Annotated in this window: 57 protein-coding genes (2 of these 57 cut by a window edge); 32 read left to right on the forward strand and 25 right to left on the reverse strand. The window is 63.4% G+C overall.

Features of this window, described 5'->3' with window-relative positions; genetic code table 11:
* On the reverse strand, positions 1-304 hold the 5' portion of the coding sequence (locus KY465_RS02160) for an Lrp/AsnC family transcriptional regulator (protein WP_219157960.1). The gene continues 179 nt to the left of window position 1, outside the view; the window shows 304 of its 483 coding nt (coding positions 1-304); its start codon is at positions 302-304; its stop codon lies off the left edge, out of view.
* A gap of 325 nt (positions 305-629) precedes the next feature.
* Between KY465_RS02160 and trxB the strand changes: the two genes are divergently transcribed.
* Together trxB and KY465_RS02170 are read left to right on the forward strand one after the other, a co-directional pair.
* Positions 630-1604: a thioredoxin-disulfide reductase gene (trxB, locus tag KY465_RS02165; RefSeq protein ID WP_219157962.1), complete on the forward strand. Its 975-nt coding sequence runs from the start codon at positions 630-632 to the stop codon at positions 1602-1604.
* Between the two features lie 60 nt (positions 1605-1664).
* Entirely contained in the window at positions 1665-2561 is an 897-nt protein-coding gene (locus tag KY465_RS02170; RefSeq protein WP_219157964.1) for a LysR family transcriptional regulator, read from the forward strand.
* Between the two features lie 354 nt (positions 2562-2915).
* Here KY465_RS02170 and msrP read toward each other — a convergent pair whose 3' ends face one another.
* On the reverse strand, positions 2916-3947 hold the full coding sequence (gene msrP / locus KY465_RS02175; RefSeq protein WP_219200738.1) for a protein-methionine-sulfoxide reductase catalytic subunit MsrP: 1032 nt from the start codon (positions 3945-3947) through the stop codon (positions 2916-2918).
* A gap of 120 nt (positions 3948-4067) precedes the next feature.
* On the reverse strand, positions 4068-5270 hold the full coding sequence (locus KY465_RS02180) for a pyridoxal phosphate-dependent aminotransferase (RefSeq protein ID WP_219157967.1): 1203 nt from the start codon (positions 5268-5270) through the stop codon (positions 4068-4070).
* Between the two features lie 223 nt (positions 5271-5493).
* Between KY465_RS02180 and KY465_RS02185 the strand changes: the two genes are divergently transcribed.
* The 6 genes from KY465_RS02185 to KY465_RS02210 all read left to right on the forward strand — a co-directional run bounded on the left by KY465_RS02185 (position 5494) and on the right by KY465_RS02210 (position 10766).
* Entirely contained in the window at positions 5494-6465 is a 972-nt protein-coding gene (locus KY465_RS02185) for an EAL domain-containing protein (protein WP_219157969.1), read from the forward strand.
* A gap of 191 nt (positions 6466-6656) precedes the next feature.
* The gene (locus KY465_RS02190; RefSeq protein ID WP_219157971.1) at positions 6657-7175 is read left to right on the forward strand and encodes a hypothetical protein; all 519 of its coding nucleotides are present in this window, start codon (positions 6657-6659) and stop codon (positions 7173-7175) included.
* 130 nt (positions 7176-7305) lie between these two features.
* Positions 7306-8376, forward strand: coding sequence for a PQQ-dependent sugar dehydrogenase (locus tag KY465_RS02195; RefSeq protein ID WP_428982941.1), 1071 nt, complete (start codon positions 7306-7308; stop codon positions 8374-8376).
* Between the two features lie 142 nt (positions 8377-8518).
* Entirely contained in the window at positions 8519-9421 is a 903-nt protein-coding gene (locus KY465_RS02200; protein WP_219157973.1) for a DMT family transporter, read from the forward strand.
* A 387-nt stretch (positions 9422-9808) separates the two neighbouring features.
* Positions 9809-10024: a cold-shock protein gene (locus KY465_RS02205; RefSeq protein ID WP_219157975.1), complete on the forward strand. Its 216-nt coding sequence runs from the start codon at positions 9809-9811 to the stop codon at positions 10022-10024.
* Between the two features lie 268 nt (positions 10025-10292).
* Positions 10293-10766: a BA14K family protein gene (locus KY465_RS02210; protein WP_219157977.1), complete on the forward strand. Its 474-nt coding sequence runs from the start codon at positions 10293-10295 to the stop codon at positions 10764-10766.
* A gap of 106 nt (positions 10767-10872) precedes the next feature.
* On the opposite strand, the gene KY465_RS02215 is transcribed toward KY465_RS02210, so the two are convergent.
* Positions 10873-11523 carry an MBL fold metallo-hydrolase gene (locus tag KY465_RS02215; RefSeq protein ID WP_219157980.1) on the reverse strand — a complete coding sequence of 217 codons (651 nt, stop codon included), beginning with the start codon at positions 11521-11523 and terminating at the stop codon, positions 10873-10875.
* A gap of 56 nt (positions 11524-11579) precedes the next feature.
* On the reverse strand, positions 11580-12470 hold the full coding sequence (locus KY465_RS02220; RefSeq protein ID WP_219157982.1) for a branched-chain amino acid aminotransferase: 891 nt from the start codon (positions 12468-12470) through the stop codon (positions 11580-11582).
* Positions 12471-12695: 225 nt separating this feature from the next.
* Between KY465_RS02220 and KY465_RS02225 the strand changes: the two genes are divergently transcribed.
* The 4 genes from KY465_RS02225 (at position 12696) to KY465_RS02240 (ending at position 17620) form a co-directional block, all read left to right on the forward strand.
* Positions 12696-13262 carry a MarR family winged helix-turn-helix transcriptional regulator gene (locus KY465_RS02225; protein WP_219157984.1) on the forward strand — a complete coding sequence of 189 codons (567 nt, stop codon included), beginning with the start codon at positions 12696-12698 and terminating at the stop codon, positions 13260-13262.
* A gap of 31 nt (positions 13263-13293) precedes the next feature.
* Positions 13294-14016, forward strand: coding sequence for a response regulator (locus KY465_RS02230; RefSeq protein WP_428982916.1), 723 nt, complete (start codon positions 13294-13296; stop codon positions 14014-14016).
* A gap of 400 nt (positions 14017-14416) precedes the next feature.
* Complete coding sequence (locus tag KY465_RS02235) at positions 14417-16048, forward strand: methyl-accepting chemotaxis protein (protein ID WP_219157986.1); 1632 nt, start codon at positions 14417-14419, stop codon at positions 16046-16048.
* Between the two features lie 189 nt (positions 16049-16237).
* Positions 16238-17620: an ATP-binding protein gene (locus KY465_RS02240; protein WP_219157988.1), complete on the forward strand. Its 1383-nt coding sequence runs from the start codon at positions 16238-16240 to the stop codon at positions 17618-17620.
* Between the two features lie 12 nt (positions 17621-17632).
* Here KY465_RS02240 and KY465_RS02245 read toward each other — a convergent pair whose 3' ends face one another.
* The 4 genes from KY465_RS02245 to KY465_RS02260 all read right to left on the reverse strand — a co-directional run bounded on the left by KY465_RS02245 (position 17633) and on the right by KY465_RS02260 (position 20032).
* Positions 17633-17989 carry a tRNA-binding protein gene (locus KY465_RS02245; RefSeq protein ID WP_219157990.1) on the reverse strand — a complete coding sequence of 119 codons (357 nt, stop codon included), beginning with the start codon at positions 17987-17989 and terminating at the stop codon, positions 17633-17635.
* Entirely contained in the window at positions 17986-18798 is an 813-nt protein-coding gene (proC, locus tag KY465_RS02250; protein ID WP_219157992.1) for a pyrroline-5-carboxylate reductase, read from the reverse strand. Before proC ends, KY465_RS02245 begins: the two co-directional genes overlap by 4 nt.
* A gap of 42 nt (positions 18799-18840) precedes the next feature.
* The gene (locus KY465_RS02255; protein ID WP_219157994.1) at positions 18841-19341 is read right to left on the reverse strand and encodes a type III secretion system chaperone family protein; all 501 of its coding nucleotides are present in this window, start codon (positions 19339-19341) and stop codon (positions 18841-18843) included.
* A 406-nt stretch (positions 19342-19747) separates the two neighbouring features.
* Positions 19748-20032, reverse strand: coding sequence for an accessory factor UbiK family protein (locus KY465_RS02260; protein ID WP_219157996.1), 285 nt, complete (start codon positions 20030-20032; stop codon positions 19748-19750).
* Positions 20033-20387: 355 nt separating this feature from the next.
* Here KY465_RS02260 and lgt point away from each other — a divergent pair, with 355 nt between their 5' ends.
* The 6 genes from lgt to KY465_RS02290 all read left to right on the forward strand — a co-directional run bounded on the left by lgt (position 20388) and on the right by KY465_RS02290 (position 26206).
* A complete protein-coding gene (lgt, locus tag KY465_RS02265) occupies positions 20388-21239 on the forward strand; it encodes a prolipoprotein diacylglyceryl transferase (protein WP_219157998.1) in 852 nt (283 codons plus the stop codon).
* An 11-nt stretch (positions 21240-21250) separates the two neighbouring features.
* Positions 21251-22378, forward strand: coding sequence for a class I SAM-dependent methyltransferase (locus tag KY465_RS02270; protein WP_219158000.1), 1128 nt, complete (start codon positions 21251-21253; stop codon positions 22376-22378).
* Between the two features lie 213 nt (positions 22379-22591).
* Entirely contained in the window at positions 22592-23413 is an 822-nt protein-coding gene (pgeF, locus tag KY465_RS02275) for a peptidoglycan editing factor PgeF (protein ID WP_219158002.1), read from the forward strand.
* Positions 23397-24554: a M24 family metallopeptidase gene (locus KY465_RS02280; protein ID WP_219158004.1), complete on the forward strand. Its 1158-nt coding sequence runs from the start codon at positions 23397-23399 to the stop codon at positions 24552-24554. Before pgeF ends, KY465_RS02280 begins: the two co-directional genes overlap by 17 nt.
* Before the next feature lie 14 nt (positions 24555-24568).
* Entirely contained in the window at positions 24569-25114 is a 546-nt protein-coding gene (locus KY465_RS02285; RefSeq protein ID WP_219158005.1) for a hypothetical protein, read from the forward strand.
* Positions 25115-25273: 159 nt separating this feature from the next.
* Positions 25274-26206, forward strand: coding sequence for a ribose-phosphate pyrophosphokinase (locus KY465_RS02290; protein ID WP_219158008.1), 933 nt, complete (start codon positions 25274-25276; stop codon positions 26204-26206).
* A 23-nt stretch (positions 26207-26229) separates the two neighbouring features.
* On the opposite strand, the gene chrA is transcribed toward KY465_RS02290, so the two are convergent.
* Both chrA and KY465_RS02300 read right to left on the reverse strand, forming a co-directional pair.
* The gene (gene chrA / locus KY465_RS02295) at positions 26230-27543 is read right to left on the reverse strand and encodes a chromate efflux transporter (protein WP_219158010.1); all 1314 of its coding nucleotides are present in this window, start codon (positions 27541-27543) and stop codon (positions 26230-26232) included.
* Positions 27536-27919, reverse strand: a complete 384-nt coding sequence (locus KY465_RS02300) for a rhodanese-like domain-containing protein (protein WP_219158012.1) — start codon at positions 27917-27919, stop codon at positions 27536-27538. Before KY465_RS02300 ends, chrA begins: the two co-directional genes overlap by 8 nt.
* A 338-nt stretch (positions 27920-28257) precedes the next feature.
* On the opposite strand from KY465_RS02300, the gene KY465_RS02305 reads away from it, so the two are divergent.
* Together KY465_RS02305 and pth are read left to right on the forward strand one after the other, a co-directional pair.
* A complete protein-coding gene (locus KY465_RS02305; protein ID WP_219158014.1) occupies positions 28258-28923 on the forward strand; it encodes a 50S ribosomal protein L25/general stress protein Ctc in 666 nt (221 codons plus the stop codon).
* Positions 28924-28970: 47 nt separating this feature from the next.
* A complete protein-coding gene (gene pth, locus KY465_RS02310; RefSeq protein ID WP_219158017.1) occupies positions 28971-29708 on the forward strand; it encodes an aminoacyl-tRNA hydrolase in 738 nt (245 codons plus the stop codon).
* A gap of 42 nt (positions 29709-29750) precedes the next feature.
* Here pth and KY465_RS02315 read toward each other — a convergent pair whose 3' ends face one another.
* A complete protein-coding gene (locus KY465_RS02315) occupies positions 29751-30131 on the reverse strand; it encodes a hypothetical protein (RefSeq protein WP_219158019.1) in 381 nt (126 codons plus the stop codon).
* Positions 30132-30270: 139 nt separating this feature from the next.
* Between KY465_RS02315 and ychF the strand changes: the two genes are divergently transcribed.
* From ychF to KY465_RS02335, 4 genes are read left to right on the forward strand one after another with little or no spacing between them, the layout of a single operon-like run.
* Complete coding sequence (ychF, locus tag KY465_RS02320; protein ID WP_219158029.1) at positions 30271-31374, forward strand: redox-regulated ATPase YchF; 1104 nt, start codon at positions 30271-30273, stop codon at positions 31372-31374.
* A 27-nt stretch (positions 31375-31401) separates the two neighbouring features.
* The gene (locus KY465_RS02325) at positions 31402-31743 is read left to right on the forward strand and encodes an SMR family transporter (protein WP_219158031.1); all 342 of its coding nucleotides are present in this window, start codon (positions 31402-31404) and stop codon (positions 31741-31743) included.
* Positions 31744-31775: 32 nt separating this feature from the next.
* The gene (locus KY465_RS02330; protein WP_219158033.1) at positions 31776-32243 is read left to right on the forward strand and encodes a MaoC family dehydratase; all 468 of its coding nucleotides are present in this window, start codon (positions 31776-31778) and stop codon (positions 32241-32243) included.
* Positions 32240-32776 carry a MaoC family dehydratase gene (locus tag KY465_RS02335; protein WP_219158035.1) on the forward strand — a complete coding sequence of 179 codons (537 nt, stop codon included), beginning with the start codon at positions 32240-32242 and terminating at the stop codon, positions 32774-32776. Before KY465_RS02330 ends, KY465_RS02335 begins: the two co-directional genes overlap by 4 nt.
* 42 nt (positions 32777-32818) lie before the next feature.
* On the opposite strand, the gene KY465_RS02340 is transcribed toward KY465_RS02335, so the two are convergent.
* From KY465_RS02340 to KY465_RS02365, 6 genes are all read right to left on the reverse strand, one after another.
* Positions 32819-33361, reverse strand: coding sequence for an adenine phosphoribosyltransferase (locus KY465_RS02340; RefSeq protein ID WP_219158037.1), 543 nt, complete (start codon positions 33359-33361; stop codon positions 32819-32821).
* A 147-nt stretch (positions 33362-33508) separates the two neighbouring features.
* Complete coding sequence (locus KY465_RS02345) at positions 33509-34360, reverse strand: cytochrome c1 (RefSeq protein ID WP_219158039.1); 852 nt, start codon at positions 34358-34360, stop codon at positions 33509-33511.
* 25 nt (positions 34361-34385) lie between these two features.
* On the reverse strand, positions 34386-35690 hold the full coding sequence (locus KY465_RS02350) for a cytochrome b (protein WP_219158042.1): 1305 nt from the start codon (positions 35688-35690) through the stop codon (positions 34386-34388).
* A gap of 13 nt (positions 35691-35703) precedes the next feature.
* On the reverse strand, positions 35704-36294 hold the full coding sequence (petA, locus tag KY465_RS02355; protein ID WP_219158044.1) for a ubiquinol-cytochrome c reductase iron-sulfur subunit: 591 nt from the start codon (positions 36292-36294) through the stop codon (positions 35704-35706).
* 195 nt (positions 36295-36489) lie between these two features.
* Positions 36490-38379: an ABC transporter ATP-binding protein gene (locus tag KY465_RS02360; protein WP_219158046.1), complete on the reverse strand. Its 1890-nt coding sequence runs from the start codon at positions 38377-38379 to the stop codon at positions 36490-36492.
* A gap of 84 nt (positions 38380-38463) precedes the next feature.
* On the reverse strand, positions 38464-40314 hold the full coding sequence (locus tag KY465_RS02365) for an ABC transporter ATP-binding protein (RefSeq protein ID WP_304650922.1): 1851 nt from the start codon (positions 40312-40314) through the stop codon (positions 38464-38466).
* Between the two features lie 169 nt (positions 40315-40483).
* On the opposite strand from KY465_RS02365, the gene KY465_RS02370 reads away from it, so the two are divergent.
* Positions 40484-40972 (forward strand): tRNA (cytidine(34)-2'-O)-methyltransferase, encoded by a 489-nt coding sequence (locus KY465_RS02370; RefSeq protein WP_219158051.1) that lies wholly within the window; start codon positions 40484-40486, stop codon positions 40970-40972.
* A 7-nt stretch (positions 40973-40979) separates the two neighbouring features.
* On the opposite strand, the gene KY465_RS02375 is transcribed toward KY465_RS02370, so the two are convergent.
* On the reverse strand, positions 40980-41252 hold the full coding sequence (locus tag KY465_RS02375) for a hypothetical protein (protein WP_219158053.1): 273 nt from the start codon (positions 41250-41252) through the stop codon (positions 40980-40982).
* A gap of 193 nt (positions 41253-41445) precedes the next feature.
* On the opposite strand from KY465_RS02375, the gene hemF reads away from it, so the two are divergent.
* Positions 41446-42354 (forward strand): oxygen-dependent coproporphyrinogen oxidase, encoded by a 909-nt coding sequence (gene hemF, locus KY465_RS02380; protein ID WP_219158054.1) that lies wholly within the window; start codon positions 41446-41448, stop codon positions 42352-42354.
* A gap of 164 nt (positions 42355-42518) precedes the next feature.
* Positions 42519-42719, forward strand: coding sequence for a DUF1059 domain-containing protein (locus KY465_RS02385; protein WP_219158057.1), 201 nt, complete (start codon positions 42519-42521; stop codon positions 42717-42719).
* Between the two features lie 53 nt (positions 42720-42772).
* Here the strand turns inward: KY465_RS02385 and KY465_RS02390 are convergent, their stop codons facing one another.
* From KY465_RS02390 to KY465_RS02400, 3 genes are read right to left on the reverse strand one after another with little or no spacing between them, the layout of a single operon-like run.
* Positions 42773-44053 carry a CCA tRNA nucleotidyltransferase gene (locus tag KY465_RS02390; protein WP_219158059.1) on the reverse strand — a complete coding sequence of 427 codons (1281 nt, stop codon included), beginning with the start codon at positions 44051-44053 and terminating at the stop codon, positions 42773-42775.
* Positions 44050-44715, reverse strand: a complete 666-nt coding sequence (locus KY465_RS02395; protein WP_219158061.1) for a CoA pyrophosphatase — start codon at positions 44713-44715, stop codon at positions 44050-44052. The genes KY465_RS02390 and KY465_RS02395 overlap by 4 nt, the downstream gene beginning before the upstream one ends.
* The gene (locus tag KY465_RS02400; RefSeq protein ID WP_219158063.1) at positions 44712-45338 is read right to left on the reverse strand and encodes a DUF1285 domain-containing protein; all 627 of its coding nucleotides are present in this window, start codon (positions 45336-45338) and stop codon (positions 44712-44714) included. The genes KY465_RS02395 and KY465_RS02400 overlap by 4 nt, the downstream gene beginning before the upstream one ends.
* Before the next feature lie 338 nt (positions 45339-45676).
* Between KY465_RS02400 and KY465_RS02405 the strand changes: the two genes are divergently transcribed.
* Genes KY465_RS02405 through KY465_RS02420 form a run of 4 tightly spaced genes read left to right on the forward strand, consistent with a single transcriptional unit; the run spans position 45677 to position 52612 of the window.
* On the forward strand, positions 45677-46645 hold the full coding sequence (locus tag KY465_RS02405) for an AAA family ATPase (RefSeq protein WP_219200741.1): 969 nt from the start codon (positions 45677-45679) through the stop codon (positions 46643-46645).
* Between the two features lie 3 nt (positions 46646-46648).
* Complete coding sequence (locus tag KY465_RS02410) at positions 46649-47566, forward strand: DUF58 domain-containing protein (protein ID WP_219158065.1); 918 nt, start codon at positions 46649-46651, stop codon at positions 47564-47566.
* Entirely contained in the window at positions 47563-50532 is a 2970-nt protein-coding gene (locus KY465_RS02415; protein ID WP_219158067.1) for a DUF4159 domain-containing protein, read from the forward strand. Before KY465_RS02410 ends, KY465_RS02415 begins: the two co-directional genes overlap by 4 nt.
* Positions 50533-50545: 13 nt before the next feature.
* On the forward strand, positions 50546-52612 hold the full coding sequence (locus KY465_RS02420) for a hypothetical protein (protein WP_219158069.1): 2067 nt from the start codon (positions 50546-50548) through the stop codon (positions 52610-52612).
* Between the two features lie 13 nt (positions 52613-52625).
* Here the strand turns inward: KY465_RS02420 and KY465_RS02425 are convergent, their stop codons facing one another.
* Complete coding sequence (locus KY465_RS02425; protein WP_219158071.1) at positions 52626-53132, reverse strand: GNAT family N-acetyltransferase; 507 nt, start codon at positions 53130-53132, stop codon at positions 52626-52628.
* Positions 53133-53360: 228 nt separating this feature from the next.
* On the opposite strand from KY465_RS02425, the gene KY465_RS02430 reads away from it, so the two are divergent.
* Complete coding sequence (locus KY465_RS02430; protein WP_219158073.1) at positions 53361-54350, forward strand: glutathione S-transferase family protein; 990 nt, start codon at positions 53361-53363, stop codon at positions 54348-54350.
* A 21-nt stretch (positions 54351-54371) separates the two neighbouring features.
* On the opposite strand, the gene KY465_RS02435 is transcribed toward KY465_RS02430, so the two are convergent.
* Both KY465_RS02435 and KY465_RS02440 read right to left on the reverse strand, forming a co-directional pair.
* Positions 54372-55133 (reverse strand): ABC transporter permease, encoded by a 762-nt coding sequence (locus tag KY465_RS02435; RefSeq protein WP_219158074.1) that lies wholly within the window; start codon positions 55131-55133, stop codon positions 54372-54374.
* Positions 55130-55907, reverse strand: the 3' portion of a protein-coding gene (locus KY465_RS02440; RefSeq protein WP_219158076.1) for an ABC transporter ATP-binding protein. It continues 161 nt past the right edge of the window; the window shows 778 of its 939 coding nt (coding positions 162-939); its start codon lies beyond the right edge, outside the window; its stop codon occupies positions 55130-55132. Before KY465_RS02440 ends, KY465_RS02435 begins: the two co-directional genes overlap by 4 nt.

Here is a 55907-nt window from a genome sequence, read left to right on the forward strand (position 1 = left end):
TCCAGGCTTCACGCACCAAGGTCCAGTGTTGCGTGGCCGCCGCGAAGCTCTTCAGGTTGGCATCCGACTGATGCTTCAATCCGACCATGCAGAACCCCACGAGGTCATAGCCAAGCATCGGTGCATTGATCAGCGCGCGGTAGCCTTTCAGGATTCCGGCCTCTTCCAGCTTGCGAACCCGCCGCAGACATGGCGGCGCCGAGATACCGACGCGGCTGGCCAATTCCACATTGGTCATGCGCCCATGTGCCTGCAATTCCTTGAGAATGCGAAAGTCGATCAGGTCGAGTTCAGCCTTGAACATGGGACGATCCTCGTGGCGCCGTAACACGGGCAGTATGAAACAATATTGCGCGTTACGGCGGCTTGTCCACCCGGCGCCGGTTTGCCCGGTCTGCAAGTCCTGTGCGTAAGCCGCGCCGCTGCAGCGACCCACCTTGCAACCACCCCCCGCCAGTTCATAGATTAAGGCACAGCTTCGGCAGACCTGTTTGCCTTCCGCTTGCCTCGAGGCGAGACAGTTGCAGGTTTGCTCCGCTATAAGAATTCATCCGCCGATCGATCGGTTTTCCGTCGGCGCAAGCAGGCGGTCGCATCGACGAGGCGCCGCGAAAGCAGGAAGAGATACAATGTCCGCACGCCACGTCCCTGTTCTCATCATCGGCTCCGGCCCAGCCGGCTACACTGCAGCGATTTACGCAGCGCGCGCCCTTCTCAATCCGGTGATCATCACCGGCATGGAACAGGGTGGCCAATTGATGATCACCACCGAGGTGGAGAATTATCCCGGTTACGCTGACCCGGTGCAGGGTCCGTGGATGATGGAGCAGATGCGCCAGCAGGCCGAACATGTCGGCGCCGAGATCGTCAACGATCTCGTCACCTCCGTCGATCTCGATCGGCGACCCTTCACGGTCAACACCGATTCCGGCGCTGTCTGGACCTGCGATGCGCTGATCATCGCCACCGGCGCGCAGGCGAAATGGCTCGGCATTGCCGGCGAGAAGGACTTCATGGGTTTCGGAGTTTCCGCCTGCGCCACCTGCGACGGATTCTTCTATCGCGGCAAGCACGTCATCGTGGTGGGCGGCGGCAACACCGCTGTCGAGGAAGCGATCTACCTGGCCAACCTTGCTGAAAAGGTGACACTGGTGCATCGCCGCGATGAACTGCGCTCGGAGAAGATCTTGCAGGAGCGGCTCTTCGCCCTGCCCAATGTCGAATTCCTGTGGAACAGTGAACTGGTCGAGTATATCGGCGGCGAGCCGGTCGGAGCCATGCCACCCGCCGTGCGCGCCGTGCGCATCAAGGATCGCACCAGCGGCGAAACCCGGGAGATGGAAATTGACGGTGTCTTCGTCGCCATCGGCCACGCGCCGGCGGTCAGCCTGTTCAAGGACAAGCTGCGCCTCAAACCCAATGGATATTTGTGGACCGCACCGGATTCCGCCGCCACCGAAATTCCCGGCGTCTTTGCCGCCGGCGATGTCACCGACGACATCTACCGGCAGGCTGTTACCGCGGCCGGCATGGGATGCATGGCGGCGCTGGAAGCGGAACGTTTCCTGGCCGGCATCGGCACCCAGGCGGAGGCCGCCGAATAGCGGCAAGGATCGCACCGCCGCCGGCGGCGCCAAGCAAGGCCCGCGGGCCGGGAGAGAGCCATGCAACTCGACTGGGACAAGCTGCGGATCTTTCACGCTGCCGCCGAAGCCGGCTCCTTCACCCATGCCGCGGAGGTCCTTCACCTGTCACAATCGGCCATCAGCCGCCAGGTCAGCGCCCTGGAAGCCGAGATCAACACCAAGCTGTTCTACCGCCATGCGCGCGGGCTGATACTCACCGAACAGGGAGAAATGCTTTATCAGACCGCCCATGAGGTGCTGATGAAGCTCGAGAGCGTCAAGAACCGCCTGACCGAAACCCGCGAAAAACCGAGTGGCAAGCTGCGTGTCACGACCACGGTCGGCCTTGGCCAGGGCTGGCTGACCGAGAAGGTCCAGGAGTTTCTGTCGCTTCATCCGGACATGCAGGTGCAGATGATCCTCGACAACGAGGAACTGGACGTCAACATGCGTCAGGCCGACTGTGCCATTCGCCTGCGCCGGCCGCATGAATCCGATCTGATCCAGCGTCGGCTGTTCACGGTTCATTTTCACATCTACGCTTCGCCGGCCTATCTCGCCCGCCACGGCGAACCGACCTCGATCGATGATTTTGATCAGCATCGCCTGATCACCTTCGGCGAGCAGGCGCCGCTCTATCTGCACGACATGAACTGGCTCGAAACCGCCGGGCGCTCTGCCGATGATCCGCGCCGCGCCCACCTGCAGATCAACAATCTTTCCGCCATTCGCCGCGCCACGATGAACGGCGCCGGCATCGCCATGCTGCCCGACTACATGGTCAGCCGCGACTCCGGTCTCGTGCAGCTGGTGATTCCAGCGGAATTTCCGACCTTTGACACTTATTTCTGTTACGCCGAGGAAATGCGCAACGCCGCAAAACTGAAGGTCTTCCGCGATTTCCTCATCAACACGGCGCGAAACTGGAATTACTAAGGGTCCTGACTCCGGGCAGAACGCCTGCAAAAGCGGCAGAAAATTGCCTCCGGGCGGCTGCTCAGCAGCAGACATGCGAGTGGCGCATAGCTGGATTGCACCTGTAGCACTTGCCTTATGCACATAAAATCATCATATCGCCTGCAGCTGATGCACCTTTGGCGGTCACTCCTCCCAGTGCCGCCGCATGAGCTGTTCCCCTCTGGAGGTTTTGACCTTCACACCTTATGGGCCCGTGAGTTATCTCCGGGCCCTTTTTTTATCCGGTAATGTGGGATCGGGTGATCTCAGGCCGCATCCGCCTTTACCTTGCAGGCTCGCGCCCCTGAGCGCTGCGGCGGGCGGCCACGCCGCTCAGCGATACAGCGCCTCATTCTCGAGCCCGGCATACAGACCGGCCACCTGGGCGCCATAGCCGTTGAACAATTGCGTCGGCACTTCTTCCCTCGTGTGCAGCACCCGTTCGCGGGCCTGGCTCCAGCGCGGATGCGCCACCTCCGGATTGACATTCGCCCAGAACCCGTATTCGCGGGCGTTGATCTGTTCCCAGAAACTGACCGGCCGCTCGTCGGTGAAACTGATGCGCACCAGCGACTTGATTGACTTGAAACCGTATTTCCATGGCAGGGCCAGCCGGATCGGCGCGCCGTATTCGGCCCCGATCGGCTTGCCATAGGCCCCGGTGACAAGAAACGACAGATCGTTCTGTGCCTCGGCAAGGGTCACGCCCTCGACATAGGGCCACGGATACCAGATCTGTCGTTGCCCCGAGGCCATCTTTGCGTTCTCGAAAGTCTCGAAGCGCACATAGCGCGCCTCGGGCCGAGGCGAGACGCGCGCCAGCAGAGCGCGCAAGGGAAAGCCGGTCCACGGGATAGTCATTGACCAGGCCTCGACGCAGCGCAGCCGGTACAGGCGTTCTTCGAGCGGCATGGCGCGCACCAGATCCTCGAATGCGATCGTCTCCGGGTTGTCCACCAGCCCGTCGATGGTGATGCTCCACGGGTCGGTCACCAGGTTTCGGCGTGCCGCGGCGGCAATCTGCTTGTGCGAGCCATATTCGTAGAAGTTGTTGTAGCTCGAATTGACCTCCTCGGGCGTCAGCTCGCGCTCGATCTTGTAGGCTTCATTGCGCTCGGCCGGATAAAGATCGGCGGTCTTCTCGGCTGCTCCGCCCACCCCCTCGGCGGCATTTGCGCGGCCGGCTCCCCCGCTCGCCGCCGCCATGATCGCAGCCCCGCCGAGCCCCTTCATGAGGCCCCGCCGGTTCAGCCAGACAGATTCCGGCGTCGCCTGCCGTTCGGGTATGAACCAATCAGGCCGCTGTTGCAGGGACGGCGCCGATAACGGTTTCGAGGGGTCGGCGGAAGAAAAGAAGGCGCGCATATCAAAGACCATTCGCTTCTGAAAGAAACGAAAGCCTAGAATGGACCAGGAGCGGATGCAAAATCACCCGTCCTCACATTCGGGTGAGAATAGCCAGGCAAAGCCACGCGCTAGCGTTGCCTAGCGCAATGCTGCGCAGAACCGCTGAATTCGTGAGCAGGCTTCTTCCAGTATCGCATCGGATGTGGCGTAGGAGATGCGGAAATTCGGACCGAGTCCGAATGCCGAGCCCTGCACCACGGCAACGCCTTCGCTTTCCAGAAGCTCGGCGACAAAATCTGCATCCGTCTCGATGACCTTGCCCGACGGCGCCGTCTTGCCGATCGTGCCGGCACAGGATGGATAGACGTAGAAGGCGCCCTCCGGCACCGGGCAGGTGATGCCGCTTGCCTGGTTGAGCATCGAGACCACCAGATCACGGCGCCCCTTGAAGATCGCCTTGTTGCGCGCAATGAAATCCTGTGGCCCGTTCAGCGCCTCGACGGCGGCCCACTGGGAAATCGAAGCGGCGCCGGACGTCTGCTGTCCCTGAATCGTGTCCATCGCCTTGATCAGCTTCTGCGGTCCGCCGGCATAGCCGATCCGCCATCCGGTCATCGCATAGGCTTTCGACACGCCGTTCATCGTCAGTGTCCGCTCTTTCAGCGACGGCTCGATCTGCGCCGGCGTCTTGAAGACGAAATCATCGTAGGTCAGGTGCTCATACATGTCGTCCGTCAGGATCCAGACATGCTCGTGGCGCTTCAGCACATCAGTCAGCGCCCGCAGCTCATCCTCGCTGTAGGCCGCACCCGAAGGGTTGGACGGTGAGTTGAACACCAGCCACTTGGTCTTGGCGGTGATCGCCTGTTCAAGATCATCCGCCTGCACCTTGAAGCTGTTCTCCAGCGTGGTCGGCACTTCCACCACCGAGCCGCCGCACAGCGCCACCATTTCCGGATAGCTCACCCAGAACGGAGCGGGAATGACCACCTCGTCGCCGGGATTCAGGGTTGCCATGAAGGCATTGAACAAGATCTGCTTGCCGCCGGTCCCGACAATGATCTGGGAAGGATCATAGTCCAGTCCGTTTTCGCGCTTGAACTTGGCACTGATCGCCTGCCGCAATTCGGGAATACCGGCCACCGGCGTGTATTTCGTTTCCCCGCGCTCGATCGCCTCGACCGCTGCTGCCTTGATGTTGTCGGGCGTGTCGAAATCCGGCTCGCCGGCCCCCAGCCCGATGATGTCCCGCCCCTGGGCTTTCAGTTCGCGCGCCTTCTGCGTTGCCGCGATCGTCGCGGAAGGTTTGACACGTGAGAGGGCATCGGCAAGAAAAGCCATGTTTTTGCTCCGGAAATCCAATGACGAGTGCGTTTGGCGTCTCCCGGCATGACCCGGGATCGTGCCGGGTCTGTATGTCGCAACTGCGGCGCGGGTGCAAGCGTCTAGGCCAATGCGCGCTATGATAGCAATTAACCGGAGAGAAAGCTTTAAAGCGTATTGACGACAGCATGCCGTCGATGCGCATCGACTGCGGCGCGCGATCAAATACAGGAGGCTTGGCATGATGCCGGAGCACGGAGAAGCTCACTTTCTCGAGGACGAGCACGGAGCCCTGTCGACAACCTATGGCCCATATCTGCTGCGATCGGCCTTTCAGCCCATCTTTTCGCAAGGCGAGAACGGCCATCTGTGCATCGAGGCCTTCGAAGCCCTGATCCGCCCCCAACGCAACGGTGAAATGGTTGCACCGGTGCGCTTTTTCACAATGGTCGAGGCGAACGATGCGTTTGCCGTAGATGCCTTGTGTCGTCAGTTGCACCTTCGCAATGCGGCGCGAATCAAGCGGCCGGACGCGCTGTACTTCATCAATTTCAATCCCGGTCTCTTCAAGCACGGCGAAAATGTACAAAGTGAAGTACGGGCCATGCTCGATCTGTGCCACGCCTGCGGGATCAGTCCCCGCCGCGTCGTCTGTGAAATCACCGAGCACGGCTCCGATGAGGATGCTCTCGCGGATCTGGTTCAGGCGCTGCGCAACGGGATGTTCCGCATCGCCATCGATGACTATGGAGCCGACGATTCGGAAATTGCCCGGGTTGATCGGCTCAAGCCGGACGTCATCAAGTTCGACGCCGCCTGGGTACGCCGCTTCTACGAGACTCCGGCCGGCCAGAGCTTGTTGCGGCTGATGGTCGGGCAATTTGTCGATCGCGGCATTCTCTGCCTGTTCGAAGGCCTCGAGGAGGAAAGCCAGATTGCCTTCTGCCACGAAATCGGTGTGCATCTGATGCAGGGCTACGCCCTTGCTCGCCCGCAACTGGCACCGACAGACTTCGAAACGCGCTTTCCCGACCATGCAAACGGTTCGCTGCAACACCGGCTCAGCGCCGCGCGGGCCGCAATCGCCGAAAGCGGGTCGGGGACCGGTCCGGCCAGGCCGCTGGGTTTCAGCCGGCAGGAAACGGACATTGCAACGCCGGCTCCTCAGCCCGCTGCCCGCCGCGCTGTGCCCTTTGGGCGCCGCCAGCGCTAGTCTGCATCGCTGCCCGCCTCGCGTGCGAAAGCCGGTAAGCGTCAGCTTTCTGCGCTCGCCGGCCGGCGCCGTTAACCGCCATCACGATTTCGCCACAATAAAAGTCCGCGCCCGCCACAATGCCGTCCTCTTGCGGTCCGCTTCTGCCGCTCTTTTCCAGCTCAGACAGGATCGCATCAGGGGATGACATCATGCAGGCAGACGACGATTTTGGTTCTGCGCGCGGCGCAAGGAAGGCTCAGGCCCGGATTCTCAAGCTTGCAATCTTCGCTCTTCTTGGCTGTCTGGTGATGCTTGGTGTCCTGGTCAATGGGGCCAGAGCCGCGCTCTACGAAGAAGCCCATTCGCCAGCCGTTTCCACCACACAAGCGACAATGCCGGCGCGCCCACGCGCTTTGGCGGCGATCCGCATGGAACCGAACAGCATCGTTTCTCCCACCGTCACACTGCAGCTGGGCCAGGATGCCGCGGACCAGCTGACCCGCTCCGGATTGCCGGTTGAGGCCGGACCGCCCGGGCGGGCCGAGCGCCGCCCGGACCAGCGTCTGGTGAAGGGTTTTCTTGCCGAGCGATCGAATGTGATGGTGCTGCTGCTGGCGACCTTCGCCATGATGCTGGTTCTGACCACGAGGATATGGAAAAGAGCCCCCGCGGCCAGTCCTCTGCAGCCAGCCCCCGTAGCGTTGCGCCGGAGCCGGCATCCCCTTTAAGCTCGCCGCGCAGGTGCCATATATACCCGCAGATACGTTAGGGGAGCAGGCAATGAAAACGATGCGCGCGGGCCGGTTGGTCCTCACAGCCCTTCTCGGTTCAGCTCTATTGACGAGCGCGGCGACCGCGATGACGGTCAAGACACGGGAACACACCGTCGCCGTCGAAGTTCTCGCCGAAGACCTCGTCCATCCCTGGGCCGTCGAGGATATGGGCGATGGCGGGCTGCTGATTACCGAGCGGCCCGGTCGGCTGCGCCTCTTCCGCGATGGCCGCCTGTCTGCACCGATCGCCGGTCTGCCGGACATAAGCGCCACTGGTCAGGGCGGCCTGCTCGACATCGCTCTGTCCGCCGATTTTGCCGAGAGCCGCATGCTGTATCTCAGCTATTCGACCGCCGGACAGGGTGGAACCGGCACCGCCATCGCCCGCGCCCGCCTGTCTGGCGATGCGTCGAAGCTTGAGGCGGTCGAGGAAATCTTCCGCATGAACCACTTCACCGACAAGACCCAACATTACGGCTCGCGCATTGCCGTCGGCGGCGATGGCAGCCTGTTTTTTACCATCGGTGATCGCGGTGAGAGCGAGCGCGCCCAGGATCCGGGCGATCATGCCGGCTCGGTGCTGCACATCATGCCCGACGGATCGATCCCCGCCGGCACGCAAAGCGCCCCGGCCTCGTGGCAGCCGGAGATCTGGTCCATCGGCCACCGCAATCCGCAGGGCCTGGCTTTCGACCGCGAAACGGGCACCCTTTATGCCGTCGAACACGGCGCGCGCGGCGGCGATGAAGTCAACCGCCCGCAGGCTGCGCTCAATTATGGCTGGCCAATTATCTCCTATGGCCGCCACTATTCCGGCGCCGAAATCGGCCGGGGAACGGCGGCCGAGGGCTATGAGCAACCGATCCACTATTGGGATCCCTCGATCGCGCCGGGCGGCATGACGGTCTATCGCGGCACCATGTTTCCCGAATGGCAGGGCGACATCTTCGTCGCGGCACTGAAGTTCCAGCTGCTGGTCCGCCTCGACCATGATCCCGAGAGCGGCGAGATCCGCTCCGAGGAACGCCTGCTGAAGGGTGATTTCGGGCGGCTGCGCGACGTCATCACCGCCTCGGATGGCGCTTTGCTGATTGTCACCGACGAGGAGGACGGCAAGCTGTTGCGCCTGTCAAACGCCGACGCTCAGGCCGACTGACAACCGGCCGCGCACCGGCGGCGGGCTCCCTTCGGGCGTTGCGGTCGGCGCGAGCAAGGCACGCCTTGATGCCGCAGGTTTGCGCTGCTAGAGCGGAGCGCCCGAGCGGAGCAGCCCGCTTTTCCAACCATGTTGTCCTGCCATGCCGCGTCACACTGCCAATCTTCTGTTGCTGTTGTCCGGCGCCATATGGGGCATGGGCTTCGTCGCCCAGTCGACGGCGATGGAGGCCATCGGACCGCTGCTTTTCATCGGCCTGCGGTTCCTGGTGGCCACCTTGTTTCTCCTGCCTTTCGCCTGGTTCGAACATCGTCGCGCCACTGCTCCGGTGACGCGCGGCAACCGGATTGGCTTTTTGCAGATCGGACTTGTCCTCTTCAGCGGCATGGTCCTGCAGCAATATGGCCTGCTCTATACCACCGTGACCAATTCCGGATTTCTGACCGGTCTTTACGTGGTGATGGTGCCGATCCTCACCCTACTGGTGCTCAGAACCCGCCCCCACCCCCTGGTCTGGCCAGCCGTCATCATGACCTTCATCGGCATATTTCTGCTCTCGGGGGCGCGGGTGACGACCCTCAACCGCGGCGATGCGTTGACCCTTGGCTGCGCCCTGTTCTGGGCCACCCAGGTCATCCTCGTCGGCCGTTACAGTGTAGCCAGTGGCCGGCCGCTGGCCTTGTCACTGGTTCAATTCAGCGTCTGTGCCGTCCTTGGCCTCGGCGCCGCGGTGATGTTCGAGCCCATCGCCTTGCCGGCGATCCGGGCAGCTTTGCCGGAAATTCTCTTTGCCGGCATCTTCGCCAGCGGCATCGCCTTTACCCTGCAAGTGGTCGGTCAGCGCTACACCACGGCACCGCAGGCGGCGATCTTTTTGTCGACCGAGTCGATCTTCGCCGCTCTCTTCGGCGCGCTTCTGCTCGGCGAATTTGTTCCGGCCATCGGCTATCTCGGTGGCCTGTTGATCTTTCTCTCGATCCTCCTCGTCGAGGTCGGTCCGGTCATCGCAGCACGGCGTCGTCTGGCAACCGGCCGCGGTCTATGAGGCGCCGGTCCCGCCCGTCGCAATCCGCCTGCCCCCGGGTGAAAACATTGACGGCTCCGTCAACCGCCCGGAAAATCCATGCCGGGCACCACCTGCGGCAATAAAGTTTCGCTTGCCTTGAGGGCAGAAAACGAGCATCTTCGGCCTGTTCGGGCATTTTGCGAACACGGGAAATCCATAATCATGCGAGCCAGGGACGCATAACATCCCTGGGCGGTAGAGCAACGAGATCGCCTTTGACGAGTGCTTGATGAGCCGTAACAACCAGGACCTTTCCTCACAATTCGAGAACTGCCTGCCTCACCCTCGCGCGAATGCGGGATTGATTGTGATCGTGCCGAGCGAGGCGTGCGATGTCTACTCTCGGCTTCTCAAGGACCTGTAGACATGGCCGAGACTGGCACTGTAAAATTCTTCAATAACGACAAGGGCTTTGGCTTCATCAAGCCGGACAACGGCGGCGCCGACATCTTTGTTCATATCTCCGCGGTTCAAGCCTCTGGCCTTGCCGGCCTCGACGAAAATCAGAAAGTCAGCTTTGACACCGAGCCGGATCGCCGCGGCAAGGGTCCCAAAGCGGTGAACCTGACCGTCGTCGATTGATCCTCTCGTCTGCTGACGGGATGGCCTGTCAGCTTCCGGAGCTGGATCTCTGATCTGACCTCAAGCCACCGGGAGAGCCGTTCTTTCCGGTGGCTTTTTTGGTCGTGCAGCGCGCCGCGGCAGCTTCAGGCCCGGCCGCAGCGCTTCACGCAGTGGAACCGGCAGGCTCGCGGTTCGTTCAGCTAGCATTCAGGTGCCACGAGGATAATCGGACATCTCTCAGGATGAGGTGCCACCGGAGGTCCGGTTGGCCAGGAAGGATGAAACGATGAACATGCTTCGTAAAATTATGGTTGCGACCTGCGTTGCCACCATGGCTCTCACCACTCCGATGACTACGGCCTTTGCCGACAGTGGCGCGACAAACCGCTTTGATTCCACCAAGAGAATTCGCCGCGACGACCATCGCGAGTGGCGGCATCATCGCGGCGACTTGCATCGTGACCGGGCCGAATGGCGCCGCGAACTGCGCCGTGATCGCCGCGCCCGCCGTCACCACCGCCATCGCGGCAATGACGATGCCATCGCACTCGGCCTTGGCCTTGCCGCCGGCGCCATCGTTCTCGGCACGATCGCCAGCCAGCAGCAGCCAACCTATCGCGCGCCGGCCTCGGGCGGTCGCTACGAGCCCTGGTCGCCGTCCTGGTACCGCTATTGCGACAACAAGTATCGCTCGTTCAACCCGAACACCGGTACCTATCGCGGATATGATGGGCGCGATCACTTCTGCGTCGTCAATTGAGCGGAATGACCGGCCGGTGATCAGCGCCGGCAGTTCAGTTGCCTAATGAACGGAGCCCCGGACCTTGTCCGGGGCTTTGTTGTTTATCGCGTGCTTTGAGACCGGCTTACAGGCCCTTGAGAAACGGGTTGCTGCGCCGTTCCTCGCCAATCGTCCCGCCCGGCCCATGCCCGCAAATGAAGCCGGTGGCATCCCCCAGCGGCAGCACCTTGTCGCGGATCGAATTGAGCAGCGTCTGGTGGTCACCCCCCGGCAAGTCGGTGCGCCCCACGGAACCGGAAAACAGCACATCGCCGACATGCGCAAATCCGGCCTTGCGGTTGTAGAAGATGACGTGCCCGGGCGCATGGCCGGGCGTGTGCAGCACTTCGAACTTGTGCTCGCCAAACTGCACGCTGTCGCCCTCATCCAGCCAGGTGTCAGGAACCAGATCGCGCATGTCGCCGGCCGCGAGGCCGAATTGCTGCGCCTGTTGCGACAGCCGCGCCAGCATCATCTCGTCGGCGCGATGCGGTCCTATCACCTTGACGCCCAGGCGCTCGCGCAATTCGTCCGCACCGCCGGCGTGATCAAGATGACCATGCGTGATCCAGATCTCCTTGACGACAATCTTGGCTTCCTTGATCGCGGCCGCAATGCGCTCGACGTCCCCACCCGGATCGATCACCACACCCTCGAGGCTCTCGGCATCGAACAGGATGGTGCAATTTTGCTGGAACGGTGTGACCGGAACGATGCCGGCACGCAGTTCACCCATGAAGATCTCCATTGGAAAAGACCGAAGACCGCAACAGCGCGCCTCGGGCCATATGTCTATTCGGCGGCGCTCTGCAGCGGCTGCACGGCCTGCATGTAATCATTGACCAGATTGGTCGAGATTTCGCCCACCTTGAAGTTATAGGGGCCGATTTCGGAAACCGGAGTGACTTCCGCCGCCGTCCCGGTCAGGAAACATTCGCTGAACCCGCTCATTTCCTCGGGCATGATGGCCCGCTCCACCACTTCATATCCGCGCTTTTTGGCCAGCTCGATCACCGTCCGGCGGGTGATGCCGTCAAGAAAACAGTCCGGCGTCGGCGTGTGCAACACCCCGTCCTTGACGAAGAAGATATTCGCGCCCGTTGCCTCCGCCACCTGGCCGCGCCAGTCGAGCATCAAGGCGTCGGCATAGCCGCGCGCCTCGGCCCGGTGCTTGGACAAGGTACAGATCATGTAAAGACCGGCGGCCTTCGATTTTGCCGGAGCCGTACGCGGATCGGGACGGCGATATTCCGCCTGGTCGAGGCGAATGCCCTTTAGCCGCTCTTCCGGCTTGAAATAGCTTGGCCACTGCCAGATCGCGATTGCCAGATTGATGCGATTTGTCTGGGCCGAGACACCCATCATCTCCGAGCCGCGCCAGGCGATCGGCCGCACATAGGCATCGCTCAGGCCCTGACGTTTCAGAAGGGTTCGGCAGGCGTCATCGATCTCGGCAACGCTGTAGGGAATCTCCATGCCGAGGATTTCCGCCGAGCGATGCAGGCGCTCGGTATGTTCCGTCAGCTTGAAGATCTCGCCGCCGTAAGCACGCTCGCCCTCGAACACGGCGCTGGCATAGTGCAGCCCATGCGTCAGAACGTGCAACTTGGCCTCGCTCCAGGGGACATAGGCCCCGTTGTACCAGATCTCACCATCCAATTGATCGAAAGGCACCGAAGCCATCGCATTTCCTCCAGCGGCTGGCCGCAATTTTAGGGTGTCACCCCGGTTGATAGCCGGATTCGCGGCGCCGCTTCCACTGACGCCTGATTACGCTGTGCCGAACAAAACCGGATGATGATTGGCACGCCGCAGCACCCAGCATACGCGCCATCACAGCGAAATGAAGGCTAGCAATTGCGAAAAATTATGTCAACATAACTGACATATTCGGAAGGAATGGACGCTATGCCACGCACCGGCGCAACAAATCCCCCGGCGCCCCCGGCCCCCGATGGATCAGACGCGAGAACCGAGAGCGGTGAAGAGATCGATTTCCAGACAATCGAACTGCTGTTCTTTGCCTATCGTGATTTCATCTCGGACCCCGACGCCATCCTTGCCCGCTACGGCTTCGGCCGCGCCCATCATCGCGTGGTTCACTTCGTCAGCCGTCAGCCCGGCCTGACAGTCGCCGATCTGCTTGAGACCCTGAAGATCACCAAGCAGAGCCTGGCCCGCGTGCTCAAGCAGCTGATCGAGAACGGCTATGTCAACCAGGTCGCCGGTCCGCAGGACAGGCGCCAACGCAAGCTCTTCGTCACGCCGAAGGGCCGCGAACTGGCGCTGGCGCTGGCCCGGCCACAGTCTCGCCGTATCGCCCATGCATTTTCCCGGCTTGACAATCCGGGCCGCGAAAACGTGCTGCAATTTCTTGCCGGGATGATAGACGCTCAGGATGGCCTTGCGGCGCATACGGCAGGCGCGGCACAATCTGCCGACGCCGCGGATGAAGATGAATCGAGCCGGACCTAGGCCCCGAGCAGCCGGCAACAGGGAGAGTTTAGTGGAGCAGCAGAAGACCCGCGTCCCACCTGACGATGCCGCTCATCTCCTGATCATCGACGATGACACCCGCATTCGCGAGCTTCTGCATCGCTATCTTTCCGAGCGCGGCTTTCGCGTCTCCACGGCCGCCGATGCGGCCGAAGCCCGTCGCAAGATCGAAGGCATCGACTTCGACCTGCTGGTCGTCGACGTCATGATGCCCGGCGAAAGCGGTCTTTCACTCGTGCGCAGCCTGCGCGAGACACAGTCCGTTCCGATCCTGATGTTGACCGCGCTGTCGGAATCGAGCGACCGCATTGGCGGGCTCGAGGCGGGCGCCGATGATTATCTGCCAAAGCCGTTCGAACCGCGCGAACTCGTGCTGCGCATCAACAATATTCTCAAACGCGGCGGCCAGCCCAGTCTGCCGAAGATTGAGCAGGTCGTCTTCGGTCCCTACACATTCGTCATTGCGCGCCGCGAGCTGCGCCGCTCCGGCGAGCCTGTCCGCCTGACCGATCGCGAGCGCGATATCATGGCTGTATTTGCCGAACGCGCCGGCGAGACCATCCCGCGCCACGAATTGGTGACCAGCGACAGCGATGTCGGCGAGCGCACCATCGATGTGCAGATCAATCGCCTACGGCGCAAGATCGAGGCTGATCCCGCCAACCCCGTCTGGCTGCAGACCGTGCGCGGCATCGGCTATCGACTCGGCGTTGAGGCCTCCGCCACCGGCTGAGCACATTGCCCCTGGCCTGCGCATAGGCGTGGAGATTCCAACCTAGAAGATCCCCCTTGATGCGAGGGGAAGCCTCGTCGCCTCCTCCTCGGGAAGGCCCCGAGGCACGCAATCGTGCCCTGCGCTGCTCAAAATCCGATCGGTTTTGAATAAATTTGCCCTGGCCAAACCCTTTAATCGCAAGGGTTGCACAACCATCCCATGTAAATTCTAGCCTGTTCCCTTAACCTGTTGTTAGACCGCTGTATCAAAATTAGACACACGGACCCGTTGATAGTGTGATCGAACCCCACCCAGTTTGCCCCCAGTCTGTCGGAGTATAGCAGTGATCAATAGGCGTTCTATATTTTCAAAATCGAGTCCCTCCCAGGTTATCGAAGCGATCGGTCGGTCGCAGGCCATGATCGAGTTTGATCTCGACGGGACCATACTTGATGCAAACGAAAACTTTTGCCAGGCCGTTGGCTACGAGCTTTCTGAGATCAAGGGAAAGCACCATCGCATCTTTGTCGACCGGGAAATGAGCGAGAGCCCTTCTTACCGCGAATTCTGGGCCAAGCTGTCGGCCGGCAAGTTCGATCGCGGCGCCTATCGGCGCATCGCCAAGAACGGAGCGCCCATCTGGATCGAAGCCTCCTACAACCCAGTGTTGAAGGGTGGCAAGCCGGTGCGCATCCTCAAGATCGCGACTGACATCACCGACAAGCACAACAAGGCCGTGGCCGATTCCAGCCGGCGTGAAGCCGTTTCGCGCTCGCAGGCCGTCATCGAATTTGACGGCACCGGCCGCATTCTCTCCGCCAACGAGAACTTTCTCGCAACTGTCGGCTACACCGCCGAAGAGGTGATCGGCCGGCATCACCGCATGTTTTGTGACGCAGCCTACACCCAGTCCGAAGACTATGCGCGTTTCTGGGAACGCCTCAACGAAGGCGAATTCATTGCCGACGAATTTCGCCGTTTTGGCAAGGGCGGCCGGGAAGTCTGGATCCAGGCCTCCTACAATCCGATCCTTGATGCAGACGGCAAGGTCGTCAGCATCATGAAGATTGCCACCGATGTCACCGCGCGCATGGAAGCAATCGACCAGATCGGCGAGGGTCTGACCCGTCTTGCCGACGGCGATCTGCGCACCGACCTCGACAAGCCATTCGTGCCGACGATGGAAAAGCTGCGGGCCGATTTCAACAAGGCGATCGGCCGGCTGCGCAGTGCGCTCGGCGAGATCGGCGATGGCGCCGTGCAGATCAAGGCACGCGCTGCCGAGGTCGAGGGGGCGGGCCGCGACATGGCCGCACGCTCGGAAGCTCAGGCCGCCAGCGTCGAGCAGACTGCCGCCGCCATCGAGCAGATCACGACGGCGATCGACCACGCCAGCCGCCGCGCCGCCGATGCCAAGCGCATGGTCACGGCGACGCAGGAAGACGCCAGCCGCTCGCGTGATGTTGTCGGCAAGGCAATGAGTGCGATGGATCGCATCAAGACCTCGTCGAGCGATATTTCCTCGATCATCGGCGTGATTGACGGCATCGCCTTCCAGACCAATCTGCTGGCGCTCAATGCCGGCGTCGAGGCCGCCCGGGCCGGGGAAGCCGGCAAGGGATTTGCCGTTGTGGCACAGGAAGTGCGCGAACTGGCGCAACGGTGTGCCGACGCCGCCGGCCAGGTCAAGCAACTGATCACCACCTCGGGAGACAATGTGCAGGCCGGTGTGTCGATGGTCGGCGAATTGGGCGAGGTGCTGACGCGCATCGCCACCGAGATCGGCGAGATCAACACCAATGTGTCGGCCATTGCCGATGGTGCCGATGAACAGGCGGCAGGCGTGCGCGAGATCAATGGCGCCGTCAACGCGATCGACAGCGACACCCAGCGTAACGCCTCCCTCGCCGACACCTCCCAGCGGCTCAGCGAGGAACTGGCCAGCGATGCCAACCAGCTCTTCAAGCTGCTCGCCAATTTCCACCTGACCGGCGCAGCTTCCACAAACCAGGAGATCCTCAAATTGCGGGACCTGCGTTCCGCGGCCTGACGGGGCAAATGGCGGTACCCCTTCCGCCGAGCCTCCGATCAGCACTGGCAGCGCCGCCCCTCCCCACGGGGCGGCGTTGCTGCTTGCGGCGCGCTATGGCAAAACCATCTTCCGGACGCCGCGACATGATGCGCTGGCAGTCCGTGCCCGTCCGCCAATCCGGCATCTTTGCGGGAAGTGGAGCCAGACGTGACGACAATCGACGCCATACGTCGCGAATACGAACGCTATCCGCCGCGCGGCCTGCGCCGCCTGACCCGCTGGTTCGGCAAGAGACTGCCCACCCGCCTGTATGCCCGCGCCCTGCTGATCATCATCATCCCGATGGTGCTGCTGCAGTCGGTCATCGCCTTCGTGTTCATGGAACGCCACTGGCAGACCGTCACCCAGCGCCTGTCGACGGCGGTCACCCGCGACATCGCTGCCGTCATCGACATCATCGACACCTATCCGAGTGATCCCGCCTATGACGAGATCATTCGCATCGCGCGCCAGCGGCTGGCATTGAACATCGCCATCGAACCTGCCGGCGACCTGCCGCCGCCGCGGCCCAAGCCCTTTTTCTCGATCCTCGACCAGATCCTCTCCGAGGAGATCACCCGACAGATCCAGCGCCCCTTCTGGATCGATACGGTTGGAAATTCACATCTCGTCGAGATCCGGATTCAACTCGACGACAAGATCCTGCGTGTCTTCGCCCGCCGCAGCCAGGCCTACGCCTCCAACACCCACATTTTCCTTTTGTGGATGGTCGGAACGTCGATGGTGCTCCTGATCATCGCCATTCTTTTCCTGCGCGGGCAGATCCGGCCGATCCTGAAATTGACCCAGGCCGCCGAGAGTTTTGGCAAGGGACAGAGAATGCCCGCCGATTTCCGGCCCCGCGGAGCCGACGAGATCCGCCGCGCCGGCCTGGCCTTCATCAAGATGCGCGAGCGGATCGAGCGGCAGATGGAGCAGCGCACCGCCATGCTCTCGGGTGTCAGCCACGATCTGCGCACCATTCTCACGCGCTTCCGTTTACAGCTGGCTCTGGTCGGCGACAGCCCGGAAATCGAAAGCCTCAACAAGGACGTCGACGACATGCAGTCGATGCTCGACAGCTATTTGTCCTTTGCGCGCAACGATGCGGAGGAGGATGTCGGTACCATCAGCCTGTCGGAGACCATCGACCGCATCGCCGCTGACGGCCGCCTGCGCGGCGCCACGGTCAGCGTTGCCATCGAGGGCGAGGATACGGTGCGCGTCCGCCCCACCGCATTCACCCGGATGATCACCAATCTGGTCGCCAATGCCTGCCGCTATGCGGAGACGATTTCCATTGCCGCCACTCACGGCAACAAATGGCTGATCCTGACCATTGACGATGACGGTACCGGTATTCCGTCCGAGGCACGCGAAGAGGTATTCAGGCCGTTCTTTCGTCTCGACGCGGCGCGCAATCAGGACGAGAGCGGCAGCGGACTGGGCCTGACCATCGTACGCGACATCGCGCGCTCGCACGGCGGCGATGTCATCTTGTCCGACAGTCCGATGGGCGGGCTGCGCGCCCAGGTCCGGCTGCCGATCTGACCGGCCGCCGCTCTACATCAGGCGGGCGCCGTTTGCGACCGCCTGATCCGGGCCGATCAGCACCACCGCTCCCTGACCGTCCAGCACTCCGAGCGTCAGCACTTCCGACATGAACGGACCGATCTGCCGCGGCGGAAAATTGACCACCGCCATCACCTGCCGACCCAGCAAGGTCTTCGGATCGTAATGTTCGGTGATTTGCGCCGAGGATTTCTTCTCCCCGATCTCCGCACCGAAATCGATGCGCATCTTGAACGCTGGCTTGCGCGCTTCCGGAAAGGCTTCCGCATGCACGATCGTCCCGACCCGGATATCGACCTTTTCGAAATCCGCAAATGCGATCAATCCCTGCGGCCCCGGACTGCTCATTGCCCCAGCGCCTTGGCGCGGTCGAAGGCGGCCCGGACCGCACGCGTCATCAGCGGCTGCAGGCCGTCCTCATCCATCAGCACGTCCAGCGCCGCGGCGGTCGTGCCATTCGGCGAGGTGACATTCTTGCGCAGCGTCGCGACGTCGGCTTCGGCCTGGTGCATCAATTCGCCGGCCCCTGACACCGTGTGGCGCGCCAGGGTCATGGCCAGATCGGCCGGCAGCCCGCACTGACGCCCCGCCTCGGCCATGCATTCGGCAAGATAGAACGCATAGGCCGGACCGCTGCCCGACACCGCGGTAACCGCGTCGATCAGCTCTTCCCGCTCAACCCACACCACCGGACCGCTGACCGACAAGAGCTGTGTGACCGCCTCGCGCGCCTCGGCCGGCACCTTGTCATTGCCGTAACAGCCTGTGATCCCGCGCCCGACCATCGCCGGCGTGTTCGGCATCGCGCGGATCACCGCGCCGCCGGCCATCTCTTCCAGATGCGCGATCGAAATCCCGGCTGCGATCGACACGCTGACCGTCTCCGCGCCGATAATGCTGGAGACCGCCGCCACAGCCTTGGCCATGATTTGCGGCTTGACCGCGAGCAGCAAAATACCGGCCTTGACCCCGTCGGGTGCCGAGGTCTCGTGGCGTATGCCCCTTGCGGAGAGCTCGTCGCGCATCGCCTCGGAAGGCTGCGGATCGAGCACCAGCACATGCGCCGGGTCGATGCCCTCCTTCAGCCAGCCGCGCAACAGGGCGCCGCCCATATTGCCGGCGCCGAGAAGAACCAGGGGTCGATCTGCGCCAATCATGCAAGCCTCATTTAAATTTTTGCCGGGTCCGCGAGCAGAGCCTCAGGCCTCGCCATGCGTCTCGAACAGCACGGCAGCCATGGCGCTCTTGGCGTCCATTCCGGACCAGACCACAAACTGGAATGCCTGAAAATAGGCTTCGCAACTGTCGAGACCGTTAGACAGCAACATCTCCACCTGCCGGTTGGTCGGCTCGGCGCCACCGGACAGCAAGAGGGACTGCCGGAAAATGACCACATCCTCCTCGTCCCAGTAATCGAAATGCCCCATCAGCACCTGGGCATTCACCTGGGCGAGAAGCCGCGTCACCTCGGTGGCACGGAACGCCGGCACCTTCAGGTCGAAAGCCGAGGCAATATGCAGCGCTTCCCAGTCTTCCATCCAGGAGAAGGAGACGTTGTAATCGGTCCAGCGCCCTTCGACCGTCATCGCCAGTTCGTCTTCGCCGGAACGCTCGAAAGCCCAGTCATTGGCAGCGGCGACAAATTCGATGACGTCGACCGGATTGGAATGCCGCTCGGTTTCCAGTTGCAACAGATTCATGTCCCACCCTTGCCCATGCCGTCATGCGGCCTGCCTGATTTGGAATGAGTCGGAGAACGGCCGGCGCACCATGCGACTGCATTGCCGCCACCGGTCTTCATGACCACGTTCCGAATCATCATTTAGAATCAGTGTATAAATGCAGATTCACAGCGCCAGCCCCCGAACCGAATTTTCTCGTCGGACGGCGATGTGGACCATTCACGAACGGATTCCAGACGCCCATTTAACTGACTCACGCAAAAGGGTTTTTGCCCCCTGCGAGCCGGTGGATAACGTGTTGAAATTTTCTTTGGGACGAATGTCAGATCCGGGCATGCGGCGGGGCAGGCCGGAAGGCAGCATCAATGCGCCGGCCAGCGTGGGCACTTTCCGCGTGGTCAGATGCAGGCGGCGGGACGCCGGATCAGGCTGGCGCTTCGGTCTCGTCAGCATCCGGCGCATCGTCGCCGGCGCCTTCAAGCTTCGCCAGCCGCGCCGCTAGCGCCTCATTTTCTTCGCGCGCGAGAATGGCCATGTCGCGCACCGCCTCGAACTCCTCGCGCTTGACGAGGTCCATCGAATTCAGCAGCCGCTCGATCTGCGTTCGCGCCACGGTTTCGAACTCCTGGCGCACGCCCTGTGCCGCGCCGGCCGCATCGGTCATCAGTTTGGCGAAATCATCAAATAGACGGTTGGGTCCAGTGGCCATGGTGAGTCTCGCTTTCCGCCCGCCGGGCTTTCAAAATGGGTTGTCTCTTCAGCTAAGCATAAGGTGACTTGAAAACAAGAAAAAGGCGTGGCGTTGCCACTCCGCAAGCTCGACGCAAACCGGCAATGCGAGGAATTGCCGCAGCAACCAGGAGAAATGCCGGTCCGGCATGACTTGACCGCGGTGATGCCGTCTGAACATGGTCCGGCGCTCAACGCCCGCAATGCGGCGGGATGGCCGACCGGCCGGAAGCAGGCTGAATGCAAAAACCCGGCCGGGACTTCTTGCCTGACGGCCACCGCCACAAGCCGTGCAGACCGGCGATCTCCGGACAGCGCGCGAAAAGGATGAAATCTTGGAACTAGCCGCTCCCCTTTTGGCTGTCATCGCCTATCCCGACATCGATCCGATCCTGTTTTCGATCGGCCCCGTGGCGATACGCTGGTATGGCCTGGCCTATCTCGCCGGCATTCTGCTCGGCTGGCAATACGCACGTTTCATGATTTCCAGGACCGAGCTGTGGCCTGCAGGGCGAGCGCCGTTGACGCGCGCCGCGCTGGACGATTTTGTCTTCTGGGTGGCGCTCGGCATCATCGCCGGCGGACGCATCGGTTATATTCTTTTCTACGATTTCGCCGCCGTTGCCGCCAATCCGCTGCGGGCGCTTGAGATCTGGAACGGCGGCATGTCCTTCCACGGCGGCCTTCTCGGCACCGGCCTGGCCATTGTCTGGTTCGCCCGCAGAAACAGCATTCCGCTGCGCTCGATGGCCGATCTCGTCGCCGCTGTCGTGCCGATCGGACTGTTCTTTGGACGCCTGGCCAACTTCATCAACGGTGAATTGTGGGGGCGTGTCAGCGACGCGCCCTGGGCGATGATCTTTCCGAGTGGCGGCCCCGTGGCGCGCCATCCCTCTCAGCTCTACGAGGCGGGCCTCGAAGGCCTGGTGCTCCTGCTGCTCCTCGCCTGGCTGATCTTTTCGCTCAAGAAGCTGCGCGCACCCGGCTTCGTGACCGGCGTGTTCGTCGCCTTCTACGCCCTCTCGCGCATCCTTGTTGAATTTTTCCGCGAGCCCGATCCGCACCTCGGCTATCTGGCCGGCGGCTGGCTGACCATGGGCATGGTGTTGTCGCTTCCGATGATCGCCGTCGGGATCTGGTTCATGCTGTCAGCCCGGACTGGCGCTGCTGTGCCGGCTGAGCGGTAAGGCCGAGCGATATGCCGACCCCCCTCGCCCGCAAAATCAAGGATCTGATCGTCACCGACGGGCCGATCAGCGTCGCCGATTTCTTCTCGATCTGTCTCGCCGACCCGCAATATGGCTACTACCAGGTGCGCGAGCCGTTCGGCCGCAGCGGTGATTTCGTCACCGCGCCGGAAATCAGCCAGCTGTTTGGTGAAATTATCGGCGTGTTCCTCGTGCATGCCTGGCAGGGTCATGGCGCACCCGATTCGGTGCGGCTCGTCGAAATCGGCCCCGGCCGCGGCACGCTGATGGCTGATGCGCTGCGCACGATCGAGCGGCTCAGCCCGGATTTTTACGCCAGCATCGGGATATCTCTTGTCGAAACCAGCGAGCGGTTGCGGCAGACGCAGCGTCAGACCCTGATGCGGCACAAGCAGCGCATCGACTGGCACGATGATTTCGCCTCAGTCCCTTCAGGGTTCACGCTGCTCATCGCCAACGAGTTCTTCGATGCCATTCCCATCCGCCAGTTCGTAAAATGCGATGGGCATTTTCACGAGCGGGTCGTGGCGCTCAATGACGCCGGCGAACTGATCTTCGGGCTGGGACCGCTGCGGCTTGAAGCATCGCTGCTGCCGAGCGATGCCGAGCGAGCCCCACCAGGGGCCGTGGCTGAAGTTTCGCCGCCGCGTACCGCCATCATGTTGTCGATCGCCGAGCGCCTGCGACAGCAGGGCGGCTCGGCTTTGATCATCGATTACGGCCACACCTCCTCGAATTTCGGCGACACGCTGCAAGCAGTCCGCAATCATGCTTTCGATCCGCCGCTGGCCCACCCGGGCGAGGCCGACCTGACCAGCCATGTCGATTTCGAGGCGCTTGCGATGGCTGCACTGGCCGCCGGCGCCCATGTCCACCGTCCGCTTGCGCAGGGTGATTTCCTGCTCGGGCTCGGATTGCTCGAACGCGCCGGAGCGCTAGGGGCGAACAAGGACAGCCTGACCCGCGCCACGATCACGGAGGCGGTCAATCGCCTTGCCGGCGAAGGCCCCGGCAGCATGGGCGAGCTGTTCAAGGTGCTGTGCATCAGCGGTCAGCCGCTCGCCTTGCTTCCCTTTGATCCACAGGTTGCACCGCCGCCACCCCCTCCAGCGAATTGACATCACGCGCTGCGCCCGGCACCATCGCACGCTTGAAACAACGCTGATCATCGCGACGGCGGCCGCGCGGAACCGGATGGGTTGTGCCGCTCCATCGGTGCCGCTGCCGGAGCGGGCTGTCAGGTTGTACGATGCGGAGACGCTGCGCTGGACGTGTTTCACTCAACCGGCCATGGCCATGACGACCGGATATCTCACCAGGACGGGAGCGACATGACCACCCCACCAGCCCGCGAGCCGGAACCGGTCCGAAGTCCGCTGCTTGATCGCACCTGTCATGGCACGGCGATCCGGCACGGCTATTTCAGTCGGCGCGGCGGCGTGTCGGATGGGCTCTACCACAGTCTCAATGTCGGGCTGGGCTCCTCCGACAGTCCGCATCACGTCGCCGCCAATCGGGCCCGCGTCGCCACTTGTTTCGGCCTTGCGGTCGATCGTCTCGCCACCGTGCATCAGATCCACTCACCGGATGTGCATGTGATCACCCGCGCCAATGTTGCCGATCGTCCGAAAGGCGATGCCATGGTCACGCGGGAGCCGGGCCTTCTACTTGGTGTCTTGACGGCCGATTGCGGTCCGGTTCTTTTCGCCGACCCGGTGGCCGGAGTGATTGCCGCTGCCCACGCCGGCTGGCGCGGCGCCCTCGACGGCGTACTTGAGAACACGATTGCGGTGATGCAGGACCAGGGCGCCGAGCGCTCGCGCATTGTCGCCTGTCTCGGCCCGTCGATCAGCCAGGCCAATTACGAGGTGGGTCCCGAATTCATGCAGCGCTTTCTAGATGCCGATGCGGACAATGCGGCCTATTTCGCGCCTTCACCGCGCGCCGGGCATGCGTTGTTCGATTTGCGCGGCATGACGATTGCAAGATTGCGCCGGGCCGGCGTCAGCGCCGAGCTAGTTGACAGCTGCACCTATGCCGACGAAACGCGGTGGTTTTCCTACCGCCGCGCCACACACCGCAACGAAGCGGATTACGGCCGGCAAATGGCCGCCATTGCCCTTATGGAGGACGCCCATGGCGCTTCACTTTGAGCCCAGCGAATTCGAGCAAAGACGCAACCGGCTGATCACCCGGATGCAGGAGGAAAAGCTCGATGCCATGCTGCTCTTCGCCCAGGAGAGCATGTACTGGCTCACCGGCTATGACACATTCGGCTTCTGCTTCTTCCAATGTCTCGTTGTCACCGCCAATGGCGACGTGACCCTGCTGACCCGCTCGGCCGACCTGCGCCAGGCGCGACATACATCGAACATCGAGAACATCGTCATATGGGCCGACCGCGCCAATGCCGACCCGTCTTCCGATCTCAAGGATCTGCTCACCGAGCTCGACCTGCTCGGCTGCCGTGTTGGCGTCGAGTACGACACGCACGGCCTCACCGGGCTTAACTGCCGCAAGATCGACGATCAGTTGCAGAGCTTCTGCGACATGCTCGACTATTCCTATCTCGTCAGCCAGTTGCGCCTGATCAAGTCACCGGCCGAGATCGCCTATGTCCGCAAGGCGGCGGCGCTGGCCGATGCCGCCCTTGACGCAGCGCTGGAGATTATCGCGCCCGGTGTCAACGAGGCGGCCATCCTTGCCGCCATGCAGGGCACGGTCCTTGCCGGCGGTGGCGAATATCCCGGCAACGAGTTCATCGTCGGATCGGGCCGCGACGCCCTGTTGTGCCGCCACAAGGCGGGGCGACGCGATCTCTCCGACAACGATCAGCTGACCCTCGAATGGGCAGGCACGATGGCGCACTACCATGCGGCAATGATGCGCACCGTCATCATCGGCACCCCCAGCGACCGCCACCTCGAACTCTATGATGCCGCCCGCGCCGCCCTTGAGGCCGTCGAGAACTCCATGCGGCCGGGCTATACCTTCGGCGACGTCTATCAGGCGCATGCCGATGTACTTGACGATCTCGGCCTGACCCGCCACCGACTGAATGCCTGCGGTTATTCGCTCGGTGCCCGGTTCACGCCCTCCTGGATGGAGCATCAGATGTTTCAATCGGCCAATCCGCGTGCGATCGAACCCAACATGACGCTGTTTGCCCACATGATCCTGATGGACTCCGACAGCGGAACGGCCATGTCGCTTGGCCGCACCTACCTGACCACCGAGGAGGCCCCCGAACCGCTATCGGCGCGGCCGCTCGAACTTCTGGTGCACGCAGGCTGACAGAGAGAACGGCGATGGGGTGGGGCAACAAGTTTTTACCAGGCGGCTGGCAGCTGAGCACCGCAGCGATCGTGCTGCTGGCAGCCGGCTGCACCAGCACCGAAGACACGATCCGGCCCCTGTCGGCCGACGTCAATGAGATGGCGCAGGCGCAACCGGCCCCGCTTCGTTCGGCAGGCGTGGCGACAGCGCCGAAGTCGATCCGCTTCGCGCCGATCATCGGAGCGCCGATCGGCCGCATCACCCCCCTGTCCAAACAGCTGGCGCAGGAAGCCAGAAGCCGCGGCTTTTCGGTGCACCCCTCGTCGGATGCGCGCGGCGACCACCTGCTCAAGGGCTATCTCTCAGCCTTCAATGACGGCGCGGTCACCACGGTGGTGTTCGTCTGGGACATCCTCGATCCGGCCGGCAACCGACTGCATCGCATCCAGGGTCAGGAGCGGGTTGACGGCGCCGCCGACGAGGCCTGGGAGGCGGTGCCCGATTCCAGCATGCAGCGTATCGCCAGTCGTCTCTTCGATGAATATCAGCAATGGCTGCAGCGCAGTCCCGCTGGCTGACCGGGTTACGCCATGCGTTTTTTTGGGAAAAGACCCTGCCGATCCGCATCGTGACTTGCAATCGCGCCGCACACGGATAAAAACCGGGCGCGAACGCGAGGCGGCGGCCGTGCCGCGCTCGACGAAACGAGACGTGCGGGCAAAAACAGGCGGTTCGAGATGAAAATTTTCGCAGGCAACTCCAACAAGCTTCTGGCGGAAGCGATCTGCGGCTATCTCGACATTCCGCTTGGCAAGGCCAGCGTCAGGCGTTTCGCCGATCAGGAAATCTTCGTGGAAATTCAGGAAAACGTGCGCGGCGAGGATGTCTTCGTCATCCAGTCCACGTCTTTTCCAGCAAACGATCATCTGATGGAAATGCTCATCATGATCGATGCATTGCGGCGCTCTTCGGCGCGCCGTATCACCGCCGTCCTCCCCTATTTCGGATATGCCCGCCAGGATCGCAAACCCGGCCCGCGGGCGCCGATCTCCGCCAAGCTGGTTGCCAATCTGATCACCGAGGCAGGCGCCGACCGCGTGCTCACGCTCGACCTGCATGCCGGCCAGATCCAGGGTTTCTTCGACATTCCGACCGATAACCTTTTCGCCGTGCCGCTTCTCTCGCGTGACGTCAAGGAGCGGTATCCGCAGGGCTCTCTGATGGTGGTCTCCCCGGATGTCGGCGGCGTTGTCCGCGCCCGGGCGCTCGCCAAACGCTTGGATTCACTGCTCGCCATCGTCGACAAGCGCCGCGATCGTCCCGGCGAATCCGAAGTGATGAACGTCATTGGCGATGTCACCGGCAAGGATTGCCTGCTGATCGACGACATCGTCGATTCCGGCGGCACCCTGTGCAATGCCGCCGAGACACTGCTCGAAAAGGGCGCCACGAGCGTCACCGCCTATATCACCCATGGCGTCCTGTCTGGCGGCGCCGTGGCCCGTGTGACCGCCTCGAAGCTGAAGGAACTGGTCATCACCGATTCCATCCAGCCGACCCCGGCGGTGCAGAGTGCGGAGAACATTCGCGTCATCTCGACCGCGACCCTGATCGGTGAGGCGATCAACCGCACCGCCGCCGAACAGTCGGTCTCCAGCCTGTTCGACTGAGCCCGATCGAGCGCCGATCCGCCTCACGCCACGCCGAGCAGCGTCAGAGCGAGCCCTGCCGCCACGGCGCCGAAAAGCACCTTGAAAAGTCCCGTCTTGAAACGGATCAGCGCCAGCCCTGCAGCGAGGCTGATCAGCAAGGCCGAGCCGTTCAGGCTTTCGATGTCGGGCACCGGCAGTGACAGCAGCCCGATTTCCAGCGCGTCGACGCGGCCGAACAGCACATGCAGGCCGAACCACAGGGTAAGGTTGGCAATCACCCCGACAATGGCAGCAGTGATTGCCGCAAGACTTGCCGCCAGCCATCGCACATGCCGCAGCCGTTCCACATGCGGTGCACCGGCGAAGATCCAGAGAAAGCAGGGCGCGAAGGTAAAGAACAGCGCCACGCTGCCGCCGATCAGCCCGGCTCCGAGAGCGCCATCCGCAACGGAGCGCGCGCCACCGAGAAAACCGACAAACACCAGGACCAGGATCAGCGGCCCCGGCGTGGTTTCCGCAAGTCCGAGACCGGCCAGCATGTCGCCCGGCAGCAGCCAGCCTTGCACCTCGACCGCCTGTTGCCCGACATAGGCCAGAACCGCATAGGCGCCGCCAAAGGTCACGATCGCCGCCTGGCTGAAGAACAGCGCCATCTGGGAATACACCCCTGGCCACAGCACCATCAGCAGCGCCAGCGGCAGCAACCAGATCGTCCCCCAGATCGGAATGGCCGCAAGATCGCCCGGGCGCAGCGGTCGCTGCTCCGTGAAATCTGCCTCAGCGTCAGGCGACATTTCATTCTGCCGAAGCGTCAGCGCTCGCATCAGTCCGATCAGCCCGGCGGCGAGAACGATCAGCGGAAATGGGAGATTGAGGAAGGCGATGCCGACCAGTGCGCCAACTGCGAGGATCCAGGCGAGCCGGCCCTGCAGCGCCCGCCGGCTGAGCCGGATCAGGGCCTGTGCGACAATGGCCAGAACGGCCGCCTTCAGGCCGAGCAGGATGCCCGCCACAGCCGGCACGTCACCGAAATAGAGATACGCCGCCGACAGAAGCAGCATGACGAGGAAACCGGGCAGCACGAACAGCAAGCCGGCCAGCAAACCGCCCGCCGTGCCGCGCATCAGCCAGCCGGCATAGGTCGCCAGTTGCATGGCCTCGGGTCCCGGCAGCAGCATGCAGAAATTCAAGGCATGCAGAAAGCGCGGCTCGTCAAGCCATCGGCGCTCCTCCACGAGTTCGCGGTGCATCAGCGCGATCTGACCCGCCGGACCGCCGAAAGACAACAGACCGATCCGGCCGTAGACGGCAAACATCTCCCGCCACGAAACAGGCTCGCGCGCCACCTCAGGCATCGGACCCATCCTGCTGCTCAGCGCCATCGAGTGCCGCGACCGGCCAGCCGCCCATGCGCAAGGCTTCGAACCCGCCCTCGACATAGAGTGCGGCCACACCCTCGTCGCGCAGATATCCGGCCACCGCCTGACTGACCTCGTGGCCATGAACGCAGAACACCGCCAGACGCCGTGCGGAGAATTCTGCTTTCCAATGCGCGGCGGCGAAAGGATGCCGCCATATCACGCCGGCGAGCTCGAAACCGGAGACCTGACGCGCCAGCGGCTTGCGTACATCAAGGAGCATGAATGCGTCCGTCTCGATCAGGCATGAAGGGTCACGGGCGGCAAGCAGTGCAGCAGCATTCAGCGACAATGGAGAAGGATTTCCGGACATGGCAAAGCTCCGCAATTTTGCGATGTTACGGAGCTTGGAGCAAGGCTCTCAACGGGGGTCCGGATCCCCGTGCCGGAAATCTAATCCCGCCGCCGGAAGCTGTCAAATACTCCACCGCGCCCACCGGCCGCCGCCGGCTGGTGCGCCTGCGCGGCACCGCGGCCGGGAAGACCGGGGCCGCGCTTGCATTCACGGGGGGTCTCGGCTATAGAGCGCGCGTCCGCGCAGACACCCTTGGAGGCACCGCGGATGAAGCGCCGGCAACGGCGCTTGATGTTTTCTGGGACCGGCAAAACGGGATCCGGCAGACAGCCCCACACATCGCGAAAGGAATGTCGATGAGCCAGGATATTTACGAGCTCAAGGCCGAGACGCGCGAACGGGCCGGTAAGGGGTCCGCCCGTGAACTGCGTCGCAATGGCATGATACCCGCCGTCATCTACGGCGACAAGAAATCCCCCGTTTCGATTGCGCTGTCGCGCAAGGAAATCTCGAAGAAGCTGCACCAGGGCGGTTTCCTCACCACCATCGCCAGCATCGATGTCGGTGGCGAGAAGATCCGCGTCCTTCCCAAGGACTATCAGGTCGATCCCGTGCGCGACTTCGTCCTGCATGTCGACTTCCTGCGCGTCTCCGCCAAGACCAAGGTGCAGGTGGCCGTTCCCGTCCACTTCATCAACGAGGACGATTGTCCGGGTCTGCGCCAGGGCGGCGTTCTCAACATCGTGCGCCACGAAGTCGAAGTGAACTGCTCGGCCAATGACATTCCGGAATTCCTGACGGGTGACCTGAAGGGTCTGGAACTCAATGACGGCCTGCACATTTCGGCCTTCGATCTGCCCGCGGGCGTCACGCCGGTGATCACCGACCGCGACTTCACCGTGGCGACCATCGCCCAGCCCGCCGGCCTGCGCAGCGAGAAGGACGCCGACGAGGAAGAGACCATCGAGACGGAAGTCATCAATCAGACTGATGAGACCGTCAGCGAAGAGGATGACAGCTAAGTCATTTTCAGCCGCAACGCGGCGCGCTTTGGAAGGGAGAGCCGGTCATGATGCTGATTGCAGGACTTGGAAATCCCGGCGCGAAATATGAAAGCAACCGGCACAATGTCGGCTTCATGGCGGCGGACGCGATAGCCCGCCGCCATTCCTTTTCGCCCTGGAGCCGTAAATTCCGGGGCGAGATCGCCGAGGGCACCCTCGGCGGCGACAAGGTGCTGCTCCTCAAGCCGATGACCTTCATGAACGCCTCCGGTGAGGCGATTGGCGAAGCGATGCGCTTTTACAAGCTGCAACCGGAGAACCTCTTCGTCCTGCATGACGAACTCGATCTGGCGCCCGGCCGGGTGCGGGTGAAGACCGGGGGCAGCCATGGCGGCCACAATGGCTTGAAATCAGCGGATTCCCATTGCGGCAACGCCTATCACCGCCTGCGCATCGGCATCGGCCATCCCGGCGACAAGGCGCGTGTGCACAATTACGTGCTGGGCAATTTCTCCAAGGCGGACAACGACTGGCTCGATCCGCTACTGGATGCCATTGCCGACCATGTCGAATTGCTGCTCGACGGGCAGACTTCGAGTTTTCTCAACAAGCTTACGCTGGCAACACGCGAAGCCGACCTAACGCAACAACCGGCGCAGGAACCGGCACCGAAATCGGCAAGGAAGGGCGGTGGCCAGTCGCATATCCGCCAGGCCCGAACCAGCAGAACCATACCGGCGCAGCCCGAACGCGGGCCGATGGCCGAGATGCTGCGCAAGCTTTTCGGCTCCAAGGACGGCTAGGCCAGACCCCTGGTCACTTTGCGCTCAGGATCGGGCGGTATCCTAGCCGAAGATCTCCTCGACGCGCAGCCGAAACAGCGCGATCAGCGCCTCGCATCCGGTCTCCACGATGACGCTCATGCCCTGCGCCGCCTCCTCGCTCGCAAGAAGCACCAGCATGCCCCCGGCCACGGTAAAGGCCACGGAAAGCTTGAGATTCTTTGAGCTGTCGAGCCGATAATAGCCGCCTTCATCGAATTCGCTGCCGAACAGATGATCCGCCCAGCCATAGCCGCGGCTGACGAGGATGTTGACCACCGCAGTATCGGAAATCTTGTCGGGAAACAGGTTGCAGACGGCCCGCACCACATGCGCGGCCGCGCCGAACAGCGCAAATGCGGCCATTGCGACCGCATAATGCCATGTGGCCTGCTCGACCTCCATTTGCCGTTCCTTTCCGCCCCTCGCCGCGCCGCGATCATCTCAGCAAAACCTTGCCGACGAGTTGATGCCCAAGGCTTGACCCCACCGCGCCTTTCGCCCATAGCCTGCGCCAAAGACAACGCTTGGAAAGTTACACCTCATGGGTTTCAAATGCGGCATCGTCGGCCTGCCCAATGTCGGCAAGTCCACCCTGTTCAACGCCCTGACACGCACGGCCGCCGCGCAGGCAGCCAATTACCCGTTCTGCACCATCGAGCCGAACACCGGCGAAGTCGCCGTTCCCGATCCGCGCCTGACAAGGATCGCCGCGATCGCCGGCTCGAAGGAAATCATCCCCACACGCATTTCCTTTGTCGACATTGCCGGTCTCGTGCGCGGCGCATCGAAGGGCGAAGGCCTCGGCAACCAGTTCCTCGCCAATATCCGCGAGGTCGATGCCGTCGTGCACGTGCTGCGCTGCTTCGAGGATGACGACATCACCCATGTCGATGGCCGCATTGATCCGGTGGCTGACGCCGAAACCGTCGAGACCGAGCTGATGCTCGCCGATCTCGAGAGCCTCGAGCGCCGCGCCGAACAGACCCGCAAGCGCGCCACCGGCAAGGACAAGGAAGCAATGACCATCCTGCCGGTGATGGAAGAAGCGCTGAGCCTCCTCAAGGACGGTCAGCCGGTCCGGAAAATGCTCAAGGGCATTGCTGCCGAGGATCGCAAGATCCTTGATGGTCTCAATCTCCTCACCTCCAAGCCGGTCCTTTATGTGTGCAATGTGGCTGAGGATGAGGCCGCGACCGGCAACGAGCAGACGGCGCGTGTCGCGGCGATGGCCGCTGACCAGAATGCCGAGACGGTGGTCATCTCTGCCGCCATCGAAGCCGAGGTTTCGCAACTGGCCGACGAGGAACAGGCCGAATTTCTCGAATCCCTCGGACTTGAGGAACCGGGCCTCGACCGGCTGATCCGCTCCGGATACCTGTTGCTCGAACTGATCACCTATTTTACCGCCGGCCCCAAGGAAACGCGCGCCTGGACCGTCCGCCGCGGCACCAAGGCGCCCGGCGCCGCCGGCGTCATTCACACCGATTTCGAGCGTGGCTTCATCCGCGCCCAGACCATTGCCTATGAGGATTATGTCACGCTCGGCGGCGAGGTCCCTGCCAAGGAAGCCGGCAAGGCCCGCGACGAAGGCAAGGAATACGTTGTCCAGGACGGTGACATCCTTTTGTTCAAGTTCAACACCTGAGCGGCACCGGGCCGGAAAGATGCCTTTATGAACGCTCTTGTGGTCAACCTCGTCCTGCTGGTCGCCATCGCCGCCGAGGTCGTGGCAACCACCGCCCTGGCGCGCTCGGACGGTTTCACGCGCTTGTGGCCGAGCCTGATTGCCGGCATCGGCTACGCCTTTGCCATCTGGCTCCTGGCCTACGCGCTGCGCTTCATGCCGGCTGGAATTGTCTACGCCGTCTGGTCTGGCGCCGGCATTGTGTTGATCGCGCTCGTCGCCTGGCTTTTATATGGACAGACGCTCGATCTGCCGGCCATCATCGGTATCGCGCTGATCATCGCCGGTGTCGCCATTCTCAATCTGTGGTCCGACGCAACGCTGCACTGACCGAAAAACATCCGCCGTTGATGGAGCAGTCCATGACTGATCGTCTGTTCTTTGAAGATCTGAGCATCGAGGACAGCTTTGATCTCGGCCCGAAAAGCGTTGACCGCGAAGAGGTGATTGCGTTCGCGGAAGACTTCGATCCGCAGCCCTTTCATCTCGACGAGGAAGCCGGGCGCGCCTCGATCCTTGGCGGCCTGTCGGCATCCGGCTGGCACAACTGTGCCATGCTGATGCGGATGATGTATGACAGCTTCCTGCCCCGCATGGCCTCGGAAGGCTCGCCCGGGCTCGATTTCGTCAAATGGCAACGCCCGGTGCTCGCCGGCGACACGCTCTCCGGCCGGTCGCAGATCATCGAATTGCGGCCCTCGGCCTCGCGGCCGCAACTCGGGATCGCTGTGTTCACGCACACACTGCACAACCAGCGCGGCGAGGACGTGCTGAGCTCCCGCAACCCGGTGCTTATCCGCCGTCGCCTAGCTGCGAAAGACCCCGCATGACCTCCGAGAAACACGATGACCCGCATTACAGGGTCGGTGCCCGGGCCGAACTGGGCAACTATCTCTTCACAGCCGAAGAGATCATCGCCTTTGCGCAAAAATTTGATCCGCAGCCCTTTCATGTCGACGCTGAAGCCGCCGAAAAGAGCTTTCTCGGCGGGCTCTGCGCCAGCGGCTGGCACACGGCCGCCGTGTGGATGAAACTGAATGTCGCGGCAATGGGCAAACGCATCGCCGAACGCAAGGCTGCCGGCTTGCCCAACTATACGCTTGGCCCCTCTCCCGGGATCCGCAATTTGCGCTGGTCTCGGCCGGTCTACGCCGGTGATACGATTTCCTTTGCCCAGCAGCTGGTGCGAATCCGGCCCTCACGCGGCCAGCCCGGCTGGTCGATCCTTGAAGCGCTGGCAGAGGCGCACAACGCCACCTCGGGCGAGCGGGTGATGAGCTTCGACAGCGCTGTATTGATCCAGGTGCCGCCGCAGTTGCATGACGGCAACGAACCGCAGGCGCCAGGGCCGGACAGGCCCTGAACCGCCGCTCAGTGACCCCCGCCGTTCAGTGGCCCCCGCCGCTTAGTGACCCTCAAACGACATCAGGGTGCGCACCGGCACGTTCAGCGCTTCGATCTTGGCCCGCCCGCCAAGATCGGGAAGGTCGATGACGAAACAGGCGGCGATCACCTCGGCGCCCATCTGCTGCAACAGCTTGACCGCCCCCTCTGCCGTGCCGCCGGTGGCGATCAGATCATCGACCAGCAGGACCCGCTCGCCCGGCTTGACGGCATCGCGGTGCATTTCCATTTCATCGACGCCATATTCCAGGCTGTAGGCGATGCGCACTGTTTCGTGCGGCAGCTTGCCCTTCTTGCGGATCGGCACGAAGCCGGCGGACAGCTGGTGCGCGATGGCTCCGCCGAGAATGAAGCCGCGTGCTTCGATCCCGGCGATCTTGGCGATATTGTCGCCGGCATAGGGATGCACCAGTTCATCGACGGCGCGGCGGAACGCCCTCGGCTGTCCGAGCAGCGTCGTGATGTCGCGAAACAGCACGCCCGGCTTGGGGTAATCCGGAATCGTTCGGATCGAGGCTTTCAGTTCACGGGCCAGATCGCTCATTGTCGTCTCCTTGCAGGACGTATCAGTGTGTTCAAACGCCCGCCGCCAGCGCAAGATGGAAAAAGGGAAACCACAACAAAACACCGCCCGGAGGCGGTGTTGTCGTTACGGGAGGGCCCCGTCAGATTAATCGGAACTGCGCGGCGCTCAATGTTCGACGCGCGAGAAGATCGACTTCTTGGTCATGAAGATCAAGCCGGTCAGGATGAGCAGGAACAGGATCACCATGAAGCCGGTGCGCTTGCGCTCTTCCATGTGCGGTTCGGCAGCCCACATCATGAACGCCGAGACATCTTTCGAATACTGATCCACGGTCTCCGGAGACCCGTCATCATAGGTGACCTGCTCATCCGACAGCGGGGGCGCCATCGCCAGCGCCGGACCCGCCAGGTAATAGGGGTTGAAATAGGCCCCTTCCGGCACTTCGATCCCTTCCGGCGGCTCCTGGTAACCGGTCAGCAGCGAATAGATGTAGTTCGGACCAGACTCGTTGTAGCCGGTGAAGATGTCGAACACGAATTGCGGGAAACCGCGCTCGACATACCGCGCCTTGGCAAGCAGCGAGAAATCCGGCGGCGCGGCGCCATTGTTGGCCGCTGCGGCCGCTTCCTCGTTCGGGAAGGGCGAGGGGAAATAGTCCGACTGCACCGCCGTGCGGGTAAACATCTCACCGTCGCCATTCGGGCCGTCCTCGACCTCGTAATTGGCGGCAAAGGTCTTCACCTGCGCCTCGTTATAGCCGAGGTCCTCCAGCGTCCGGAACGCCACCAGGTTCATCGAGTGGCAGGCCGCACAGACTTCCGTATAGACCTTCAGGCCGCGCTGCAGCTGCCCCTTGTCGTAGCCGCCGAGCGGCCCGGCAAACGACCAGTCGACCAACTTCGGCTTCAACAAAGGATAGTGCGGCGTCGCGCCCTCTTCCTCGGCGGCCATCGCCGGTGCCGACAGGGCCAGCACCATCGCGGCGATCGGCGCGACCTGGGCGAAAAGTTTTCTCATGGCTTTGTCCTTTCCGTCGCTCGGTTCAACCGCGGGTGTCAGGCGTCGCCGCCGCACTCGCTGGTGTGTTACCGGTGTTGCCGCCATCCTTGCGCAGAACCGCTTCGGTGATGGAATTCGGCAACCGCTTCGGCGTTTCGAAAAGACCGAGCAGCGGCATGATGATGAGGAAGAAGGCGAAATAGTACAGCGTACCGATCTGCGCCATCGTCGTGTAGGTGCCTTCCGCCGGCTTGGCGCCAAGCCAGCCGAGGAAGATGGCATTGATGACGAACAGCCAGAAAAACAGCTTGTACCAGGGGCGGTAGACCGCCGAGCGCACCTTCGAGGTGTCAAGCCAAGGCAGGAAGAACAGCACGATGATCGACCCGAACATCACCAGGACACCGCCGAGCTTGGAATCGATCGGCCCGATATTGAAGGTGATCGCCCGCAGCATCGCGTAGAAGGGCAGGAAGTACCATTCCGGAACGATATGCGACGGCGTCTTCAGCGGGTTGGCCGGAATGTAGTTGTCGGCGTGACCGAGGAAGTTCGGCATGAAGAACACGAAATAGGCAAACACCAGCATGAAGAGGGCGATGCCGAGCGCATCCTTGACCGACGCATAGGGTGTGAACGGCAGGGTATCGGTCTTTTGCTTGACCTCGACGCCCGTCGGGTTGGTCTGCCCGGTCACATGCAGCGCCCAGACGTGCAGCACGACCACACCGGCAATCATGAACGGCAGCAGGTAATGCAGCGAGAAGAAGCGGTTCAGGGTCGGATTGTCGACCGCGAAGCCGCCAAGCAGCAATTGCTGGATCGGCTCGCCGATGCCGGGAAATGCGGTGAAGAAGCCGGTGATCACCGTCGCGCCCCAGAAGGACATCTGGCCCCAGGGCAGCACATAGCCCATGAACGCCGTCGCCATCATCAGAAGGAAGATGATCACGCCGAGGATCCAGAGGATTTCACGCGGCGCCTTGTAGGAGCCGTAATACAGACCCCGGCCGATATGCACATAAACCGCCACAAAGAAGAACGAGGCGCCGTTGGCATGCAGATAGCGCAGCAGCCATCCGGAATTGACGTCGCGCATGATCTTTTCGACCGAATTGAACGCCAGACCCGTCGAGGCGGCGTAATGCATCGCCAGAACGACGCCGGTCAGGATCTGCAGCACCAGCATCACCATCAGGATCGCGCCGAAGGTGTAGGCGTAGTTCAGATTGCGCGGCACCGGGTAGGACACGAAGCTGTCATGGCTCAGCCGCACGATCGGCAGGCGCTGATCCATCCATCTGCCGAAGCCGGTCGAAGGTTGGTAAGTCGAATGATCGGAGCTCATTGGCGCTGTCCCCTTAACCGATGCGGATCACGTCGTCCGAGCTGAACGCGTAAACTGGAATGTGAAGGTTTTCCGGTGCCGGGCCTTTGCGGATGCGGCCGGCAGTGTCGTAGTGCGAACCGTGGCAGGGGCAGAACCAACCGTTGAAGTCGCCGGCCTGGCCGAGCGGCACGCAGCCCAGATGGGTGCACGAGCCGATCATCACGATCCAGTTTTCCTTGTCCTCGCCAGCCGAGCGCAGCAAATCCGTGGCCAGCGCGTCGCCGGGCACATTCTGGTTGCGCGCCACCGGGTCCTTGAGCTCGGTGATCGGCACTTCCTTGGCCTCTTCAACTTCCTGAGCCGTCCGGTTGCGAATGAAGATCGGCTTGCCGCGCCATTTCACCGTCAATGACATGCCCGGCTCGATCGCCGAGACGTTGACGTCGATCGACGCCAGCGCCAGCGTCGAGGCGTCTGGGCGCATCTGGTCGATGAACGGCCAGGCGGTGGCAGCAGCGCCGACTGCGGCGGCCATGCCCGTTGCAAGATAGAGAAAGTCCCGCCGGGTCGGTTCTCCCGTCGTTTCACCCAGGCCGTCGGTGGTCGATGTGTTGTCGCTCACGGCTTGTCATCCTCTTAAAGCTGTGTCCGGACCAGAAACTTCGCCCGCCTGGCGCCGCAAGCGGCGCACTCGCTCGCTAGGCGCTTTCGCATTGTGGCGAAATCCTGTCAATTGCGCGGTTTCTAAGCGGGATGCGAAAAGAAGTCTAGACCACAGGAAACAGAAGGTCACTATGTCGCAAATATGCCGCCCGCCTCAGTCCCCTGACCGCTCCGTCACAGGCGCGTCCGCGCCGTCGCCGAGAAAGCCGCCCGACTGGCGTTCCCACAATTCCGCGTACAGCCCGCCACGCGCAACCAGCGCCGAATGCGTGCCGCTCTCGACAATCCGGCCGCCATCCATCACCACCAGCCGGTCGAGTCGCGCGATCGTCGACAGCCGGTGCGCAATGGCGATCACCGTCTTGCCGGTCATCAGGCCCTCGAGATTGTCCTGGATCGCCGCCTCGACCTCCGAATCCAGCGCCGAAGTGGCCTCATCAAGCACCAGGATCGGCGCATTCTTCAGCATCACCCGTGCTATGGCGATGCGCTGACGCTGTCCGCCCGACAGCTTGACCCCGCGTTCGCCGACATGCGCATTGAGGCCGCGGCGGCCGCGCTGGTCGACAAGATCAGCGATGAAACCGGCCGCCTCCGCCTGCCGCGCCGCCGCCCAGATTTCGGCATCGCCAGCTCCGGGGCGTCCGAAGGCGATATTGTCGCGAATCGAGCGGTGCAGCAGCGCGGTATCCTGGGTCACCATGCCGATCTTCCGGCGCAGCGATTGCGGCGTGACGGCAGCAATGTCCTGGCCATCGATCAGGATCTGGCCGGAATCGAGGTCGTAAAAGCGCAGGAGCAGATTGACCAGGGTCGACTTGCCCGCGCCGGAACGACCGACAATGCCGATCTTCTCGCCGGCGGAAATCGTCAGGCTGAGATCTTCGATCACCGGCAGATCATGGTGATAGCCGAAAGCGATCCGATCGAAGACAATCTCCGCACGCGGCGTTTCCAGCCCGGCAGCGTCCGGCCGGTTGGTCAGCGTCACCGGCTGGGCAATCAGTTCCGCTGAATTCTGCACCGTGCCGAGATTGCGCATGATGCCGTTGAGCTGCGTCATCATGCGGCCGAGCAGCATGTTCAGCCGCAGGACCAGCCCGAGCGTGAACGCCACGCCGCCCGCTGTTATCGCACCGGCCAGCCACAGATCGATCGACAGGAAGGCGATCATCGAAATCATCGTTCCCGACAACAGCGCCAGCGAGGAACGGACACCGGTCAACAGCCGCGCAAACGGCCGCAACGTGTTCTGGAAGCGCTCGAAACCGTCGCGGATATAGGCATCATTGTCGTCCTCGCGTCCGAACAGCTTCAGCGTCTGGATATTGCTGAAGCTGTCGACCAGCCGCCCGTTGAGCATCGAGCTGGCTTCCGCGGTCTGCCGCGCATGGCGCCGGATGCGCGGCACGAAATAGCGCGCCAGAACCGCGAAAACCCCGATCCAGACAGCCACCACCGCCGCCAGCCGCCAATCAAGCTGGCCAACCAGCATCAGGGTCGACACCGTGTAGATCGCCATGAACCACACCACCTGCAGGAGCGACGTCATCAGATCGCCGCTGGCCTGGCCGGCCGACCACACCTTGGTGACGATCCGCCCGGCAAAGTCGTTCTGGAAAAAGGTCAGCGATTGCCGCGCCACATGCGCATAGGCCTGCCAGCGCACCAGATTGAAGAAATTCAGAACGATGATCTGTTCCTCGATCAGCGCGCCCAGCGCCACTACGACGAACCGTCCGACAAGCACGGTGGCCGCCATCAGCGCCAGTTCCGGGCCATACAGCGTCAGGAAACCGGACCAGCCCGCCTCCCGCTCGGCCATTGCCAGCATGTCGACCAGGCGGCCGACGAAGTAGAACAGCGCCGCTTCCAGCACCGCCACCGCGCCGCCGAAAAAGGCCATGCCGGCAAATGCGCCCTTGGCCTGGCGCACATAGTGCCAGACGAATGCAAGCGTTCCCGCAGGCGGCTGCAGATCGCCCTTCCGGCCGAATGGCGTGATGCGCTCTTCAAAGAACCGGGCGATTCGGGTGACGTTCATGCCCGCACATATAGATGCTTTCGAGCGTCGACCAAGACCGCCGGCCAAGACCCCCGCCAAGACGGTTGGCTGAGCGATCCGCGGCTAGCGCGCCGCGGCAGCCGCCTGGCTGTCGTTGATGAAGCCGCCGGACTGACGCGCCCAGAGTTCGCTGTACAGCCCGCCGGCGGCGATCAGATCCGTGTGCGTGCCGGTTTCGACAATGCGGCCCTGATCGAGAACCACCAGCCGGTCCATCTGCGCGATGGTCGACAGCCGGTGCGCAATGGCAATCACCGTCTTGCCCGCCATCAGGTCGAACAGGTTTTCCTGGATCGCCGCCTCGACTTCCGAATCGAGCGCCGATGTCGCCTCATCGAGCACCAGGATCGGCGCATCCTTCAAGAACACCCGTGCGATCGCAATGCGCTGCCGCTGCCCGCCGGACAATTTGACGCCGCGTTCGCCGACATGCGCATCAAAGCCCGTCCGCCCCGCCGGATCGGCAAGCCCGGCGATGAAATCGAGAGCCTTCGCCTTGCGCGCCGCCTCGATGATCTCCGCCTCGTCAGCTTCCGGCCGGCCATAGGCGATGTTCTCGCGCACCGAACGATGCAGCAGCGATGTGTCCTGTGTCACCACGCCGATCGCCGCCCTGAGCGATTCCTGCGTCAGTTCGGCCACATCGTGGCCATCGACGAGAATGCGGCCGCCCTCGAGATTGTAAAAGCGCAGCAACAGATTGGTCAGCGTGGTCTTGCCGGCCCCGGACCGTCCGACCAGGCCGACCTTTTCGCCCGGCTGTACAGTCAGCGACAGGTCCTCGATCACACCATGCGCCTTGCCGTAGTGGAACCGCACGTGGTCGAAGCGGATTTCGCCGCGCGCCGGACGCAACGCTCCCGCGCCCTCGAGATCCACCACCTCCTGCGGCTGTGACAGCATTGTCATGCCGTCCTGCACGATGCCGATGTTCTCGAACAGGCTTGAGACCTCCCACATGATCCATTGCGACATGCCGTTCAGGCGCAGCGCAAGGCCGATGGCAATGGCGATCGCCCCAACCGACACCGCGCCATTCAGCCAGAAGCCGATCGCCAGCGCCGAGACGAGAAACACGAGCAGCGAATTGTTGAGATAGACCAGTGTTTCGAACATGGTCACCTTGCGCATCTGCCGGTGCACGGTCGAAAGGAAGGCATCCATCCCCTCGCGCGCATAGTTTTCCTCGCGGCGCGCATGCGAGAACAGCTTGACCGTCGCGATATTCGTGTAGCTGTCGACAATGCGCCCGGTCATCGCCGAGCGGGCGTCCGCCTGCGCCTCTGAGATCCTGCTCAGCTTCGGCACGAAATAGAAGATCAGCGCCAGGTAAACGGCCAGCCACACCAGCATTGGCAGGGCCAGCCGTAGGTCGGAGCTGCCGACCATCACCACCATCGCAATGAAATAGACGCCGACGTAAACCAGAACGTCGAGCACCTTCATCACCGCTTCCCGCATCGACAGCGAGGTCTGCATCACCCGTGTCGCCACGCGCCCGGCAAATTCGTCGGAAAAGAAGGTCAGGCTTTGGCGCAGCAATTGCCGGTGCATGCGCCAGCGCGTTGCCATCGCGTAATTGCCGAGCAGCGTCTGGTGCACGATCAGCGAATCGAAAAAGATCGCCAGCGGCAATCCGATCAGCACCAGGGCGGCCATCCATGCCAGCCGACTGCCCTCGCGCGCGAGAAAATCGTCCGGATCGGCGGCGGCAAGCCAGTCGACGATCGAACCGAGAAAACCGAACAGCATCACTTCGCCAATCGATATCAGCGCCGTCAGCACTGCCATCGCCAGCAGCCACGGCGCCGCATCGCGCGAATAGTGCCAGCAGAACGCCAACAGACCCTCAGGCGGAAGGCCTTGCTCGGATTGCGGATAGGGATTGATCCGTCGCTCGAACCATCCGAACAGGGTCATGTCGCGCGTTCCTTGATACCGGGTTGCGGCTGATCGCCGGTCAATGTCACACCGCCCTCTAGCATGCGTATTCCGGTCCCTCCACTCTCGCAGGCGCGCCGCCGCCGCTGGTCCACCGCCCGAGGCTGTTCGAATCGCCCGTTCTGTGACAGGAACACCCTTGATGAGCCGTCCCGCCCTCGCCCTTTACCAGCCTGACATCCCCGGCAATACCGGCGCCATATTGCGTCTCGGCGCCTGCCTCGATCTCGATGTGCATCTGATCAAGCCGGCTGGCTTCGATTTGTCCGACAAGGCCCTGCGCCGCGCCGGTATGGACTATCTCGCGATCGCCGCCCTGATTGAACACGTCTCCTATGCCACCTTCGACACTTGGCGCCGGGCGACTGGGCGGCGACTGGTGCTGGCCACCACCCGCGCCAGCACCTCCTGCCACGATTTTGCAATGGCGGCGGATGACATCATCCTGTTTGGCCGCGAAACCGCCGGCGTCCCCGATCAGATCCACGATCAAGCCGATGCCCGCATCACCATTCCGATGCGCCAGGGAGCCCGTTCGCTCAACCTTGCCCTGTCGGCGGCCATGATCTCCAGCGAGATCATCCGCCGCTTCGGCATACCACCGGACCCGTCACCGCAGGGTCAAACCTGAGGTTCGTCTAGTCGGCGCTCGGCAGCCGGCGCATGGTGAATTCGATGCGCGCATCAGGCAGTTCGCGCCAGCTCTCGACTTCTGTCCAGTAGGCGGCCTTCGGCCAGCTGTCGAACCACTCACGCGCCTTGGCACGCGCCGCCTGCCGCTCCAGCAGATAGGTTTCGCGGATGAACCCGGTGGACTCGCTGCGATCGCGCTTCGAGGACGGCGTGGCGCGCGTCTTGCGGATTTGCTGACGCAGCCCTTCAAGGGGCGGTGATGGGTGCTTTTGACGCATGTCGTTTCATTCCCGCTCAGGACAATATAAGGCGGCATGATCGCGCCGGCCAGTCAGCGCTGCGGCCCGCCCGTGGGCGAACCCCGCCGGCTCAAACGGCTGTTGACGGGCTCGCGGCAATGCTATGAGGCCTGCCGAAGACCTGAGACCGGGCTTTGCCTGAGCCGGCAAGCCGGTCCCCTGAGAGGATTTTATGCAACGTCCCGACCTGCCCATCGACATTCCCGCCGATATCGAAACCAAGAAGCAGACCGCCCGGCGCTGGTTCGAAGCCCTGCGCGACAGCATCTGCAACAGCTTTGAAATGCTCGAGGCGGAAGTGGATCATCCGCAGATGCGGGGCGATCCGGGAAAGTTCGTGCGCACTCCGTGGCAGCGCGACAACGACACCGGCGGTGGCACCATGTCGGTGATGAAAGGCCGCCTGTTCGAGAAGGTCGGCGTTCACACATCGACCGTGCACGGCGAGTTTTCGGAGGAATTCCGCGCCCAGATCCCCGGCGCCGAAGAGGACCCGCGCTACTGGGCCTCGGGCATCTCGCTGATCTGCCATCCTGTCAGCCCGCATGTGCCGACGGTGCATATGAACACCCGCATGGTCGTCACCACCCGCCAGTGGTTCGGTGGCGGTGCCGATCTCACCCCGATGCTCAATGATCGACGCACCCAGGACGATCCGGATACGCGCCTGTTTCATCGCGCCATGCAGATGGCCTGCGGGCGTCATGCCGTGGCCGACTATCCCAAGCTGAAGGAATGGTGCGACAGCTATTTCTTCCTGCCGCATCGCGATGAACCGCGCGGCATCGGCGGCATCTTCTATGACTGGCTGCATTCGATGCCGCCCGAAGGCGGCTGGGACGCCGATTTCGCCTTCACCCGCGATGTCGGCAAGGCGTTTCATGTCGTGTATCCGAAAATCGTCCGCAACAACTGGCAGACACCGTGGAACGACGATGAGCGGGAAGAACAACTGGTGCGCCGCGGCCGCTATGTCGAGTTCAATCTGCTTTATGACCGCGGCACCATTTTCGGCCTGAAAACAGGTGGCAATGTCGATTCCATTCTCTCATCGCTGCCGCCGGTCGTGCACTTCCCCTGACCGTTCCATCCGCGGCGGAAAAATGCTATACTCGGCCTCGCCGGAAGGCGTCTGTTTCACGCTGGCGCCCCCGGCCATCGCTGGCGGCATGCTTTGACGCAGCCGCCCCGTTCAACGTGGCGCGCCGGTCCATGCGGCGCGTTCGAGAAACAAGCGAGGCAGCCATGAAAAAATTCGAATGCGGTATGATTGTGCCCGGGTGTCACTGGCAGACACGCGCGGCCACCGATGCCGATCTCGTCGCCCGCGCCGTCGAGCACATGCGCCAGGCCCATGGTGAAACGATGATCCGTGAAACGCTCGTCAAGCGGATCAAGACGGCGATCGCGGACGATCGTGCCACGGAGCGCGACGCCGCCGCCTGATTATCGAGGCCGGCGGGCCCACAACGCGCAATGGATGACCGGGTGGGCCCGTCTCAGGGCATGTCCAGCATCGTCTTGAGCAGGCTGTCCCGGTCGAGGCTGAAATTGCTGTCGATCCATCGCGCCTCGCCGGCCTTCAGCCGCGCGCCGATCGTCTCCCCCGGCGCCATCCCGACCGCGAGCAGATCCTTGCCGCTGACCGGAAATTGCGGCCGCTTCCAGGCCCGCGCTCGCTGCAACTGGCCTTTCAGATGGCCGAACGCCGCCATCGCCGCGGCATTGGGCTCCTCAGGCCGTGCTTTCAGCGTGGCGAGCGCGACGGTCAGGCGGTCGATCACCGCCGCCGCGCCATGAAGGTACAATTGCCGGTCCAGTGCCGTGCCCGCCAGAGCCGCATCCGCCGCCGGCGCATTGGCCCAGGCAACAAGACGCGCCGCCTCAGCCTTGCTCAGTTTCAGGCGCACCGCCAACTTCGCGAGCCGCTCGGCATCGGGCGGCAGCATGGCCATCAGGCGGATCATCGGGTCAATGTCGAGCGCCAGCGCTTCTTCCAGCTCGACAAGCCCGGCAATCGCATCAATGCCCCATTTCTCGGTTTCCGGAAGAAGCGCCGTGAGAATGCCGCTTTGCCGCATCCACAACAGGGCCCGCCCCGGCGACGGCGCCGACAGCAGGACCTTCAGCTCCTTCCACACCCGCTCGGCCGACAATTTGCCGAGCGTGTCGCGCTGGCGCACGCAGGCCTTCAGGCCTCCCGCATCGGGCCGCCCGCCGCCGTACCAGGCAAAGAACCGGAAGAAGCGCAGGATCCGCAGATGATCCTCGACAATGCGCTGCTCGGCATCGCCAATGAAGCGGATGGTGCGCGTCTTGATGTCAGCCAGACCGCCGGTCGGATCGAAAATGCGCCCCGCGCTGTCGGCGTAGAGCGCGTTGATCGTAAAATCGCGCCGCGCTGCATCTGCCGCCCAGTCGGCACCGAAGGCCACTTCCGCGTGCCGCCCGCTCGGCTTCACATCGGTGCGCAGGCTGGTCACCTCGAAGGGCTGCCCCTCAATGACCAGCGTCACGGTGCCGTGCTCAATCCCCGTCGGCAAAGCCTTGATGCCGGCCGCACCGGCACGCCGCATTACCTCATCGGGCAACAGCGTCGTCGCCATGTCGATATCGGCAACCGGCGCGCCGAGCAGGGTGTTGCGCACCGCCCCGCCAACCACACGGCCTTCGCCGCCATCGGTGTTGAGCAGACGAAAGATGCTGCGCAGCCGCTCGCTCTCGAACCAGCTTTCGCCGGCGACGCTGCGGCCTGTCGGCCCGCTGTCGGCACCACTCATGAATAAAGCCTTTCATACAGGGTGCGGATGATCCCGGCCGTGACGCCCCAGATATGATGCCTGGAATAGGGAATCACATAATAGTGCCGCTCCGCCCCTTCCCAGACCCGGCTTTCGCGCCGGTGATTGTCCGGGTTCATCAGGAAGGACAGCGGCACTTCGAAGACTTCATCAACCTCGTGCGGATTGACCACCAGCGAGAAGCCGGGCCGGACCACCGCCAGCACCGGGGTGATCGAGAATCCGGACGCCGCCAGATAGTGCGGCAGCTCGCCGACAATCTCCACATGCGCCGGATCGAGGCCGATTTCTTCCTGCGCCTCGCGCAGCGCCGCATGCGCCGCCGATGCATCCTCGGGATCAATCGATCCGCCGGGAAACGCCACCTGCCCCGAATGCTTGCGCAATTTGATCGTGCGCCGCGTCAGAAGCACTTTCGCGCCGCCTTCCGCGTCGTCTGCCCCGTCAACGACGGCAATCAGTACGGCCGCATCGCGCAGGCTGCGGCTCATCAGGCTGCGCACCAGCGGCCTGTTGAGCGCATGGTCGCCATGCGCCAGGAATGCCGGACCGGGGCCGGCGATCTCGCTGGCCGGATGATGATCTTTGGCGCGGCGGCGGAAATCCGCCGCATCGAAGCGGCATGTACAGGGCGCGCTCACCGGTCTGCGGTGTCCTGCACGGCGGCCATGTCCATCACCGGAAACACTTCGCCGCACGAGCGGATGGCAAACATCATGCGGCCGTCGATCTCCACTTCCTCACCGAGCCCCATCAATTCATGGGTCACCGCCCGGCTGATCAGGGCATCCAAGCGGCCCCGCACCCGGATATAGGGTTTTAGCTGATCATCCTTGCCGGTCACGACAAAGCGCAAGGGATGCTCGGCGTCAGCCCGCACCACGTCGCCGACATTGGTGCGAAAGGTCAGCACCGGCTGCCCGGCCTCCTCGCTGCGTGTCATCTCCACGGCCACAAAGTGCGCATCGACGACGCGAATGGCAATGCGCTCCACCGGCGTGACGAGATAGGTCACGCCATCCTCGTCCTTGCGCAACACCGTCGAGAACAACCGCACCAGGCGCGCCCGGCCGATCGGCGTGCCCATGTAGTACCAGGAACCGTCGGCTCGGATCTCCATGTCGATCTCGCCGCAATGTTCCGGGTTCCACTTGTCCACCGGCGGCAATCCGTCGGCGCCGGCGTTGCGGTCATCCGCCGCCCGTTCGATCAGTCCTGCTAGGCCGGGAGGTGCTTTTTCTGCCATTGAACTCAATTTCGCCATTGTGCTGCGCCGCAATCGCGGAAGACTCGATGCTGGTAACGAGATAGTCAAGTCGGCACCACTTGTCAGCCTTGATGCAGCGGCTACTGTCGGTTTTGGCAAATCAGCAGCCCGTGCACGGCGAAAAGGCCCTGGATGACAGGCTACGGGCTGATCCCATCGACCCCCGGCCGGCCTGTTGCACCGGCCCCGGCCAGCAGACGGAGATGCAGAGCGATCTTATGGAAACACCCCCCTCATCCCCGCAGAGCGCCGCCGATATTGGCGGGGTTTCAAACGATACACCGGGCGACTCGACAACCGGCGCTGCGCCGGCTGCTGGCGAGGCCAACGCCGCCATGATTGCCGCCGCGGAGGCAGCGCTCGCCGATATTGCCGCGATCAGGCAGGCCGTCTCCGAGGTGATTTTTGGTCAGGAAGAGGTCGTTGAGCGCACGCTCCTGGCGGTTTTGTCTGGCGGTCACGCGCTGCTTGTCGGCGTTCCGGGCCTGGCCAAGACCAAGCTGGTCACCACCCTCGGCACCGTGCTCGGGCTGGACTCCAACCGCATTCAGTTCACGCCGGATCTGATGCCGTCCGACATTCTCGGCTCCGAGGTCATGGACCAGGATGACACCGGCCGCCGCTCCTTCCGTTTCGTCTCCGGCCCGGTGTTCACGCAGCTGTTGATGGCCGATGAAATCAACCGCGCCTCACCGCGCACCCAGTCTGCGTTGTTGCAGGCGATGCAGGAATACCATGTCACCGTAGCCGGCCAGCGCCACGACCTGCCGCAACCCTTTCACGTTCTCGCCACCCAGAACCCGCTGGAACAGGAAGGCACCTACCCCTTGCCCGAAGCGCAGCTTGACCGCTTCCTGTTGCAGGTCGACGTGCCCTATCCCGAGCGCGAGGCGGAACGCCGCATTCTGCTCGAGACGACAGGTGGCGCCGAGGCCGTTGCCAGCCCGGCCATCACCGCCCGCCGCCTGACCGAGATCCAGGCGCTGATCCGCCGCATGCCGGTACCCGACAGCGTGGTCAATGCCATCCTGGCGCTTGTCCGCTCGGCCCGGCCGGGGCATGGCAATGCCCGCACCGACGCCACCGTCGCCTGGGGCCCGGGACCGCGTGCCGGGCAGGCAATGATGCTGTGTGCCCGCGCCCGCGCCCTTTATGACGGTCGTCTCGCCCCCTCGATCGATGATGTCCGCGCCCTCGCCGAGCCGGTGCTGCAGCACCGCATGGCGCTGACATTCGCCGCCCGCGCCGAGGGCACCGGCATCCGCGACGTGATCGCCAGCCTCGCCGCCTCCGAGGCGCTCTGAACGATGGCTCCGATCGGCCGCACCGTTGACCCCGCTTTCCGGCTGGATGTGCTTGCCCGGGCGCAGGCGCGCGCCGGCTTGCTGCCCGATTGCCTGGCCGAGGCGCGGCGGGTTGCCAATACGGTGATTGCCGGCTGGCACGGTCGCCGCAAGCGCGGCATCGGCGAGACCTTCTGGCAGTTTCGCCCGCATGTCGAGGGCGAGTCCCATTCGCGCATCGACTGGCGCCGATCGGCGCGCGATGACCATCTTTATGTCCGCGACCGCGAGTGGGAGGCCGCCCACACCGTCTGGCTGTGGGCCGATCCCTCCCCCTCGATGCGCTATCAAAGCGAGATGGCGCTGGTCTCGAAGGAAAGCCGCGCGCTCGTTGTCATGCTGGCGATGGCGGAAATCCTGTCGCGCTCCGGCGAGCGCATTGCCTGCCCGGGCGTGATGGACCCGGTGGCGGCCCGCAACGGCGCCGAACGCCTCGCTTTGGCACTCGCCCATGCGGATATGGACAGTCTGCCGAAGCAGCCGGAACTTGGCCGCATCAACCGCATGAGCGATGTGATCCTCGTCTCCGACTGTCTCGATGACGAATTGCTGTCCGCCTGCATCGCCCCGGCCGCCCAGCGCGGCATCCGCGGCCATCTGGTCGAGATCTTCGACCCCGCCGAGGAGCGTTTCCCCTATACCGGTCGCACCGAGTTTCGCGATCCCGAAACCGGCGCTACTCTGACCGCCGGGCGCGCCGAAACCGTTGCCGATGACTATCGCCGGGCCTGGAACAATCGCCGCGCCGCGCTCGCTGCATCGGTCCGCCACAGCGGCTGGAGTTTCCTCGCCAACGCCACCGACCGCCCCGCTTCCGAGGTTCTTGCCGCCCTGCATGGGCGTCTCTCGGGCACCCCCGTCAGCCGGACCGATGCGACATGAGCGCTCTGCCGCTGGCCTTTGGCGCCCCGCTGCTGTTGTTCGGCCTGCTGGCGCTGCCGGTGATCTGGTGGCTGTTGCGCATGACGCCACCGCGGCCCCAGCGCGAGGCCTTTGCCCCGCTGCCGATCCTGGCGCGGGTGCTCAAAGCCGACCATACCCCGGCGCACAGCCCATGGTGGCTGACCGCCCTACGTTTGTTGGTCGCGGCGCTGATCATCTTCGCCCTCGCCGAGCCGATCCTCAACCCGCGGTCGCAGACCTTGTCGCGCACCGGGCCGCTAGTCCTGATGATCGATAATGGCTGGGCCGCCGCGCCGGACTGGAGCGAGCGGGTTGAAAGCGCCGAAGCGCTGCTTGCCGAGGCGCGCGAAGCTGAACTTCCGGTCCTGATCGCTTTTACCGCCGAACGCCGCCATGAACCGACCCCGACGACGGCCGAGGCCGCGCTCGAGCAATTGCGCGCCGCCGAGCCGCGATCCTGGCAACCGGCGCGGGCGTCGGCCGTCGACGCCATCATCACCGCTCTGGCCGATACCGCGCCCGGCACCATTGCCATCCTGTCGGACGGCGTGGCCGAAGGTCAATCCGCAGCAGCCGATGAGCAGACCACCGCCCCCGATGACGATGCCGCCGCCTTTGAGCGCCTTTTCGCCCTCGGCGCGTCCGACATCCAGATCTTTGCACGCACCGGCAGCGCGCCCGTCGCCCTGACAGCGGCCAGCAACGCGGCCAACGGCTTCGAGGTAACTGCCGCACGCCTGCCCGAAGCGGGGGCCCGCGACATCACCCTGATTGCCCGTGACAACCGCGGCCGCGATGTGGCGCGTGGCGCGTTGACCTTCGCCGCCGGCGAGATGACGGCATCCGGCCGTCTCGATGCGCCGTTTGAGCTGCGCAATGACATCGCGCGTCTCGAAGTCGTCGCCGCCCGCACTGCAGCCGGTGTGCGGCTGATCGATGACAGCGCCCGCCGCCGCCGCGTCGCCCTCATTTCCGGCGCCCCCGCTGACCAGTCGCAGCCCTTGCTGGCGCCGCTCTATTACATCGACAACGCCCTTTCGCCCTTCGCCGAGCTGCGCCGCGCCGACAGCGCCGATCTTGCCATTGCCGTGCCGAAATTGCTGGCCACCAATCCCAACGTCATCATCATGGCCGATATCGGCGTTCCGCAGACGATCGGCGCCCCCTCCGAGCTGTCTCCCTCGGCTTCGGCCGACACCTCGGCCTGGCCTGCTGCACTCTCCGAGTGGGTCCGGCGCGGCGGCACGCTCATCCGTTTTGCCGGGCCGCGCCTTGCCGCAGCAAGCGGCGACGATCCGCTGATCCCCGTGCGCCTGCGCCGCGGCGAGCGCGAGCTAGGCGGCGCCTTGTCCTGGGACGAACCGCAGCCTTTGGCCGCCTACCCGACCGCCGGGCCGTTCTCCGGCCTGCCGACACCGGGCAATGTCACCGTCAAGCGGCAGGTGCTTGCCGAGCCATCGGCGGATCTGGCGGCCCGCACCTGGGCTTCGCTCGCCGACGGCACACCGCTGGTCACCGCCGCGCCGCGCGGCGATGGGCGCATCGTCCTGTTCCATGTCACCGCCGAGGCCGGCTGGTCAAACCTGCCGATCTCCGGTCATTTCGTCGAGATGCTGCGCCGCATCGTCCAGCTCTCCAATGTCTCGCGCGCCACCATCGAGGCGCAAGATGCCAGTGCCTCGACATCATCGGACAGCGCCGCCGGGCAGGCACTCCTGCCCCCCTGGCGATTGCTCGATGCCAGCGGGCGCCTGGTGCCGGCGAACGGTGACGCCCGCCCGCTCGATCTCTCCGCCGCCCGCCCGCAGCCCGGCCCCGACAGTCCGCCCGGCCTTTACGGCAACGAGGATGGCCATGTCGCGCTCAATCTCTTCGCGCCGGGCGAGAGCCTGCGGTCCCTCGTCATTCCGGCGCCCGCCGCTCCCCTCACACGCCTGCCAATCGGCAGCAGCGAGACTATCCCGCTGACCCCTTGGCTGTTCGCCGCGGCCCTGTTCGGCCTGATCGCCGACACGCTGATCGTTCTCATTCTCGCCGGCGGCCTGTCGCGGTTGCGCTCCCGCGCCGGCCTGCTCCAGCGCTCGCGGGTGGCCCTCGCCCTTCTCGCCGCCCTTGCTGTGAGCCTTGTACCCGCCTTGCAGCCGGCCAGCGCCCAGCAAAATGCAGGTGCGCCGGCTGCCGCCAGCGACGCCCGGGCCGGCGACGCGCATATTCTCGAGCAACTGGACACCACGCATCTGGCCTATGTCCTGACCGGCGATGACACCGTCGATGCCACGAGCCGCGCCGGACTGGACGGGCTGTCGACCTATCTCGCCAACCGCACGGCGCTCGAGCCCGGCGCCGCCGTCGGCGTCGACATCGAGCGCGACGAACTGGCCTTCTACCCCTTGATCTACTGGCCAATGTCGGAACAGGCTCCGTTTCCGACAGAGGCGGCCATCAGCCGCATCGACGCCTATATGCGCAGCGGCGGCTCGGTTCTGTTCGACACCCGCGACCGCATCGACAGCCTCGGCGCCGGCACCACAGGCCCCACACGCCGCCTGCAGATCATCCTCTCCGGGCTCGACATCCCGGCTCTCGAGCCCGTGCCCTCGGATCACGTCCTGACCAAGGCATTCTACCTGCTCGACACCTTTCCCGGCCGCTATGCCGACGGCCCGCTATGGGTCGAGGCGATTGGCGAGGGCGGCCCTGACGGCGACCGCCCGGCACGGGGTGGAGACGGCGTCTCCTCGATCCTGATCACCGGCAATGATCTCGCCGCCGCCTGGGCGCAGGACGCTGCCGGCAATCCGCTTTTCGCCACGGTGCCGAACGATCCCTGGCAGCGCGAATACGCTTACCGGGCCGGCGTCAACATCGTCATGTACATGCTGACCGGCAACTACAAGGCCGATCAGGTGCACATTCCCGCCTTGCTCGAGCGGCTCGGGCAATGAGGAGCGCAAGCCGATGACGCTCAGTTTCGCGCCGCTTCTCCCGCAGTCTCTAATAGTTGCCCTGGCGCTGGCCGCGGCGCTGCTTGCGGCTGCCGTCCTTTTCGCCCGCCCGCGCGGTGCCGTCCTGCGTCTCGCGGCTCTTGCCGCGCTGCTGCTTGCCCTCGTCAACCCGGTCGTCAATTTCGAAGACCGCGCGCCGGTCGACAGCGTTGTCGCCATCCTCGTCGATCGCAGCCAGAGCCAGAGCCTCGCGGATCGCACCGCCCAGACCGATGCCGCCCTGGCAGGGCTGGAAGCGCAACTGGCGCGGCATCCGGGATTTGTCACCCGCATCATCGACTACCGCGACGACGCCGATGCCGACTCGCCCTCGACGCGCCTTTTCGAAGCGCTGGCCAGCGGCATTCGTGATGTGCCCGTCTCCCGCCTTGCCGGAGCCATCCTCATCACCGACGGCCAGGTCCACGATATCCCGGCCAGCCTCAAGGCAAGCGGCCTTTCGGTGCCGCTGCATGCACTGATCACCGGCGAGGCCGATGAGCGTGATCGCCGCATCGAGATCGTCAGCGCGCCGCGCTTCGGCATTGTCGGAGAACCCCAGGAGATCGTCTATCGCGTCACTGTCGATGGTGCGGATGACGCCGCCCTTGCCAGGCTCCCCGTGACCATCCGGGTCAATGGCGAGGACCGGGATGTCGCCGCCGCCCGCCCCGGCAGCAATGCCACGTTCACGTTTGAAGTGCCGCGCGGCGGCGATTCGATCATCGAGTTCATTCTCGAAAGCAGCCCCGACGAAATCACCACCGTCAACAACCGTGCCATCGCGCGACTGGAGGGCATCCGCGAGAACCTCCGGGTTCTGCTGGTCTCGGGGGCACCGCATGCCGGCGAACGCGCCTGGCGCAATCTTCTCAAATCCGATGCCGCCGTCGATCTTGTGCATTTCACCATTCTGCGCCCGCCGCAGAAACAGGATGGAACACCGATCACCGAATTGTCGCTGATCGCCTTCCCGACGCGCGAATTGTTCATCGAGAAGGTCGATGAATTCGACCTGATCATCTTCGACCGCTACCAGAACCGCGGTGTCCTGCCGGTTCTGTATTACGACTACATCGCCCAGTATGTCGCCGATGGGGGTGCGCTCCTCGTTGCTTCGGGGCCGGAACTCGCCGGCATCGAGACCGTGGCCGATACGCCGCTGGCCCCGGCACTGCCGGCGCGGCCGACGGGCGCTGTGACCGCCGAAGGATTCTATCCGCGTCTGACTGAAGCCGGTCGCCGCCATCCGGTCACCCGCGCTTTGCCGGGCAGCCGCGGCGAGACCCCCGACTGGGGACGATGGTTTCGCACCATCGATGTCACCAATGTCAGTGGCGATACGGTGATGCAGGGTGCTGGCGACGCTCCCCTGCTCGTCCTCGACCGCTATGGCAAGGGGCGCGTTGCAATGCTGCTGTCCGATCACGGCTGGCTGTGGGCGCGCGGCTTCGAAGGGGGCGGTCCGCATATCGCGCTGTACCGCCGCATTGCCCACTGGCTGATGCAGGAGCCCTCGCTCGAAGAGGAAGCGCTGCGCGCCGAGAGCCGTGGCCGCACGCTGCGCATCGAACGCCAGAGCATGGCCGACAGCGCCGCGCCGGTCACCGTCACAATGCCCTCAGGCGCCAGCCGGCAGGTGCCGCTCGAACGCGAGGCGGATGGCCTGTTCACGGCGGAGATGCGCATTGACGCCTTTGGCCTTGTCGAGGTCCGCGACGGCGAGCTGACCGCCTTGGCGCATCTTGGCGCTGTCGATGCGCCGGAGTTCCGCGCCGCCGTCTCGACAGAAGAGTTGCTGCAGCCCCTGTCGCGCCAGAGCGGCGGCACGGTGGCGCGGGTGGATGACGAAGCCGGCAACCTGCCGCAGATCCTGCCGATCCGCACGACCGGACGCGATGCCGGAGGCCGTCTGGTGCTGCGCGCCTCCTCCCAGACCGTGCTGCTCGGCGTCCGCTCCGTGCCGTTGCTGGCCGGTTTTCTCGGCCTCGCGCTCCTGCTCGCGCTTCTTGCCGGCACCTGGTTCCGGGAAAGCCGTTAGGTCGCGCCTGGTGTCAGCCGCGCTGGCGGTGACGGATTTCTCCCTCGAGCGCCGGCGCCTCGGCGCCGTTCAGGCAAGCGGCCAGCACCCGGCGTGGATCGACCGGGCCCGGCATCTGCAGGGCGCCGGGACGGATGACGGAAAAGCCCAGCGGCCCGTAATAGGGCGGATCGCCGATCAGGATGACCGCCTTTGCGCCGGCCTGCTCCGCAGCCGCGACAGCGATCCGCACCAGTTCCCGTCCGATGCCGAGATTCTTGTGCGATGGCCGCACCGCAAGGGGGCCAAGCAGATAGGCCGGAACAGGGCCGGCCAGGATCGGCGTCATGCGAACCGAGGCGATGATTTCGCCGCCGGACGCACACACATAGGACAGGGCCTGCTCGTACGGACCCTGCTCGCGGATGCGCTCGGCGGCACGCGCGAAACGCCCGGGGCCGAAGGCTTCCTCATTGATGATCTGGATGGCTGCATCATGCGATGCGTCTTCGGGCAGATAGGCGAGATCGGAGATGGACATGGCGGGATACCGAACAGAGAGAGGAGACAACACATGCGTCGGCGCGCCATAGGCGCGGCCGGAATCAGCGTCGTCGCAAGGTCCAGGTCTCGGTCAAGATCATCTCTCCGTTCCCTGCGCTCCTAGCAAACACCGCTGCGTGCGGCAAATGAAAAAGGACATTCCCGCCCGTGAGGGGGTGTGAAACCGGTCCACCAGACCTATCTTGCAGGCCAAAGGAGATCACCAATGGGCATGCTCGAGAACGGCGTCTGGAAGGACGTCTGGTATGACACGAAATCCACCAAGGGCCAGTTCAAGCGCTCGCAAAGCGCTTTCCGCAACTGGATCACCCGCGACGGCAGCGCCGGGCCAAGCGGCGAGGACGGCTTCAAGGCCGAGGCCGGCCGCTATCACCTTTACATCTCGCTGGCGTGCCCCTGGGCCCACCGGACCCTGATCTTTCGCCGCCTGAAAGGCCTCGAGGAGATGATCTCGCTGAGCATCGTTGACTATCACATGGGCGAGGAGGGCTGGTCGTTCAAAGCCCGCGATGGCGGCACCGGCGACACGCTGCTCGGCAAGCAGTTCCTGCATCAGGTCTATACCGAAGCGAAAGATGATTATACCGGGCGCGTCACCGTCCCGGTCCTGTGGGACAAACAGCGCCAGACAATCGTCTCCAATGAATCCGCGGAGATTATCCGCATGTTCAATTCGGCCTTTGCCGACATCGCGCCGCCTTCACCCGACTTCTATCCCGAAGCGCTGCGCGATGAAATCGACGCGATCAACGATGAGGTGTACAGCCACGTCAACAATGGCGTCTACAAGGCCGGTTTTGCCACCACCCAGGAGGCCTATGAGGAAAACGTCACCGCCTTGTTCGACACGCTTGATATGCTGGAGGAGCGCCTGTCAGGACAACGCTATCTCGTCGGCGAGCAGCTGACTGAAGCCGATTGGCGCCTGTTCACCACCCTGGTCCGGTTCGATGCGGTTTATGTCGGGCATTTCAAATGCAACATCCGGCGCATCGCCGACTATCCCAACCTGCACAACTATCTGCGGGAGCTCTACCAGATGCCCGGTATCGCGGACACGGTCGATTTCCTGCACATCAAGAACCACTATTACGGCAGCCATCCGACGGTCAATCCGACCGCCATCGTCCCGGTCGGGCCTGCCCTGCAGCTTGATGTCCCGCATGACCGCGCGCATCTGCCGAAAGCAGCCTGAGCCGCATTCGCGGCCGTCGCCTCACGAGCGGATCTTGAAGCCGGTGCGGAAGGTCCACCAGATGATGCCGAGACAGAGCGCCAGAAACAGCGCGATCATCATCAGGCTGATGGCGATATTGACGTCGGCCATGCCGAAGAAGCTCCAGCGAAAACCGGAGATCAGGTAGACGACGGGGTTGAACAGTGCCACCGTTTGCCAGCCCTCCGGCAGCATCGAGATCGAATAGAAGCTGCCGCCGAGGAAGACCAGCGGCGTGATCACCAGCAGGGGGACCAGCTGCAGCTGCTCGAAATTCTTCGACCACAGTCCGATGATGAAGCCGAACAGGCTGAAGGAGATGCAGGTCAGCGTCAGGAACGCAACCATTGCCGCAGGATGCTGGATGGTCAGATCGACGAAAAAGAACGCCGTGCCGAGAATGATCAGCCCGATGAACATCGATTTCGTTGCCGCCGCCCCGACATAGCCCAGCACGATTTCGATGAAGGAGACCGGCGCGGCGTTCACCTCATAGATCGATCCGATGAATTTCGGAAAATAGATGCCGAAGGACGCATTCGAAATGCTTTGCGTCAGGACCGACAGCATGATCAGCCCCGGCACGATGAAGGCGCCGTAGGATATGCCTTCGACTTCCTGGATGCGCGATCCGATGGCCGCTCCGAAGACAATGAAATAAAGGGACGTCGAAAGCACCGGCGAGATCAGGCTTTGCGTGATGGTACGGAAGAACCGCCGCATCTCGGAACGATAGATCGACCAGACCGCCTGCAGGTTCATGTCCGCGCCTCCGGTTTGTCCTCGATCAGGCTGACGAAGATGTCCTCGAGTGAACTTTGCCGCGTGTCGACATCCCTCAGCTTGATACCGGCAGCATTGAGATCATTGAACAGCGACATGATGCCGGTGCGTTCGCCATTCGCTTCATAGCTGTAGACCAGCGTGCAGCGGTCCTCCGACTGCGCGAGACTGTATTTGGCCAGCGTGTCCGGCAGGCTGGCGAGCGGCTCGAGAAGCTCGATGCGCATTTCCCGGTGCCCCATCCGGCGCACCAGCGTATCCTTGTCTTCGACCAGCAGGATCTTGCCCTTGCTGATGATGCCGACACGATCGGCGATCGCCTCGGCCTCCTCGATGTAATGCGTCGTCAGGATGATCGTCACCCCTTCGGCGCGCAGCTGGCGGATGACCTCCCACATGTCCTTGCGCAGTTCGACGTCAACGCCGGCCGACGGCTCGTCGAGAAACAGCACTTTCGGCTGATGGCACAGCGCCTTGGCAATCAGCACCCGGCGCTTCATGCCGCCCGATAGCTCCGACGTCATGCTGTCGCGCTTGTCCCACAGCGACAGCCGCCTCAGCACATTTTCGAGAAAGTCCGGATCGGCCGGCTTGCCGTACAGCCCGCGCGTGAAGCGCAAACCATCAAGCACCTTCTGGAACGGCTCGAGCGCGATCTCCTGCGGCACAAGGCCGATCAATGACCGCGCCGCGCGGTAATCGCGGATCGTGTCGTGCCCACCCACCGACACGCTGCCGGAGGTCAGATTGACC

The organism is Neohoeflea coraliihabitans (assembly GCF_019334345.1).
Taxonomy (GTDB): domain Bacteria; phylum Pseudomonadota; class Alphaproteobacteria; order Rhizobiales; family Rhizobiaceae; genus Pseudohoeflea; species Pseudohoeflea coraliihabitans.

Bases quoted from the DNA above. Each gene is read 5' to 3' on its own strand.
- trxB (WP_219157962.1), top strand. From the start codon at position 630: ATGTCCGCACGCCACGTCCCTGTTCTCATCATCGGCTCCGGCCCAGCC.
- KY465_RS02170 (WP_219157964.1), top strand. From the start codon at position 1,665: ATGCAACTCGACTGGGACAAGCTGCGGATCTTTCACGCTGCCGCCGAA.
- msrP (WP_219200738.1), bottom strand. From the start codon at position 3,947: ATGCGCGCCTTCTTTTCTTCCGCCGACCCCTCGAAACCGTTATCGGCG.
- KY465_RS02180 (WP_219157967.1), bottom strand. From the start codon at position 5,270: ATGGCTTTTCTTGCCGATGCCCTCTCACGTGTCAAACCTTCCGCGACG.
- KY465_RS02185 (WP_219157969.1), top strand. From the start codon at position 5,494: ATGATGCCGGAGCACGGAGAAGCTCACTTTCTCGAGGACGAGCACGGA.
- KY465_RS02190 (WP_219157971.1), top strand. From the start codon at position 6,657: ATGCAGGCAGACGACGATTTTGGTTCTGCGCGCGGCGCAAGGAAGGCT.
- KY465_RS02195 (WP_428982941.1), top strand. From the start codon at position 7,306: ATGACGGTCAAGACACGGGAACACACCGTCGCCGTCGAAGTTCTCGCC.
- KY465_RS02200 (WP_219157973.1), top strand. From the start codon at position 8,519: ATGCCGCGTCACACTGCCAATCTTCTGTTGCTGTTGTCCGGCGCCATA.
- KY465_RS02205 (WP_219157975.1), top strand. From the start codon at position 9,809: ATGGCCGAGACTGGCACTGTAAAATTCTTCAATAACGACAAGGGCTTT.
- KY465_RS02210 (WP_219157977.1), top strand. From the start codon at position 10,293: ATGAACATGCTTCGTAAAATTATGGTTGCGACCTGCGTTGCCACCATG.
- KY465_RS02215 (WP_219157980.1), bottom strand. From the start codon at position 11,523: ATGGGTGAACTGCGTGCCGGCATCGTTCCGGTCACACCGTTCCAGCAA.
- KY465_RS02220 (WP_219157982.1), bottom strand. From the start codon at position 12,470: ATGGCTTCGGTGCCTTTCGATCAATTGGATGGTGAGATCTGGTACAAC.
- KY465_RS02225 (WP_219157984.1), top strand. From the start codon at position 12,696: ATGCCACGCACCGGCGCAACAAATCCCCCGGCGCCCCCGGCCCCCGAT.
- KY465_RS02235 (WP_219157986.1), top strand. From the start codon at position 14,417: ATGATCGAGTTTGATCTCGACGGGACCATACTTGATGCAAACGAAAAC.
- KY465_RS02245 (WP_219157990.1), bottom strand. From the start codon at position 17,989: ATGAGCAGTCCGGGGCCGCAGGGATTGATCGCATTTGCGGATTTCGAA.
- proC (WP_219157992.1), bottom strand. From the start codon at position 18,798: ATGATTGGCGCAGATCGACCCCTGGTTCTTCTCGGCGCCGGCAATATG.
- KY465_RS02255 (WP_219157994.1), bottom strand. From the start codon at position 19,341: ATGAATCTGTTGCAACTGGAAACCGAGCGGCATTCCAATCCGGTCGAC.
- KY465_RS02260 (WP_219157996.1), bottom strand. From the start codon at position 20,032: ATGGCCACTGGACCCAACCGTCTATTTGATGATTTCGCCAAACTGATG.
- KY465_RS02270 (WP_219158000.1), top strand. From the start codon at position 21,251: ATGCCGACCCCCCTCGCCCGCAAAATCAAGGATCTGATCGTCACCGAC.
- pgeF (WP_219158002.1), top strand. From the start codon at position 22,592: ATGACCACCCCACCAGCCCGCGAGCCGGAACCGGTCCGAAGTCCGCTG.
- KY465_RS02280 (WP_219158004.1), top strand. From the start codon at position 23,397: ATGGCGCTTCACTTTGAGCCCAGCGAATTCGAGCAAAGACGCAACCGG.
- KY465_RS02285 (WP_219158005.1), top strand. From the start codon at position 24,569: ATGGGGTGGGGCAACAAGTTTTTACCAGGCGGCTGGCAGCTGAGCACC.
- KY465_RS02290 (WP_219158008.1), top strand. From the start codon at position 25,274: ATGAAAATTTTCGCAGGCAACTCCAACAAGCTTCTGGCGGAAGCGATC.
- chrA (WP_219158010.1), bottom strand. From the start codon at position 27,543: ATGCCTGAGGTGGCGCGCGAGCCTGTTTCGTGGCGGGAGATGTTTGCC.
- KY465_RS02300 (WP_219158012.1), bottom strand. From the start codon at position 27,919: ATGTCCGGAAATCCTTCTCCATTGTCGCTGAATGCTGCTGCACTGCTT.
- KY465_RS02305 (WP_219158014.1), top strand. From the start codon at position 28,258: ATGAGCCAGGATATTTACGAGCTCAAGGCCGAGACGCGCGAACGGGCC.
- pth (WP_219158017.1), top strand. From the start codon at position 28,971: ATGATGCTGATTGCAGGACTTGGAAATCCCGGCGCGAAATATGAAAGC.
- KY465_RS02315 (WP_219158019.1), bottom strand. From the start codon at position 30,131: ATGGAGGTCGAGCAGGCCACATGGCATTATGCGGTCGCAATGGCCGCA.
- ychF (WP_219158029.1), top strand. From the start codon at position 30,271: ATGGGTTTCAAATGCGGCATCGTCGGCCTGCCCAATGTCGGCAAGTCC.
- KY465_RS02325 (WP_219158031.1), top strand. From the start codon at position 31,402: ATGAACGCTCTTGTGGTCAACCTCGTCCTGCTGGTCGCCATCGCCGCC.
- KY465_RS02330 (WP_219158033.1), top strand. From the start codon at position 31,776: ATGACTGATCGTCTGTTCTTTGAAGATCTGAGCATCGAGGACAGCTTT.
- KY465_RS02335 (WP_219158035.1), top strand. From the start codon at position 32,240: ATGACCTCCGAGAAACACGATGACCCGCATTACAGGGTCGGTGCCCGG.
- KY465_RS02340 (WP_219158037.1), bottom strand. From the start codon at position 33,361: ATGAGCGATCTGGCCCGTGAACTGAAAGCCTCGATCCGAACGATTCCG.
- KY465_RS02345 (WP_219158039.1), bottom strand. From the start codon at position 34,360: ATGAGAAAACTTTTCGCCCAGGTCGCGCCGATCGCCGCGATGGTGCTG.
- KY465_RS02350 (WP_219158042.1), bottom strand. From the start codon at position 35,690: ATGAGCTCCGATCATTCGACTTACCAACCTTCGACCGGCTTCGGCAGA.
- KY465_RS02360 (WP_219158046.1), bottom strand. From the start codon at position 38,379: ATGAACGTCACCCGAATCGCCCGGTTCTTTGAAGAGCGCATCACGCCA.
- KY465_RS02370 (WP_219158051.1), top strand. From the start codon at position 40,484: ATGAGCCGTCCCGCCCTCGCCCTTTACCAGCCTGACATCCCCGGCAAT.
- KY465_RS02375 (WP_219158053.1), bottom strand. From the start codon at position 41,252: ATGCGTCAAAAGCACCCATCACCGCCCCTTGAAGGGCTGCGTCAGCAA.
- hemF (WP_219158054.1), top strand. From the start codon at position 41,446: ATGCAACGTCCCGACCTGCCCATCGACATTCCCGCCGATATCGAAACC.
- KY465_RS02385 (WP_219158057.1), top strand. From the start codon at position 42,519: ATGAAAAAATTCGAATGCGGTATGATTGTGCCCGGGTGTCACTGGCAG.
- KY465_RS02390 (WP_219158059.1), bottom strand. From the start codon at position 44,053: ATGAGTGGTGCCGACAGCGGGCCGACAGGCCGCAGCGTCGCCGGCGAA.
- KY465_RS02400 (WP_219158063.1), bottom strand. From the start codon at position 45,338: ATGGCGAAATTGAGTTCAATGGCAGAAAAAGCACCTCCCGGCCTAGCA.
- KY465_RS02405 (WP_219200741.1), top strand. From the start codon at position 45,677: ATGATTGCCGCCGCGGAGGCAGCGCTCGCCGATATTGCCGCGATCAGG.
- KY465_RS02410 (WP_219158065.1), top strand. From the start codon at position 46,649: ATGGCTCCGATCGGCCGCACCGTTGACCCCGCTTTCCGGCTGGATGTG.
- KY465_RS02415 (WP_219158067.1), top strand. From the start codon at position 47,563: ATGAGCGCTCTGCCGCTGGCCTTTGGCGCCCCGCTGCTGTTGTTCGGC.
- KY465_RS02420 (WP_219158069.1), top strand. From the start codon at position 50,546: ATGACGCTCAGTTTCGCGCCGCTTCTCCCGCAGTCTCTAATAGTTGCC.
- KY465_RS02425 (WP_219158071.1), bottom strand. From the start codon at position 53,132: ATGTCCATCTCCGATCTCGCCTATCTGCCCGAAGACGCATCGCATGAT.
- KY465_RS02430 (WP_219158073.1), top strand. From the start codon at position 53,361: ATGGGCATGCTCGAGAACGGCGTCTGGAAGGACGTCTGGTATGACACG.
- KY465_RS02435 (WP_219158074.1), bottom strand. From the start codon at position 55,133: ATGAACCTGCAGGCGGTCTGGTCGATCTATCGTTCCGAGATGCGGCGG.